A 57,671-nucleotide genomic window follows, 5' to 3' on the forward strand; every position below is an offset into this window, starting at 1 on the left:
GATGATGGTACCATCCGGATTGGCAGAGATTTTGACCTTGATCCTATGGGACCTGCAATTGAAGGCGGCGTTGGCATCAATGCGCAACTGTCTCACAATTTCTCCCTTCATGGTGATGTAAGCTATCAACAAAAGCTTCGAAAAACCGGTATATCTGGTGCAAGCTTTTCAGGAGGAATACGTTATCAGTTTTAATACAAGGCTGTAAAAATAGCGTATTTCTTTTCTATGCATTAACAAAAAAGGCAGCACATCGTGTTGCCTTTTCGCTTTATAAATCCTAATAACACTACACTATCCCTCCTTAAGAGAGCCCTTGCTTTTTCTACTGCCTGTAAATCAACATCCACACCCAACGCCGCAGCATGTTTGAAACAAAGCTTGAGACGCATCAGTGCTGTATTAGCATCTCCAGCTTTTGTATGACAGATGGGAGCGAGGATATTGCGTATTTCTATTTGTGTAATCTCTGAAATAGGCAGACAGCCTAATTTGGGGAGAATATGGAGTTTTAAAGGTGAAAACCTGTTTCCATCTTTACCATCATTTTTTAATTCAGCTTTACGACTTTCAAAAGCATCTAAGGCAATGTTTTTTAAGTAATGGAGATTACGCATTGCCTCACGTTTTCGTTTCTCACGTTTTTTAATGGGATCATGACCATCACGAAGAACAGAACGCTATTGGGTTTGCCAATTCACGAGCTTGTTTTAAAGAGACATCTCTCAAAGCACCCAAGTCCATTTAGCGACAGCGCCCATGAATGGTATATGAATGGTATAACGGTAAATCCATTGAGTACCCCCATCTTTACGTTTGTGAAAGAGCAATCCGGCACCATCATTATATTTTCCAGCTCGTGGGTGTTGCTAAAGCCCTTGGCTCTTGAGACGATTCATAAGAGCCATTTTAGTCCTTTCTTATACATTTTTTACCCACACGCCCAGCCCCGCTTGTGGTATGCAAGAGAATGGTTTTTCTTGATTTAAGACAAACAGGTTTAAAATGAGAGAATCTTACGTTATTCAGAACTCTAACTCAATGAAAGTAACGCTAAATTATCATTATAAATCAGCATATTATACCATTTTTATCAAGATAAAAGATAAGGTATTTTTATCTAGAATATGTCACAAAGTATGCTGCCTTTTCGTACATGAAATCCATTTTTTCCTGAAGTGTTTTCTTTTCTACTTAAATACGCTTTTCTTCCTCTTCACATGGATTGCGCAGCTATTCATCATCGAATTTTCCCATAAAGCTAAGCAAAGTGTATTTCTAGATAATATAAAGATAACAGCATTAAGAATAAATCTTAAAAAATAGAAGATTTCTTGCTTTTTCACTTATGGAAGTACAACAACTTTACCGTTCAATTATGCTCTTCTTTGAAGATAGATATGGTGCAAATATGCACCATGGAGCTGTCCAAGCAAAGATGATATTAGAAAAATGAAAAGTTAACCACTGCACATTTAAAACAGATAGGAAACCTACAGCCACTCTCATTTATTCCAAAGGATATAGAAAATGAAAAAAAACATACCGGATAAATAATCAATCATAGCTTATAATATAAGAGCATAACAGTGTTTTCATATGGCTACACTCTTCCCTTATGATATCTGGACAGCAAATATCTCTAAAACTTCTATAAAAATACTATTAAAGTTATGCTGTAAAAATGTTAATTGCCTCAACAATCATTTGTCAAAAATTTGCAAAAAATAATCAGAGAACTAACCGTTTGAACCACAAACATAATTTTTGTGCTAATGATTTGATTTTTAACGACTTTTAACATATTGATAATCTTAAAATTAAATCAGACAGCCTCCCCAGTTAGTCCGGATAAGTAGGTATCTAACAAAAACTATTGTTAGAACCGTAGAAGACCATACCCCATCCTTATATGAGAAAGTGAACTTCCTTAAAAAACTTTGATATTGATGATACTAAACAGATTGGTATTCATTTTTACCTTAATCCGATAGATTCTGCCGTTAAAGGTGCGTTTAGCACAATACACAATTATCTCACAATTTAACTCTCTATATTGATGTAAACTATCAGAAAAAACTTTAAAAGACGTGTAGCCGAGACAAGTTTTTCTGATAGAATACGCTACCAATTTTAATATAAAAATTATAAAAATAAGCATATTAATCCGTTTACTATTAACAAAAAAACGGACTGTATTTTTTTTTATTTACAATCTATTATAGCAATAAAATAATTTCTTTCTTTACGATGTGTTGTCGCTATCTATAAAGATTTATTTACACTTCCATTGCTGGTTCTTCTAAACAAACAGTTTTGAGAAAATTAATGCATGAAAAGAAAATCTAACAACAAGCGCTTTATCTTTCATATACAAAATGCTCAAGAAAGCTAATTTTTTCATTTATAAAATGAAATCACTCAATAAAGTTCTTTTTATATCAATAAAAGATGTTTTAAATTGGATATTCAAAATATTGATTTATAATGATAATTTATCATTACTCATATTGAATTAAAATCTTGAATATCGTAATCTCTCTCATTTAAAACCTGTTCCATGTTGAACTAATCAAAATCATTCACTTGCACATTACAAGCAGAGCTGGCGTGTGAAGCAAAGTTATATAAGAAAAGCCTGAGAAGTCCTATAATGAACTGTCTCAAGTGCCAAGGGCTTATCACAAATATTGGGAGCTAGCAAAATGTGTGACGGGCTTGCTCTTTTATTAAGCGTAAAGGTATCGGCTTGCTCCTTCGTAAGCGTAAATATGATGGAACTCTACGGCTTTAGCGTTATAGCATTCATGAACACCGTCGCGAAATGGGCTGTGCTTCCTTAGAAAAATAGGCTTTGCTACCCTTAGCCTCCTTAAAGAAAGCCTGTGAATAGCCCCCCTCATCTCTTCTTCTTATAGCAGAAAAAATTTGCTGATCGTTTTGGTTAGTGCATCAAATAATACATCTCAACACTATAGAGCTTTTATAGCGATTATCTTTAATAGACAATTTTTAAATATCATACTTCATAGTGCTTTTAGCATAAGCTTAACCAAGCGAGGTTTTATGAAATCCACTTTTCTCAACTTTTTATGATCATGAAAAAAGTTTTTCTGAAGCAAAACTTCAAATCATAGAGAACACCATCAATATAATTCGTTTTGTTATTTACAATAAAAACATAATGATATAGAAACTGTCTGGGTACTTGCGCCATCAGGGGAATGAAGTAAGCATCAAAGCATACCAAATACTAAAGGCATATCTATGTGTAAGAAATATATTTATAAGAAAAATTTTTTGTTATGTACAATTGCTGGAACTTTGATTTTTTCTCATTTCGGTTCAACTTATGCAAATACATCGGCTCCTGAAACTCCTGGAATTTTTGGGAAGATTGAATTAAATAAGGGAGAAGAAAAGACTTTAAATAATGTTCTTGTCCGCGATAAAGGACCTGGAATATTAGCGCATGATAAAGCAGCTATCACAATTGTAAAATCAACAATACACACGGAAATGTCTGCACTTTCTGTATCAGCAGGTGGACGCATTCATGCTAAAGAAATTGAAGTCAATACAGTGTATAAAGGTTTAGAAACAAAGAATGGTATAATCGACGTCAAAGATTCAACCATAACCGTCCAACGAGGAGGTGCCGGTGGTATCGTTTTTTATGAAACAAAAGATTCTTCACTGAAAAGTGGAGAAAAAGTTGTCAATAAGATTGTTCTTAGCAATACAAAACTTCTTGTGAAAAACGGTACCGGTATTCTTGGTCCCTACTGCTCAAAAGCCGTTGCTGAAGTTCAACTTAAAGACTCAGAAATTCGATCTGACGTATTATTGAGAAATAAAACGAAACGTAAATATTATGATAACGATACTCTTCCTGTAACTTTAGCATTAACCGCTGATAATTCAACAATAGAGGGACGAGCAAGAACTTTAAAAGTCAATACAACGGTTTTGACTCTGAATAACAAGAGCAAATGGTACTTAAAGACCTCTCAAGAGGAAGTCGATACTGACTTTAATACGTTTAACTATGAGCTCAGTGATATTAAACAACGAACCCTTTCTACCGTTTCAGTACTGAATCTTAATAATAGTTCTATCATATTTAAGGTACCGCAAGGGCGGGAAAAAGATCATTATCATACCTTGTATATAGGGCGAACAGCTGAGGTTCGTAGACCTGAGGGAAGTACAATCCCCGATATAGAAAGCACTTATAATACAGTTTACAATGCCACAGGCAATGCAAAAATTTATTTTAATATTGAATGGAGTGATGGTCTAGTAAAAGAACAGCAAAAAGCTGACCGCCTCCTTATTCATGGTGATGTATCAGGCAGCACAACAGTCCATATCAAGAACCTTGCGAAAGGTGAGATATTAAAAGCTGAAGATTCTGTTTCCTCGAATATGCGTGGTCTTTCAGTCATTCAAGTTTCTGGAAATGCAAATGAAGATTCCTTCAAACTTGCACACGGCTACACCACAATGGAGGGATTGCCCTATAAATATATACTCAAAGCCTATGGTCCAACATCCAGCCATGGGACAGCCGATAGCACACAAAGTCATTTTAGCGGAATATCACAAGAATCAAAAGAAAATACCCTCAAAGACTACACAATCTATACGATATCAGAATCAGGAAAAATGATTGAAGGCGTTTCACCAAAAGAGAAAGAAGCGCAAAATACCGGTTCATCATCCCTTGGACAAGCAAACAACGCACAAAACATTTTGGAAAAAAATCAAAATTTCTGGGATTTTCGCTTGCAAAATGCGACTCTCGATAATGAGGGAAAGATCAGAGCTCTCGTTCCTCAAGTGGCAAGCTATTTGTCCATGCCTAACGCACTATTCTCAGCTGGACTGGCTGATATAAACAATCAAAACACTTTACTCAACTCGATGCAGGAAAACACCTTTGAGACAAAAGATCATAAAAACAAAGGAATCTTATTCTCGACTTATGGAAATAAGATGACATTATCCTCTCACCGTACGCCATTACAATATGGCTATGGTGCCGATATTCACTATGCAGCTTTACAGGCAGGTATTACATTAGCAGCTCTAGAAGATCAAAACATGACCACCAATTTTGGTCTTTTAGGGACATATGGGAAATTAGCTTTCACCCCTAAAGACATGGAAGGTGCTGACAAGAGTACACTCAATAAATGGTCAATTGCTGCATATAGTGGGCTGCACCATAATAATGGGATATACATCCATGCACTCTTCTCCTATGGAATGCTCAAGGGAGATATCACCACAGCTCTCATAGGAAAGACTGCAGAATTGAAAAATGCTGATACATTCAGTGCATCAGCAACCATTGGACAAAAATTCGAAACCAGTAGGAACGGATTGGTCTTTGAACCACAAGCACAACTTGTTTATCAACGTCTCATGCTTGGCACACTCTCAGATGTCGATGGTTTTGATGTGGATATGGGAAATCCTTATCAATACTTAGTGCGTGTTGGTGGACGCTTAACGCAAACGAAGCTTTCTATTGAAAACGGCGATATTCTTTCTTTCTATGGTAAATTGAATATTGTTAAAGCTTTTTCTAACAATGGTACGATACAGATTGGTGAATCATTCCACCTTGATTCTATGGGAGCTGCCCTTGAAGGTGGACTTGGTGTAAATGCACAATTATCACAAAATATCGCACTTCATGCTGATGTTAACTATCAATATAAGCTTCAAAAAACAGGTATATCTGGAGCAAGCTTTTCAGGCGGAATACGCTATCAGTTTTAAGAAAAAGCAAAAAATAATTTATATTCTATTCATTTTAATAAAAGGCAGTACAAATGAGCTGCCTTTTTGATTTATAAAAATCAAATGTTTTTAATAAATTTTTTTGTATTTTAAAACACGTAATAAATAATTTTCTGTGTAAGAAAATCAATTAAAAGCTTTTTGTAAGCGCACAACAATAGCTTCTCCAAAAACTTTGTAGAGTTTTCATAACAACAGCCTTAAGCAACAAACATCCTTGCAAAATATTTTGTTTCTTAACACTTTTAAACGGAATACTTATCAATCTAGCTTTTCTACAATTCATAGTTGCTCACTGCAATTTCTATTTTAAAAACTCTTCTAAAATCATTTTTTAAACGATAAAGAACAGGACGCAATATTTCGTTTTGTTGTTTACAATAAAAACATAATGATATAGAAACTGTCTGGGTACTTGCGCCATCAGGGGAATGAAGTAAGCATCAAAGCATACCAAATACTAAAGGCATATCTATGTGTAAGAAATATATTTATAAGAAAAATTTTTTGTTATGTACAATTGCTGGAACTTTGATTTTTTCTCATTTCGGTTCAACTTATGCAAATACATCAGCTCCTACAATGGTTATGGCTCGTGCGGATAAAGCAGGAGAAGAAAAAACCTTTAATAACGTTTTTATCCGCAGCGCATATACAACAGTGGTTGCTGATGACAAAGCCTTTATCACCATTACAAATTCAACAATGCGTTCAGACTCAAATTTATTTACCGCAACAACAGGTGGACGTATTCATGCTAAAAAAACTGTAGGAAAATCAAATTCCCGTGGTTTAGAAATTTCAAACGGCATCATCCATATTGAAGATTCAATCATTAATGTTTCCGGACATCACAAAAGTCGTGGTATCCTTTTTGATTACATCCCAAGTTCCCAAGTAAAAGAGGGCGAAAAAGTTATCAATAAAGCAATTCTTACCAACACAAAACTTCTTGTTGAAAATGGTATTGGTATTTTAGGACCAGATTATGCAAAATCTGTTGCTGAGGTAGAACTTAAAAGTTCAGAAATTCGTTCTGATATATTATTAAAAAATAAAATCCCAGAAAACTCAAAAGATATCGATCCTCGCACTTTTATATTAAGCGCTGACAATTCGATTATAGAAGGACGAGCAAAGACTTTACCTCAAAATACAACGATTTTTACTCTTAACAATAACAGCAAGTGGTCCCTAAAGATTAGTCAATTTGAAGTAGACAAAGAATTTGACAGCTCTAAAGGATACTTGCTCACTGATATTAAACAACGTGCACAGTCTATTGTCTCAGTATTGAACCTTAATAATAGCTCTATTATATTTAATGCGCCGCATAAACTAGCAGACAATCAGTATCAAACCTTGCATGTGGGAAAACAGCCAATAGCTGAAGCTGCAAAAGCAGAGCAAAACAGAAGCTTCGATACAACAACGGTTTACAATGCATTGGGCAACGCAAGGATTTACTTTAATACCGAATGGAGTAATGGTCTTATAAAAGAACAACAAAAAACTGACCGTGTTCTCGTTCATGGTAATGTCTCAGGCACCACAACGATCTATTTCAACAATCTTTCAAAGCGTGCAGAACCATTCGATGATGATGAAGTTTCCATTCCTTTGAATGCGCGTGGTCTCTCACTTGTTCAGGTGTCTGGAAAAGCAGAGGAAGCCGCCTTCACGCTGGTAAATGGCTACACTACAATGGATGGATTACCCTATAAATATGTATTAAATGGCTATGGACCAACATCCAGCCGTGGGAGAGCTGACAAACAGCAAAGTCTTTTGCAAGAAAGTGAAGAGTTTTGGGATTTCCGTCTACAAAATGCGACTCTTGATGATGAAGGAAAAATCAAAGCTCTTGTTCCTCAAATGGCAAGCTATTTGGTTATGCATAATGCAGTATTCTCCTCTGGCTTGGCTGATATAAACAATCAAAATACACTGTTAGATAATATGCATTCAACAGTTTTTGGATTAGAAGGTCATAAACAAAAAGGGATATTTTTATCGACTTATGGCAACAAGATGACGTTATCTTCCAGCCGTAGTCCATTGGAATATGGTTATGGTGCTAATGTTCACTATGCTGCTATACAAGCAGGCATGACATTAACAACGTTAGAAAATCAAAATATAACCGCGAATCTTGGTCTTTTAGGCACATATGGAAAGCTCGCTTTTACGCCAAAGGACATGGAAGGTTCTGACAAAAGCATACTGGATAAATGGTCCTTTACGGCATATGGAAATCTCCACCATGACAATGGTCTCTATATTAATGCACTGTTCTCTTACGGCATTTTAAACGGACATATTACAACAGCCCTTATCGGCAACACCACAGAATTAAACAATACGGATACATTAAATATATCAGCTACCGTTGGACAAAAACTAGCAACTGGTGTTGAAGGGGTGTCCTTTGAACCACAAGTACAACTTATTTATCAACATATTGCCTTTGGCACTCTTTCAGATATTGATGGCTTCCAAGTTAATATAAAGACCCCTCATCAATGGTTGGTCCGTATTGGAGGTCGTTTAACAAAAACAATACTTCCTATTGAAAAAGATCGTGTTCTTTCTTTTTATGGTAAATTGAACGTCATTAAAGCTTTTGGTGAGAAAAATACAATTGATATTGTTGATTCTTTCCATCTTGATTCTATGGACTCTTCTCTTGAAGGTGGGCTTGGCATTAACGCGCAACTTTCTAAAAATATCGCACTTCATGCTGACGTTAATTACCAACATAAACTTCAAAAAGCTGGGTTCTCTGGAATTAATTTTTCCGGAGGAATGCGTTATCGCTTTTAAACAATTTTAGCTCTCTATTTTGACGCATAAGCAGCGCTGAGATGAAAACAGTGCTGCTTAACTACATTACAAAAAACCGTAATGTGTCAAAAAGTGGTTCATTTTTAGCAAAATAAAGAAAATATCTTAAGGAACATCTCTATGCATAAGAATCTTTTGTTATGTACAGCCGCTTGTGCTTTATTTTTTTCTTCTTTTAATTTCACATCTACCAGCACCGCCTCTGCTCTAAGCCCCCAGGAACGCCATGCCATTGATTTAATAAACACACCAACACAAGCAGAAAAAAATCTTGAAAAGATAGCCTCTGGCGCCATGATGGAGGATAATTCGCACTTCAATCAAGCACTTGATGCCAATAACCAACGACGTGTTAATGCTGCGCGCCAAGAATGGATGAGCCAAGACAATCGTAATTGGTCTGAACTGCAAAATAAAGCAGAAATATTACATAAAGCAGTACAATTGGATAGTGCTTTACAAGGACAAAACAAGGAACTTTCCAATACTTTACGCAAAGCAGTATTAGAAACTTTGAACAACGATGGAATAACCAACGTGAAGAAAAAAGAAGAACCAACCCCTCCTGCATCTGAAGAGAATAAACAACCTCTTATTGACTCCAGCACAAGACAAAGACGCGCTAGTGATAAATTACCACCCGCTCACGTTGCTGCCCAACACAAGGACAATTCATTCACAAGAACAGATCATGGAATGAGACAGCCTAAAATAAATGAAAATTCGCAATCTGATATTGATCCCCAAACAAACACCACTTCCTCGGAATCAAAAACGACTCTTAATACATCAGAAAAAGCGCATATGAAATTGCTCCCAAAGGTTGAGAATACCGCTACCGCTGCGACAGAGAGCTCCTCTAAACTTACAGATGATGATAAAGCAACCGCAGCTTCTACTTCTCTTGATGGAACAGAAAAAAGCACAACTCTTACACCACAAGGAGAAAGTTCTTTAACCATGCCTATTGCGATGTTTGCCGTTGGGTTTAGTGATGTCAACAATCAAAATATCTTGTTAGACAATATGCAAATAACAATGTTTGAACCCAAAGATCATCCAGAGAGAGGCGTTTTCTTATCCTCTTATGGCAATAAAAGCACCTTTTCTTCTAAGGTTCAAGCAAAACAAGATGGTATCCAAGCAGATATTCGCTATGCTGCATTGCAAGCAGGAGCAACACTAATAGCGCTAAAAGATCAAAATATCAGCAGCAACTTTGGTCTTTTTGGAACATATGGGAAACTGTCTTTTACTCCTAAAAACAAGGAGAGCTTTCAAAAAAATATGTTTGATAAATGGTCACTCACCGCATATGGAAATATTCAGCATGACAGTGGCATCTATGCAAGTGCCTTTCTCTCTTACGGAATTTTCAAAGAAAATCACGCTACAACTCTCATCAAACATACCTCAAAAGTGAAGAATAGTAAAACATTAGGAGCCGCTGCAACTGTTGGTCAAAAACTGTCAACCAATTTGGAAGGTGTAATCCTAGAACCGCAAGCACAACTTGTTTATCAACGTCTCATGCTTGGTTCTTTATCAGATAGGAGCTCTTTCTCAGATGACGATAACTCTAAAATAGACATAAGTAATCCTTATCAATGGCTGCTCCGTATTGGCGGACGTTTAACGCAAAACAAAGGACATGCTGTTTCTTTCTACGGCAAACTGAACATGATCAAAACTTTTAGTAAAAATTTTCAGCTTGCAGCTATGGGATCTTTAATCGAAGGTGGTTTTGGTATTCACACACACTTATCACAAAATATTCAGCTTCATAGTGATCTCAGCTATCAACATAAATTCAAAAAAGCTGGCATCTCTGCAATAAATATTTCCGCTGGAATGCGCTATCACTTTTAAAAATACTTGTATTCCTTATCTTGAAATATGAAGAGATCTCATTATGTTTCGTTTTGTCTCTTACAAAAGAGACATAATGAGGTCAAAGTTTTACTTTTTATGAGAGAGGGGGAAATATTTTAGGAATACATCCATATGAAAAAAAGCTTCTTACTATACACAGTTTCCGGAGTTCTGTTTTATTCTTCCAACAGTTTGTCTTATGCTATTCATGCTATGACTCCAACGATAGATCTCTCTTCTCCCCCGACAACATCTGACTCCAAAAGAACGATCATCCCCCCTCATCCTACCGGAAATGAACCTACAAAGTCTACTCCTACAAGCACTGTCGTTCCTCACATGCAACTTGGAGAAAAATTAAGGAGATATACACGCTCTTCATATGGAGAAACGACACATTCTTCAACACACCCCCAATCATCTGAACACCCTACAAAGCCTAAAACCTCCACAGAATCTTCTGAACCTGGAACAATTACACAACCTGAAACACCCCCTAAAAACACAGAAACGTCCAAGGCTTCTTCTCAAAATTCTAAAGGAAAAACGACATTCCCAAATGTAACCATTGAAAATACAACTTCTTCCTCAAAACAAAAGCCTAGGCATGCTCAAGAAAGTATACAAACATCAAAAACTAAAACGACAGAAAGTTTACAGTCTAGCTTTACAGCCACACAAAGCGATATTACACAATCACCATCGACAGAAATAGCTCCAACGAGAGAAGAAACTGCAACAACAAGGATAGTTTTAACAAAAGGAACAGCTTCAACAACAGGAATGGAAGCAAAATCGAGAAGGCGTTCAGGAGCCACCACCTCTTCTACAGATTCTTCCAGCGAAAAGACGCCTCCAAATTCTGCTGTCTCTTCACAATCAGAAGCGACACAATCTGCACCCAATTTACAACCAACACCTGCAAACTCTGAATCTACAAGAGCGGAATCTACAAAACCAGCAACAGAGCTATCACCAACGTCTAAAGAACCAGAACTCACACCGCCAACATCATCACGATCACCAGAATCTGTACGACCAACGCCCACACAACCCACATCTGCCCAAAAGGTATCTGGAAACTCTGAATCTACAGAGGCGGGCATTACAAGACCAACAGCAGAACAATCACCAGTGCCTAAAGAGTCAGAACGCATACAGCAAACATCTTTAAGAATAGAAACTGGAAAACCAGCATTACAGGTACCACCAAAATCTGTAAAACCAGCGCCAGTGCAATCTTCATCTGCACAAAAAATGTCTGAAAAACCAGAGATTGAAAAACCAATATCACCAATAAAACAATATGAAAAGTCTACACAAATTGAGGATATAAGCGCTGGAGTTGAAGCTAAAAACGGTAAGACCATAACGTTACATAACAAAAAAATTCAAGACAATAGTTTTGCTGTACATGCAGAGGGAAATAATTCAAAAGTCAACATGATAGGGGGAACAGTTGATGCGCGTTTTGTTGCACTAAGCGTATCAGATGGTGGAGAAATTGATGCTACAGGCATTACTGCAACAGCAGAAACAGCTGCTTTGGTAAACATGGAGGGCACAATAAAACTTAAGGATTCAAGCGTACATGTCACGGGAAATTATGAAGCAGACGGTATTATTTTCCGCAACAATCCGTATAATGCCCCTAGAAAACGATATACACGCAATGCTAAAAAGAACACCAATGCCGTTCAAGAACAAGATGTAGCCAATATTGCTGATAAAGTAACCCTAGAGAATACAAAGCTTTTCGTTGAACATGGTAGCGGTATCAACCTTTATGGAACAGGCATAAACGGAGAAGTCAACCTTAAAAATTCAGAAGTTCATGCCGATATTTTATTAAAAAATATCAAGAACGAAAGTGCCTCCACAAACACCATTGCATTAGTTGCAGACCACTCTTCTTTAGAAGGTCGGGTAAGAACTTCTGAAGATAATAGAACAGTTTTTGATCTAAAAGAGAGGACGAAATGGCTTTTAAAGGCGAATAAAAATGTCACAAATAATGATAATATTTTAAATGACTATAGACAGTTTGGTGTTGATGAAAAATCATACTCTAATCTTTCTGAATTGCACCTTACAAACAGTGTCATTATGTTTGACAAGCCAGTGGAGGGACATTATCAAACTCTGTTTATAGGACCTAATCTTTCGCAAGAAGACGAAACAACTCACACAGCAGCGGTTTATAGTACAGCGGGTCTTGCAGAGATTTATGTAAACACTCAATGGGATAAACATTCTCCTATCACGGAACAACAAACTGATCGCGTTGTGATTAATGGCGATGTCTCAGGGAGTACTGTTGTTCACATCAATCTCCAAACCGATAGCTCTGCTATTTGGGAAGAACGCATGGCGTCACTTCCTTTAGGGACACATGGGATTTCAATCATTCAAGTTTCCGGACAAGCAAATGAAAATTCCTTCACGTTAGCAGGAAACTATACGACAATAGGTGAACAACCTTATAAATATGTACTCACAGGCTATAAACCAGGAACATCTCATGAGAGCCAAAATCTTTTTGGCAAAAATAATCATGATTTTTGGGATTTCCGCTTACAGAATGCCTACATTGATAAAGACAAAAAAGTTCGAGCCCTTTTACCACAGGTAGCAAACTATTTAACCATATCTAATACTTTATTTTCTGCTGGATTTACTGATGTAAACAATCAAAACACGTTGTTAGACAATATGCGCACAACAGTATTTGGGGCAAAAGACAATAAAAAGAATGGTATCTTTTTCTCTTCCTACGGCGAGAAGGTCACCCTATCTTCCAACCGCGATCCACTGCACTATGGTTATGGTGCTGATATAAACTATACTGCCTTACAATTAGGAGGCATATTAGCCGCCTTAGAAAGCAAAGACATAAGCGCATATTTTGGTCTTTTAGGAACGTACGGAAAGCTTGCCTTTACGCCAAAAGAGATGCAAGATTCTGAAAAGACAACGCTTGATAAATGGTCACTTACCGCTTATAGCGGCATCCAGCATAGCAATGGTATATATGTCAACGCTCTTCTTTCTTACGGAACCTTAAAAGGAAATATTACCACAGCTCTTGTTGGGAATGCCGCAAAATTAGATGGTACCGAGATGCTTAATATATCTGCAACCATTGGTCAGAAATTAGCAACCGATACAAAAGGGCTGGTCTTTGAACCACAAGCTCAATTCATTTATCAAAATCTCATATTTGATATTTTCTCAGATACCAATGGCTTAAAAGTAGACATGGGCAATCCACATCAATGGTTGATCCGTTTTGGTGGACGTTTAACAAAAACGATAATGGCTGTTGAAGAAAACAAGGCTGTTTCCTTCTATGGTAAAATGAATGTTATCAGAACTTTTGGCGATGGTAAAACAATAAAAATTGCTGATACCTTTCATGTTGATCCTACCGGCTCTTCAGTTGAGGGAGGCATGGGGGTGAATGCATATCTTTCTCAAAATATCGTACTAAACGCCGATATCAGCTATCGGCAAAAACTGCAAAAAGCCGGTGTATCTGGCACCAATTTTTCTGGCGGGATACGTTATCGTTTCTAAAGCAGAAGTTAATTTTAACTTAAATAAAAAGGCAGCACAAAGTGCTGCTTTTTTATTTAAATTTATACATTTTTTAATTCTCAAAAATCATTATCACATCAAAGAAGATTTTGACTTATAATATTTCTTTTGCGTATTGAATAAAAAACTGAATACCATAACAATCTCTCATCAAAATACCCCACGCATAAAATTTTTATGTCTTATATTATGACCACACCTCAAGCGATAATGTTTTTATAGCACAACAGAATAAGCATTCATGCGGATTTTAAAAAAGTCAGCACCTTCTTCGCTGTAGACGCTCCATTTATTTTAGATGATGTGCATTTAATATACCTGCTATAAAGACTAGTATCTGGTATAAATTCTTAAAGGCATGTTTTTCCTCTAAAATCTCAATGCTACAGCAGCTCCATTATAAGACAAGATATTGATTTATAAAGACAATTAATTGTTTTCCATGTTAAATGAGAATCCAGAATATCGTTAGATTCTTTCATTTTAGACCTGTTCCATGTTGAAGCAACAAAAACCATATTTCTTACAAGTGACAAGAGGGAAGAGCCATGGGGATAAAAAACTATTAAGAAAAGATTAAAAATGCCTCTAATGAACTATCTCAAGTGCCAAGGGCTGTAGCAACATTGGGATCAAACAAAAAATATGACAGTGTTGAAAAATATAACAATATCAACTTGCTCTTTTATTAAGCATAAAGATGGTCGCGCCCTATAGATTTTATATTATTTCCATGGGAACTTTCTTATTATACCATTCACAAGCACCGTTGCATCAAAGATGTCGTTGCACTGCCCCACAAACACCATCACGAAATAGACTTGAGAGCTTAGATATCTCTTTAAAACAAGGCCGTGAATTAGGAATAACAAATCCATTCTATTTTGAGTATTTTGTTGAGTATGAAAGCCATCCCCCCAGTAAAAAACACAATAAAAAAAGCGTGAAACAATGTGTAATCTTCATTATTTAACAGATAGTGCTTTAGATACTTTTGAAAGACATAAGCTAAATTAAAGGACAGTGGTACAAAGGGAAGCTGATTTCTACCCTCTTTATTCTTTCCCAATAAGATCACCTCCCCATTTCAAATATTACGCCAACAAAGGTATCGCACTATATTCACTCAAATCTGGATGCTCTCTCCAATCTGGTATACAAAAACTAAAAACAGCAGAAGAGAATATTAAACCGCTTTAATTTTTGTCTCAAACATATAGATTTAAGCAACTAACCGCTTCATATCACCACACTTCAAAGGACAATACTTCATGAAGCTTATAGGCAATATTCATCACATACTCTTCATCATTCATGCTTTTTGCTGACTTGGTGGTTATAGCAGAGTGAACGCACCCGATCCCATCACGAACTCGGCCGTGAAACGCTCCAGCGCTGATAATATTTTACCTTAAGGCAAGGGAGAGTAAGTCGCCGCCAGATCTGCTAAATGCATGCAGAAGACCAATGTATAAACCTTACATTACCACAGCCTCAAGGAAGCTGTTTTTAAGGCATCACAGGCTGGTCTAAATATTCTCTTGATCGCCTCTCCCCCTAAACTAAAAAATGAAGCTCCCTATTAACTCAGTCTGCAAACAATGCTCTGTAAATAATCCGCCTTCTCTGAGTTCTCTTCCGGCCAGCTTCTCACCGCATGCGGTTCACATCACGATACCTTTAAAAATACTGTTTTAAGAACAGCGTTTTACAGTACATCAGGATAATAATTTAAATACCAAAATGCGCTTAAAACAAGTCTACTCACTAAACGCACTATTTATCCAAATCAACTGCCCCACCTAATCATTGTCATTAGTTAGAACAGCCCGTATTAATCAGATTTGAATTTATTCCTCTATTTCTTTTGCACGTCCAGATAGTTGTATAGCTTTAGAAAGATCATTAACTGCATTTAAATGTGTTTGAAGTAATTCACTATTACGCTGTAATTTTTCTTGTAAATCAGACAACAAACTTTCAACCTCATGCTCAATATCTTGATTCATGTAGCGCTTCACATCACTCATGGATTTATTAAGATCACGCAAACCACGTATTTTACGCAAATTTATTTCTTCGTAATCTGGAACACCACTGCTCTCTAGCATATTGCTTTCATAATCAACAACTTGAGCTAATCCTTTAACAGCAGCAACAAATTTTGTCATCGCCCAATCACGATCAATAAGGTTGTTATCAAGAACTTTTGCTTTTGCCGCAAAACTATCATCACCATATTGCACTACAGACATTTTTACTTCCCCTTCAACACTATTGTTCAATCTTACTTTCAAATGAGGGAGATTAAACAGGTTCTCTTCAATGCTGATACACTCAACCAAGCTCGTAATCGAACATTGCTACAACAGCACGACAATCCTTCAAAGTGTATACCACTTCAACTTTTAACGCGTTCTCTCAAATATTTTTTCTTTGCTCCAAAACCATCATTGTGGCTATACTAATCCATCAAAACGCTATAAACTCAAACCTTACAGCAATATCGAAACTTCCATATTTGCTCTGTCTATTTCGCCTTGCCGATTTTATCTTTGCCGATTTTATCACGAGCTCATCTTCAATAGAAAATAACAATGCTAGAAAATAACAATGCTTTCACGAGAACTTCAGCCACAAAAATATCTGCCGACAAAAAACCGCAGTCTATCTTGCAGCATATAAAGACTTAAGCCCATCAAAAATTTCAGCATTTTACTGATAGAAGCACTTTACCCTCCATAACCTCATGGCTCTCTCTGCACTTAAACTTGTACACCTTCTGGCACCCCATAAGATGGCGCCCGACAAGATCAGTTTACACCCATTCAAAAGGACACCCCCCTCTCCCATACTCTTTCTGCACACATGCAGTATTTTGCATAAAACACAAAAAGAATGCTCTTTTGAACAGATCAGCCATACAGCAATATAAAAAAAGACACCTTAAAATAGCTAAACAGCCATCAATCTTCCTTTTTTAAATTATCATTCGCTTTTCTTTGCAATAAACGACTATATAAGATTTTTTGAACCTTTTCAAGAGTTTCTTAGCCAATCAGTTCGATACGTCTTCAATCGCATATTCACGCGCTTGTTTTAAAGAAATATCTCTTAAGTGCACCCAAGCCTATTTAGCACCGCGGCCCATGAATGCATGAATGGTACAATGATAAATCTTCCATGACATGTATAAAATCCATTGAGCACTTTCCATCTTTACGCTTAATAAAAGAAGCAAGCCAGCACCATCACATATTTTTCTAACCCCTTATGTTCTGATACCCTTGGCACTTGAAACGGTTCATAAAGCGTGGCCTTTCTTGTATAATTTCTCTGCGCATGGGCGCTCCCTGCTTGTAACTGCAAAAGACATGGTTTTGGTTAATTCACCACGAAACAGATTTGGAATGAAAAAAATTCCAGTATTCAGGGATCTAATTCAAGTTGAATAACGATAGATTATCATTATAAATCAAAACATTATACAATTAATAATGCTTAACGCTCCCCCCATTGATATTTTCAGAATTTTCACAGCATCTTCCTATAGATTATTTCATTCCATAACACATTTTTCTCTTAATATCGCGACTTTACATGCGCTACTGGTATAAAAACAGAGAAACAATCATTTTATAATCAAGGTACAATTTTTGTTACGATCTTTCTCTCGTTTAACCTTTTAAATGCGGCTCTTCTCTTTCATAATCATCACATTTCAAATCTATTCCATGTTGAATAAATTAAAATCACTTGCTTGCACATCACAAACAACGCCTTGATGTGTTGATAAAATACGCTGAAAGAAAAATGCCTCTTATGAACCTTAGCAAATGCCCAGAACTATAATAAACATTGGAAGCAAGCATACGATAATTGTGACTTGCTCTTTTATAAGTATAAAGATGATAGCATTCTATAAATTTTTATATTATTCAAATTTTATATTATTTCACGAGAGCTTTACTGTTATACTATTCACATTTACCGTTATGCCATTTACGAGTGTCATCGTAAAATGTCTGTCGTGTGCGTTGAGAGATGTTTCTTTAAAACAAGTACATAAATATGCAATACAAATATACGAATATACAACATAAGTATATTTCGTTTGGAGCGTTCTTTACTTTTGTGCAAAACATGCCCCATTAGAGCAGCATTAACCAATCTTGCTATGAGATAAACGATCAGAAAACATTTTTGTCTTCCGCCGCTCACCTTAAAGAACCAAGATCTTAACTCAATCGGCTCTGTACGCAGTCCGAATTTTTGTCAAACGCTCTTCTCTTGACTTTCCCCTCATCTGATTCACTTAAACGAAAAGCTCAACAAATAAACCTACGAATATTCATCGTACACTAAAAAATACTTAAACGTTCCAAGAAAACTTATATGTCTTATATTACCGTTATAAATGACAGTGCTTTATAGCATAACAGGATAAAAAAGTTTCCAGAAACACAAAACTTACAAAATCAATCAATAGTCCTTTTAAAACTTTCTTTTTTAGGATTCACAATACTCCAACTCCTTAAGCTTTTATAAAAAAAGGAACGATTTTAAGCTTGCCGAATATATTGTATCAGCAATATATTACAGATTGTAACATATTGTTATTCATAAAATCACCTCAAAAAGAACAGAAAGAGGTTTTTATGGCTGATCTCGTAAAAGCCGCTATGCTTTATTCAACCTTGATTATCACCATCAATGCTTTTGTTGTTATTTTAGTTCTCGTAATAGAAATATACTAAGCATACTCTCTTGGCTTATTGTAATCTGCGCAAATAAGCATCTTAATTTCACATAAGATCAAAGAAAAATTTTAATTCTACAGATAAACCACACACTCAATTTCAAACATCGCTTGCAACTATTTGAGGTGTAAACTCTGCTTTTTGTATGCATTTTTAACCATCATTGTCCATCTTTTCACGCTATCTTGAATCTCAACTTCATTCCCAGCTTAAAAAACGAAATTTTCTACCAGATCCAATCTGTAAATAATTTGTCTCCTTATTGAGTAAGTTCCTTTTGCTTCCCCCTTCAGGGCATCTCACAATCCTAAAGGATAATATTTCATGAAGCTTATGATAAATCCATTGAACACCATCTTTACCCTTATGAGAAAATAAACCAGCAGCATCAAACACTTTTCCAGCCCCAAATGTTGCAACAACCTTTAGCACTTGAGATCGTTTATAAGAGGCATTTTTACTTCTTTCTCCAACAGTTTTTATCTACACGGCTCTCCATGCTTGTACCATGCAAGAAGATGGTTTTAATTAATTCAACCGAGAACAGATTTGGAATAAGAGAAGCTTACGTTATTCGAGATCCTTATTTAACATAATAATAATTAAGTTATTTTTATAAATCAAAGTGTTATTTATAAAAACATTTATCACACACTCAAGAACAAAAAACACCTCATACGTAAAGTTTTATATGAGCTCCACTGCTCAACATGATAATATAACGACACAATTAAGATAAAAAAATAATAAGGAAAGACCTTGCAAACTCAGAAAAGAGAGGAGAAAAATGAAAAGATGTGGAGAGCGCTCAATTCCTCACACATCCGGCAAAACCGTCCTAGCAAAACAGCCTCACAACTTAACTAATGTTATAATATTCTCAAATCAAAAGCAATTTTTTTAAAATAGTTTGAGAAAAACATTTGAGTATGAAACGATAATAATTCCATTCAGAATGTTTTTCTCTTTATTAAAACAGAGAAAAGTAATTTCCAAACAAATGTTTCCTCCGAATTTTTCCGAAATTAGCCGCAACGCTTAAAGACGATCTTAGTGTTATGAAACATTTATTTGTGATAAACGCAAAAAAACACCCCAAAGATAAATTTAATCTCATATTTTAAATACATGTAACCAAAACATTAAAAAATTAGCAGTAACACGTAACAACTCATTGGGAGGCAATACTATCTACAATTGAAAGCACTTTTGGGCTTAACAATGACAGTATAGCATCCGTTTATACAAAGAGTACTAAGCGTAAAAGACTAATTCTTGAAGCCATAAAAAGACTCTCTAAAAGTTAGAGATAGCCTAAAAACGCAATAGAATCAATAACTAAACAATTCTTTATTTATTGAACTGTATGTTTTTAATTAATGCCAAACATAAGTTCCATATATGCTTGTCTGGCATGTTGGCAATTTTTAGATTTCTCCATAGAAGATTGATCCAGCTTTTCACATTTTTTTGCCCACTCTTCGAGTAATGTTTTATCTTTCTTAAATTCCGCTACGCTGTAGTTTTTTTCACAACCAGCAACGACAAGTCCAGTACAAACCAGCAATGCTGTAATAATAACTTTATTCATAAATAAATTCCCCTTTTTTCAAATTTACAAAGTTTAGGACACAATTTAGGGCCTTAAAAAAAGTTCTATATATGCTTGTCGAAGGTTTTTACAATTTTGAGAGGATTTGAGCGGTGAATCATCCTTCTCACATTTCTTTGCCCATTCCTCGTATAATTTTTCATTTGTTTTAAATTCTTTTACACTATAAGTTTTTTCACAACCAGTAACAGAAAGTCCAGTACAAAGGAGCAATGCTGTAATAATGACTTTATTCATGATTTAATTCCCTTCTTTTTTATCTTCAGTTTTTTCTTGGTCGTCCTTTCCAGAGCCGAAAATTCCCTATTTTTTACGAGTTTCTAATTCAGCTTGTTCTGCGTTTTTACAATTTTTTGAATCAAAACTTCCTGCAATAAAACATTTCTCTAACCACTGATTGAGTAATTTGGGATCTTTCTTAAACTCTGCTACGCTATAAGTTTTTTCACAACCAGCAACGACAAATCCCACGCAAAGCAGTAGCGCTGTTATAATGATCTTGTTCATGATTTAACCCCTCTCTTTGTTTTATATTTTATTAACAATATCTTTGGGTTCACATCCCCTCCTATATTGTGACCTTGCGTCTAACTTTCCTTTGCAAATACGTACACTTCCAACGCAAACATATTAAATCATGAAAACTGCTTTCATTTATCAGACTTGCATTTGTAACATTATCTGCACGGCTGCTCTTTGTATTTGAAGTGTTAAAACTTCAGCAAAAATTCTGATATCTTGACATTCTCAAAAAGCTTTTTAATCATTTCTTTTCCTTCAAGAACCTCTTGGTAACGAGAAACAGTACGAATATCTTACCCAAAATTCGTTATGCCTATACCCATTGCAAATTCCCTGCAAACGAAAGAATACACCTTTTAATCAACTAATTGCGCTCTTATCATTTCTAAACCACCGGAAAAGAAAGCTTTAAGTCCCCCCCTGCACTTTTTAAAAGCCAATAGAAATGCTAAAAAAGCAATCTTATACATTTCCAATTGAAGAAAAAAGCCTATTGCCTTGTATATCATTACGAATGGCATTAACTATTTAAGACTATAAAATCATATAAATGTAAGAAATATTGTCTATAGTATACTCAATGACTTCTTTTGTTTATTAGGAAAAATTATAGCGCGTCAATATCAGTAAATTTTACTTATTTTTATTCCCCCCCCTTTATAAACATGAATATAATTTAATAAAATGGATTGCTGCATAACAGAAAAAAATAATCAACGCTACTCTTAATTACATTATTACATTATTTACCCATGTATTAAGTAAAATAAACAAAAATAACCTGATGTTTAAAATCATTATCAAGATAATTTTTATGGAAGAATAAACTTATCTATTCATCTAGAGATATAAGATAACAAGTAGTATGATGATTATCACATTTATAGGGAAAAGTTTGAAATGGAGAATTTTTCGCAAACACATAGCTCTTTCATAAGATGATACAGAACCTTATGAAAAACAACTTAAATGAAGCAACCATCGTGAAAAAGGAAGAGCGCTTTTATTATTAACTTCGTATAAAAACAATCGATATCATCTCTAGAAAAAGCACTCAAACCAACGAAATTATCGTATCATTTTTTACACTTTTCCGTATTTTTGTGAAAGCAATTCGCGGACCTCATCAGCTATTTTAGTTCCACGACTTGCACAACTGACCTTAATCAACCGATGCAAACTTTCTGGTATATCAATCGTAAGGCGCTTCATCCCTCCATTCATGCTCCCTTTGTGGCGTCCTACCCATGCATCCGCTGTTAAAGGAATTGATTTATTCGTTGGTTTTGTGCCGATTTTAATTTTTTTATTCATCGCGCTAACTCCTTGATTTCCGCTGCAACCGCTTCAATCTCTGCTGCTGCTGGTCCTTGCTCATCAACTTCATAAACCGCCTTCCCCTGTGCTGCTGCTTCTGCAAAAATCACGCGCTGCGCAACGCTAGAAGAAAGAACATGCACGTGGTATATGCCAAGAGCTTCGTTCACATCACGCCCTATCGCTGTATTGACGATTTTACGATTAATGACAAAAGCAGATTTAAGATTTTCTTTATAAACACGTGCTTCATCAATCAGCTTTACAATTCCATCCGCTGCCCAAATATCATAGGGACTAGGCAAAACAGGGATAAGCACCAAATCCGAAGCCATAAGAGCACTACGAGCAAGATCAGTTACACGCGGAGGGCCATCGATAATAATATGATCATAACCATGCCCAATCTGTGTAATCTCTTTGTGAACCGTTGCACGCGGTAAACCAATAACCGAAAACAAAGGTGCATCTTCACGTGCAGCAGCCCAATCCAATGCGCTTCCCTGTGGATCAACATCAATAAGCAATACACGTGCACCAGTACGTGCAAAACTGGCGGCAAGATTAACACTCAACGTCGTTTTTCCGACACCTCCCTTTTGATTCAAAAGTCCAATGATCATCCATTACGCCTTTCAGTATTATCGTTTTTACGATAATACTGAAAATAACAAAAGAAGCAAGCATTCAACACATGAAAAACAACTACTTCTCCCATTTTTAGGATAAAAACGACACCACCCAATTTTATCTTTATAATATTCTTTTAACTTTTAGCATTGAGCGAAATATTATAAAAATAATATTCTTGAGGATAAGAAAAATTTAAACACGAAACACGCTCTTCTTCCCCACCCTAAAACAAAGATTTTTAAATCCATGTCGATCTGTAAACAATGCTCTGTAAATGATCCAGCTTCTTATTTTGCGCCGGCCTTTTGGGCTTCTCCTTTCATGCAATCCACTTAATGCAACTCTACAAACAAGCTCCACTCTGAATATACAACAAACTATAAGGAGAATTCATTGTTTCGCACGTTGAATGAGAGAGCCGAAATCAGGAAGATTCTCTCATTTCATACCTCTTATATTAAATTAATCAAAATCATATCTCTTGTACGTACAAGCAGGGCTGGCGTGTGAGTAAAACTGTACAAGAAAGGATTTAAAATGCTTCTTATGCAGAATCTCAAGTACCAAGAACTATTACAATATTGGGGGTTGGCAAATATAACAATGGTACCGACTTCCTTCTTCATAAGCGTAAAGAGAGTGGTGATCCGTGAATTTTATACTCTTTGACGCTCGACAGAGTAAAATGGGCTTAAGAGAAATAAGGATACCTCTAGCAAGCGTGTAAACAAACAACACAATGAAATGTCTATGCTGAGTAAACACTATAGATTATCCATAAAGACCAAACATCCGTCTTTTATAAGATCGCATAACGAACATGTTGCGGAATGAGATATTTTGCATCTTAAAGCTCGTTTTTCCCAAATAGATCTTCTCGACAAAAAGAATATTTTTGTTAAGATGCCACTGAAAAACTTACCTTCATTATCTTCTTTCTATATAACAGACCAGAGGGTATCGTGAAGATCGTGCAATTGGGAATAAACAAAAATGAATTTACAACAAATTGAACCTGATATTTTTATCAGTGCACAAATTAGCATAGAAAATATCAAAGCATTGGCACAAGCTGGTTTTAAAACAATTATCTGTAACCGCCCCGATCACGAAGAGCTCCATCAACCTGACTTTTCTAGCATTAAAACGGTCGCAAATGAATATGGCATAAAAGCCTATCACATTCCCATTTCTCCTCCAACTATAGAAAAATCAGCTGTTGAAGCCATGCAAACAATTTTAAAAACAGCCTCTCTGCCTCTTCTTGCCTATTGTCATCACGGATCACGCTCGCTGCATCTTTATCGTTTAGCGCATCTTTAAACAGAGGGTATGCACACTTCCTCCTCGCCTTAAAAGACAAAAATTCTTAAATACACATCGATTTTTAACAAACAATCTGTCAATAATCTTTGTCTTGCGCCTTTCCCTTGGCTTGCCTCTTCATAAAACTCTACAAGCAAGCTTTGCTCCTTAATATACAACAAGCATGCACACCCGAAGCCATAAAAATGCATATGATGATCAAATAAAATTATTTTCACCTCACTTTTTATCACTGCTCCACCTTCTTTTTCTCTTCCTTTACCAATACGAGCTCATTCGTACGCCACAGACACCTAAAACGACAGTAAAACCACTAAGAAAAACCCATATTCCGAATAAAAGGCATGCAGAGTATTTTATAAAAAAACCGTAAGCCATAATCTATGATTAACTACAACATATTGATTTATAACAATTAATTATTTTGCACATTGAGTAAAAAATCCTAATACCGTAAGATTCTCTCAAGTCTATTTATAGTGAATCAATCAAAAGCGTGTTTCTTACATGTCACAAGCAGGAAGTGTTCATGTGAAATAAAACGAGTTAAGAACAAACTCTCATAAACGCTCTCAAATAGCCAAGGCTGTACAAAACTGAAAGCTTGTCAATATAACTGATGGTGTCGGATTCTCTTTTATTAGGCATAAAGAATGATAGCGCTCAACGAAACTTGCATGATACCATTCATGAGAGCCATCATGAAAATGAATATGAGAAGCGTTGAGAGATATTTCTTTAAAAGAAGCGCATAAATTAGTAAAACAAGGACATTCCAGCATTTTATTTTACCTGTGGGATCTGATATCCTATTCAAAGAACAACAAAAGCCTGAAGCTGTTATTTTCATGATTTAAGAGATATTGCTCTGGACACTTTTGAAAGTAGCAAAGCCAAATTTAAAAAAGACAGTCATCTGGACTGATTTTCCCTTGATAACTTCATATTTTTTTCCAATAAGGCTGTAAACCGATTTCAGAGATTACGCAAATGGATAATGCAATAGGGCTCTCCTCATCTAGCATACAAAAGCTGTAACAGTAGAAAGAGCATTAAAGCGCCTTAATTTTTATCTCAAACATATTGCTGCATTGGGGATCGCTAAAGAAAAAGTTTTATGAGAAAAATAATACGATAAAGTCATGAATAGACCGAACATAGACTGGAAAGATGTTCTAACTTTTATCCAATACTTCTACCAAAAAACAACAAAACATTATTGGCTTTGTGTTTTCATATCCTTACAAGACTGTCTTTCCTTTGCATTATAGGCCTTACCTTTGTGAAGGACAAAGGAAATATATGGATAGTTCTTAGCTTGAGAATCTAAAAGATTGACATATTACGACAACAAAATTGTACCTTTATCCATCAAAAGCATTAGAAATTTTGAAACAAATATACCTGCTTTCTCGCAATGATTTCTTTTATCTGCAATCAATCGCAGTCTCCTTAATATGTATTCCCCATCACAACATATGAGAGAAACGAGACTTAAAGCCTTTCTCATCGGCTTCATTCTCATTGACGCGATTGGTTAACACGAAAGCCGCTGCTCACCACTGATCTACTTTACGAGACTCGACAAACAAACCTTTTTTAAAAATATTCATCACATAATACAAAATATCACACGTGTAAGGTCACACGAACCAACTCTCATCATAAACGATGATAAGACATAAATGACATAATAAAACAAATTAGAAAAAAGAAACTTTTAAAATAAAAAAGTCATCAATTAAATTTTATCAAACTATAAGCTTAAAATAGCAAGAAATTTTAAAAACAGCCTTTCTCCCTTTTCTCGTCTATTATTGCTAAATAGGCTGAATGCTTATTATTTACTGCATCTTTTATGATGCAGTTTTAACGGATCAGAAAGAAACAAGTAGTAAAATTTTGAATGACAACAAAAACCATAAAGTTAACTTTGAAAAAAATGATGCCAAAATCAGATCTTCAGATATTCGATTCTCCCTCTCAACAACGGAAAAAACATATATTCCACGACGTTTTGGAATATATCTTTGTGATTATAATCACTTTAAGTGCTATTTTTACAGCTCTTCTCTCTTTTTCAGATAAATTTAGAACATATTTTTAAAAGTAAGCAGTCTGTCCAACGTTGATAATGGTTGTACTGTTTTTAAAATTTCTTTTGCTTTCTTTTCATCACGATGCATTTGGGCAATCAAAGGTTCAAGTCCATCAAACTTTTCTTGTCCTCGCAAAAACTGGAAAAAAGAAACGGTACAGTTTTCCCCATAAAGGTCGTCGTTAAAGTCAAACAAATAGGTTTCCAAAAGGGGCGCCCCATCCTTAACAACCGTTGGACGACAACCAAAGCTTGCAACACCATCATACAAAACACCGTTCGCACGACGCAAACGTACCGCATAAACACCATGTGCCAAACGAACTTGGGGAGGCAACATTTGATTAGCGGTAGGAAATCCCAAAAGACGTCCAAGTTTTTCACCTTGAATAATATTGGAGCGTATCCGATAGTGATACCCTAACAAATGGGCTGCTTTGTCCACTTCCCCTTGTGAGAGAAGTTGCCGAATAAAACTCGAGGAAATAATCAAAGATTGTGATTCTTGAGGACGAGCAACGCAAGGAACTTGCACAACCTCAAATCCATATTTCTCTCCCCTTTTGCAAAGAAGATGTACATTTCCACTTTTCTGATGACCAAATTGAAAATTTTCGCCTGTCACCACAACTGAAACATCAAAAACTTCCTTTAAAAAAGACTTAATAAATTCGTCCGCTGAAAGAGCGGCAAACTGTGCATCAAAGGGCTGTTCAATCACACCATTAAAGCCAAGGGTTTTAAAAATTTCAGCTTTTTCAGCTGCCTCTGTCAAACGATAGACAGGAGTTGAATGTTGAAAAAAACTTCTTGGATGTGGTTCAAAGGTTAAAACAACGGCTGGTTTCTTTTTTATCCGCGCAAAGTCAAGTGCTTTTTGCAACACCACCTGATGCCCACAATGAACACCATCAAAATTTCCAAGTGCCAACACTGCTCCCCGCCAAGCCGAGGGAAACATATGAATTCCCTGAAGACGCAAAAAATTAGTCATTACTGAAGTGCCCACATGATTGCTTGTGGTTTATAACCATGATGTTCAAGAAAAGAATGCAAAGCTTGCTTATCAACCACACCATTTTGCGTATAATCATAATGATGAATCCCCCCCATAATATAAAGGGCATCAAGACCAAAGTGAGCCGCTCCCTTAATATCCGTTAAAAGACCATCACCAATAGCTAAAACTTGACTTTTTTCTACTGTTCCCCGTATTTTTTGAAGTTTTTCAAAGGCACATTCATAAATAGGCTCGTGAGGTTTTCCAGCAATGCGCACTTCCCCTCCTAATTGTTGGTAAAGACGAGCCAATGCACCAGCGCACCAAAATTCTTTATTTCCATAATGGACAATCACATCTGGGTTCGCACAAATAAAAGGTAAATTCCGCGCCCGCATACGAAGAAACATCTCCTCATAAGCAGAGGGTTCTTCGTCAAAATCTTCAAGAAAACCGCTACAGACGACAACAGAAGCCTCCCATTCTTCAACAAATTCACACTCTAACCCTTCAAACAGCACCAAATCACGTTGTGAACCAATGAAAAAAACTTTACGTGGAGCATTCTGAATGAGATCGCGCGTTACATCCCCTGAGGTGATAATGGCATCATAATAGTCGCTATGAACATTCATACTTTGTAATTGAGCAGCAACATCTTCCCGTAGCCGAGGGGAGTTGGTTAATAAAATGACAGTTTTTCCCATTTGTCGGATTTTATACAACGCCTTCAACGCTGGTTCAAATGCATGTACACCATTATGCACAACACCCCACACATCACAAAAAACAGCATCATAATGCGCTATAATAGTCTCAATATGGGTAAGTTCATTCATGGTGCACCTATCTCTATTTGTCATTTAAAGCTGTCTTTTACTTCAAAACTACTTACCGAAAGATAATACTTGTGTCATCTGCTTTCTCAAACCATATCCCAACTTTTTATCGTCTATAGAGATCATAAGAAATGATAAAATAACTAAGTTATCATTAAGTTGTGCAAAATTCTAAAATGCTTGATAGCAAAAGCTTATCATTCCCCAATGCTCATTTTTCTCATAAAAATTTTAATTCTAACAACAACGACGTTGATAGAGTTTTTTATCTAAAATACTCAAATTCTTCACTGAGAAAATAAACGTATCCCCCTCTTAAAAACATGCATCATGAGAAAGCCCAATATATTTTCTCATTTCAAATTTGTTTATATTGAATCAATCAAAACCTATTCGCTTACACATTATAAGCAGAGAGCGTACAGATAAAAACATGTGAAGAGAGAAAAACTCTTATGCTCCCTTTCAAAGGCAAAAACTGTCGTAATATTTTGAACTGGCAGAGAGTATGTGCCGTCCGAGCATCTTTTTTTCAGTAAAGATAGGAATATAGCTTTTATCCCATTCATAGAAGCTTTTACACTATATATTTTACGAAGCACCATTGTAAAATAGGCGCTAACATTGAGAAATATCTTCTAAAACAAACATGTGAATATACAACAATCAGATCTATAATGTTTTGAGTTTATTTTGCATGAGGGCTCTTTACTCATAAAAGCTTTCCCCTATCATCATGATATCTCAGACGTATCAAAACAAGCCATTTTGGTTATTGGTTAAGAGCAACACCGTAAGCGGTGCCTTGAGCTTAAAAACCAAGGTTTACCTTCGTAAAATGCATATCTGATGTCATGCGTTTAGTAAGAAAACTTTAAAAGTTTGAAAGGCAAAAAACCTCCTATTTAAAAAAATTTATCCGTCTCAAGAAAAACTATTTTTATTGCCAATCTCCTAAAATTACTTTATGAGTCAGAAAGTGTCTTGGTCGCATACGCAACGACTAATAGGGATTAAAAGCCTGAAAACTCAAACATGAATTGACCCCGCTTTTCGGGTATCCCGGAATTCTGGGAGATTTTGCTATGTCCAAGTGTGTCGACGCACTAAAAGCAAAATGCTGATTTAAGTTCAGTACTTTTAACTCCCGGAATACTCATGCGAGGGCGCTCGCAATCGGTGGGGGAAAAATGCAAGCTCCAAATCTTAATATTGATCTTTTTGTGGGCAAAAAGATTCGCTTTAGGCGAAAAATGCTAAAAATGTATCAAAAAACATTAGGGCATCATTTAGGTATCACTTTCCAACAAATCCAGAAATATGAAAAAAGCTTAAATCGCGTGAACGCAGGACGTTTAAAGGAAATTTCCGATATTTTTAATGTTCCACTTGCCTTTTTTTACACTGATATCATCAAAAAAGACAATACCCCATACCATTATGATGAAATCGCCTCGAACAAAGAAGAATATTTGCTTTTAAAAAGTTTTAGAGTCCTCACATCTGTCAAGCAGAAAGCGATTTTAAACTTAATTTGTGATCAAAATTAAAACGCTTTAAAAGCATAGCTATAGGGTACTACACGCCCTATTCTTGGCTTTCTCCCCACACCTCAAGGGACGCTCCCTCCTCAAACCGGTTGATAAACAATCCGCCTTCTCAAAAATAACTCCTTCTCAGCTTTCAATTTCATAGGATTCCTTTCACAAAATTATATAAAAAAGCCCTCCCTTGAATATTCATCACACTCTCTTATCAAAACAGCCTATGCATAAATTTTTGTGTCTTATATCACCATACCGCAAACAATAGTGTTTTACAGCACAATAGGACAAGCATTCATACGTATAAAGGGTAGCGCCCTCTTCGCTGTGGACACTCCATTAATTTTAAACGATGTGCATTTAATATACTTTCGTAAGATGCCTGCTTATAAAGGCATAAAGGTGAAAACCATTTACCATCTTTCCCATCTCCTTTTAATTCAGCTTTACGGCTTTCAAAAATACCCAAAGCAATATCTTTTAAATAATGCAGATTGCTTATTGCCTCACGCTTTTGTTTATCGCGTTCTTTAATGGGGTAACAACCCTCACGTAAAATAGAACGCCACCCAATTTCCAATTCATAGACTTGTTTAAAAAAACATCTCTTAAAGTACCCAAGCCCACTTCGCGACAATGCCCATGAATGGTATAACGGTAAATTCATTGAGCAGCCCCATCTTTACGCTTGTGGGGAAGCAACCCGGCACCATCACAAACTTTGCCAGCTCCCAATGTTGCAACAGCTCTTGGCACTTAAGACGATTCATAAGAACTATTTTTAGTCCTTTCTTATACAAATTCTATCCACATACTCACCCCGCTTGTGATATGCAAGAAAGTGATTTTGATTGCTTCAACATAAACAGGTTTGAAATGAGAGAATCTTACGATATTCGGGACTCTCACTCAACATACAAACAGTAAATTATCATTATAAATGAATTTATTGTATAAAGACTTGGTATCATTATACATTCCTAAAAGCATTTTCTTTCCTCTAAAGTCTCAATGCGATACCAATGCCATCATAAGACAACGCGATCCTATACTCTCGTGAGAATAATCCTCAATTTTACAAAGTTGAAACAAACAACATAATGACCAATACAATTTGAGGCAATTATCTAAAAAATGATAACGATTACTACCTATAAAAATTAAAGAGGCAATTATTCTTTGAATAGTAACTTCTTTATTGAGACATTAATATATCAAAATTTATTGTAGAGTGTATATTTCTATTAAAAGCCGTGTTCACGACCTGTAGAATCAAGCTTTGGCGAGAAAAATAGTTCATTATCTGCTTGGAGAACATTTTGACAATTTTTAGATTCCTGAACAGCTAGTCCTGAAAGAAAACATTTCTTTCCCCATTCTTCTCTTAATTTTGCATCTTTCTTAAAATCTTCCACACTATAAGTTTTTTCACATCCCACAACGAATAATAGAGCCATGCATAATAAAATAATTTTTTTCATTTTACCCCTCTTTAAAGAGCTTATTTGTTAACATCATCCCCTAAATGGATTTTTAATTTTCACACTATATGAGAATACAGCCTTACTATTACTTGCTTGCTTTCACAGCAAATACTCTGAGTAAAATAACGCAAGAAGAGCTCACGACAACCATTGTATGAATTTGTCATAAATACTATGAGAAGGAAAAAGCCAAAACTGACCACAAATGATAAAATCAGAAAGCGGACTAAAGCTTTTGTCCAACTAATTTCAAATATAGAGACTGTGATAAAAATTATCCCTATCCAGTAGGATAATCTATGAACATTATAATGGTTAGTATTGCGATCAATGAACTATGAGGCCATAATAAAAAAGTACGAGCCCCTTCTTTTACCTATTTATATTTTGGTCATTGTTCCCCATCGAAGGCCTAAATAGAAACGTTTTGTGATATATAGAAAACAATCAGCAATGCAAATCATTTTTACGAAGATTTCTTCGTCTAGAGTCTATTTGAAATCCATCCATCATTTGGAAGTCTGAATTTAAAAGCAGATAATTATGAAAGCTTTTCAAGGAATGCAACAGATTGATCACTTTTAAAGAAGTAAAAAACGTGATCCAATCCTGAAGACAAAATTCTGATGAAAAAACTTTTTCTATGAATTCTTTTAAGGCATTGTGAAAGATTTTATCCATTATATCAAACGTTACACCATTTGGAGATCTGTTTATTTTTTACTTTCATCAACACCGCTCTAGAAATTCGCTTCTTGAGCGTTTTTTATCGCCTCACTTTCTCCTTCAAACACAAATACTCAAAAATGCTTTGCCACCAACAATGACATTTTCCTGCTTTTATAAAACACATCAATAAGAGAAGCTATTTTAAGAGCAAATCTCTCTTCAACATGAATGTATCATCCATTTACTTCAAAAACGAAAATAATCTCACCGTTTATTCAAACTTGCTCTACGATTTGGTACAATTTTATTGATAAAGTTTTCTCTATAAAAATTTAAGTAAATATGTTCGTTAAAACCAATCATGGACTAGCAAAGGGGTTATAGGATCCATTATCTTGCCGCCATTTTAAAGGTTCAGTGAAATCACTCGACCAAAGACCAATCTTGTTGCCACGTGCTTTTTCTTCCGCATGATGATACTGGACTGGAATAGGATTTTTCCCCTCTTTTGAGAGTACCAACATACCTTCTGTAAGACCTGCCTCAGCTAAATCAACCCCTTGAACAAAACATTGCGCATAATAAACACCATTGTGCATCAAAGCCTGTTTACAGGATAAATCCTGCCCAAGTGTTTTGGTGACAAGCCAAGCCATTGTAACCACACCACAGGGCCATTCTTGATCATTTAATCTTGCTTTTTGACGGGGTGCACATGTGTCCACACCATAAAGATGAATATCACGGGAGATATGTGAGCGCCAAGATTGTGCAGCAGGCGTCAGTAATTTAAATGTAACCCCACTTGTAACAGAAGCCTTACCATGAAAAACAACAGCATTATTTGCAACATCATTTAATGAAACACTCTTCTGCAAATCGAGAGCTGGTTCATTTTTTTCTAATTGCTGTTTAGCGATAGGTCTACCCAACTTTTTTTCTTCTCGATAAAGATCGACAATATCTTGGATATCTTGCGTCTCAAATGTTTTAAGAATGCTGAAATCCATTTTATCTTTATATTGGCTTAATCCCCACACTGTGGCCCCCATAATGTAAATAATAACAATCAATTTAAATAGCATCTCTTAACACGCTCGCTCAAAAAATTCGTTTTTTTCCTATCATGTCAGATTATTGATCAGAAATCCCCTTGTTTTTTAAAGAAAAAATCCAAATATAAGTGTTGCAGATTAACTACATTTTGTAAAGAATGATATTCTTTCTTTCATTATTTTAATATTGTTATTTTTACCAATATACACAACTTAAAATTGCCATTTTCATATAACACAATCTCAATTTGAAAAGACTTCTGTCTCTTTTACGAAGAAGAGCTTGAGAGTGAACAGATCCACGATCAAGGCTTTTAAAACAAACAAACGAGAAGAATTAAACTGTCATCAAATGACAACACTCTCCAGTTTGTTAGAGGCGATGGAATGTCGATATATGAACAAATATTATTTGTTAAAGAGAGGTAAAATGACAGATAATAGATTCCAAAACATCATTTTTATCGTGACGATGCTGCTTTTTACGGCAGTTTTTGTATCAGATCCTTCTTATGCTGCTTCTACTGCTAGTGGAGGTGGTTTCGGGAAGCTTGATGGTGTTTTAGGCAACATTGTCACAATGATGACGGGTCCAACGGCAAAGCTTATTGCTATTATATGTGTTGCTGCTGTGGGGATTGGCTGGATGTACGGCTTTATTGATTTACGCAAAGCAGCTTACTGTGTTCTGGGGATTGCTATTGTTTTTGGTGCCCCCACTCTCGTCGGCAAATTAGCGGGCACAACATAAATGAACGAAGATACTCTTTTCCTTGCCTGTACGCGCCCGGCCATGTTTGCTGGTGTTACAATGGAAGCGATGGCGCTCAATGTTATGGCGACATCCATTCTTTTCATTTTGACCAGTGATTTTACCATGTTTGGTCTTGGGATTGGGATGCACTTTATTTTGCGAGAAGTGACAAAGTACGATCACAACCAATTTCGCGTATTATTTGCATGGCTCAATACCCGAGGAAAACAAAAAAACCTCAACCGATGGGGAGGAGGTTCAACCTCCCCTTTACGCCTTATCCGCACTTATAAGGAACTAAGCTGAAGGAACGAAACTGGTGAAACAGATGTCAATCATGAAACGGGAAACTTTGCCTGAAGAATATATTCCCTATATACGCTACATCAACCAACATATCGTTGCTTTAAATTCACGCTGTTTAATGGTTGTGATGGCTGTTGAGGGTATAAATTTTGACACTGCGGATATTGATCAATTAAATTCTTTACACAACCAATTAAACACCCTTTTAAAAAATATCGCAGACGAACGGCTTGCTTTATATTCTCACATCATCCGCCGCCGTGAAACGATATACCCAGAAGGTCATTTTCTTTCATCTTTTGCAACAATATTAGATGAAAAATATAAAAAGAAGATGGTTTCGCAAGAACTGTATAGAAATGATCTATTTATTTCACTGCTTTGGAATCCGGCCGCGGATAAAACAGAAAAGCTGGTTTCATTTTTTCAGCGCTTGAGCAAAGCGAAGAAAACACAATCTGAACCCGATGAGGAAGCTATTCGTAAACTCGAAGAGTTAAGTCAAGATCTTATGCAAGGTTTGGAAGAGTATGAAGTCCGTTTACTATCCATCTATGAACATGAAGGACTTTTATTTGCTGAACAAAGTGAATTTCTCCACCAGCTAGTGGGGGGAAGACGTGAGCGTATTCCTCTTACATTTGGAACTATTGCTTCAACAATTTACTCGGATCGTGTTATTTTTGGGAAAGAAATTATCGAAATTCGCCATGAAAGCAATGAACGCTTTGTGGGCATGTTTGGATGGAAAGAGTATCCTTCTAAAACACGCCCAGGTATGACTGATGGTCTGCTTACGGTGCCATTTGAATTCATCTTAACACAATCCTTTGTCTTTAAAAGTAAGGCAGCCGCCAGTGCGATTATGAGCCGCAAGCAAAATCAAATGATCAATGCAGCTGACCGTGCTAGCTCACAAATTGATGCATTGGATGAAGCGCTGGATGATTTAGAATCAAACCGTTTTGTTTTGGGAGAACACCACATTTCTTTAGCTGTTTTTGCTGATCATCCCAAAATATTGTCTGAAAACTTATCAAAAGCACGTTCCCATTTAACCAATGGGGGAGCCGTGATTGCCAGAGAAGATTTAGGATTGGAAGCAGCATGGTGGGCACAACTTCCTGGAAACTTTAGCTATCGTGCGCGTTCAGGCGCCATTACTAGCAGAAACTTTGCTGCTTTATCGCCCTTCCATTCTTTCCCTGTTGGCAAACTGAACGATAATGTTTGGGGAGCTGCTGTCGCATTGCTAAAAACACAGGCCGGTTCACCTTACTATTTTAATTTTCATTATGGCGATCTTGGAAACACATTTGTTTGTGGTCCATCGGGCTCTGGTAAAACAGTGATTGTTAATTTTCTTCTTGCACAATTACAAAAACACAATCCAACTATGGTTTTTTTTGATAAAGATCAAGGAGCAGAGATTTTTGTACGGGCTGGAGGAGGGAAATATAAACCTTTAAAGAATGGGCAGCCCACGGGTATTGCTCCCTTAAAGGGCATGGAATACACCGAAAAAAATAAAATCTTTCTTCGTAATTGGATCTTAAAGCTGGTGACCGCTGAAGGGCAAATCGTAACAGAAGAAGAGCGACAAGATATCGCCAAAGCCATTGATTCCTTGGAAAACTTACCCCCAACCCAGCGCTCTCTTGGTGCCCTTCAACTGTTTTTTGACAACACATCCAAAGAAGGGATTGCCATACGGCTGCAACGCTGGATTAGAGGCAATGATTTAGGATGGGTTTTTGATAATGATCAAGATGATCTCAATTTAAATGCGCAGTTCATTGGATATGACATGACCGATTTCTTAGATAATGAAGAAATTCGGCGCCCCTTAATGATGTATCTCTTTCACCGCATTCTTGATTTGATTGATGGGCGACGTATCATTATCGTCATTGATGAATTCTGGAAAGCTTTAGAAGATGATTCATTTAAAGCTTTTGCGCAAGATCGGCTAAAAACAATTCGTAAACAAAATGGCATGATGCTCTTTGCAACACAAAGCCCTAAAGATGCTTTGAACTCAACAATCGCGCACACAATCATTGAGCAATGCCCCACCCAAATATTTTTTCCAAATCAAAAAGCAAATTACAATGATTATGTCGAAGCTTTCAAACTTACTGAGCGCGAATTTGAACTGATACAGTCAGAGTTAAGCAGAGAATCCCGTCGTTTTCTCATCAAACAAGGACAAAGTTCCGTCGTTGCAGAACTTAACTTACGTGGAATGAATGATGAGATCGCCGTTTTAAGCGGCACAACAAAAAACATTGAACTCATGAATGAAATTATCAACGAATATGGAGCTGACCCTGACAAATGGCTGCCCATATTTTATCAAAGGAGAAAAAATCAATGAAAAAATATGGCTTAGTTACACTGTTATCTTTTTCTTTTATTTCTCATGCAATATCACAAACGACACCCGATGTAGATGAATATTATAAACAAGCACTCGAGAACACACAAAAATTAAATGCTGCAAAATCAGAAACAGCTGAAACTATTTATAAAACAGCAACTGACACTGCAAAAAAAATCAAAGAAATAAGTCAACAACTTGAAAATATTAAATCAAAACCAGAAACAAAACCAGAAGAATTGCAAGCCCTTCGACAAGATCTTCAAGTAAAGCTTTCTCTTCTTCAAGCCGATCTTCAAGTGAATTCTTTAAAACTTCAGTCTCTTGATATGATTCAAGCAAGAGATACGAAAACAAAAGATGAATTACGTGAAGAAAAGGAACAACAAAAGCATAAATATCTTGAGGCACAATTAAAAGAAAAAGAAAAACAATTAAAAGAAAAACTTGAAAGTACGAGTACAAATGTCAGACTTTAGTTTTTCTCCCTTTGAAAGCGTTTCTGGGTATATTTTAAAACCCCTCGATAATGTGATGGACACAACGGTGAGTGGGCTATCTTCTGCTATTTCAGCGCCCTTAAATCTCGCTGCAATCATTTTTATCTTTCTTTATGGCTATAATGTTATGACAGGTCGCGTTGCGCTTTCCATGCATAGTCTTCTCAATAATGTTGTTAAAATCGTTGTTGTTACAACAATGGCAACGAATGCGGATATATTTAATACTTATGTCAAGGATATTTTCTTTAATGATTTATCCAATGCTATTGGGAATGCGCTTAACAGTAATCCTGCAAGCTCCAATGTTTTTGATTATATTTTGTTAAAGGCAAGTTCGCGTTATCAAGAAGTCTTATACAATGCTTGGTTTTTTGAAAAGATCATTGTGGGTCTTCTTGGTTCTATCATGCTTCTCGCAGTTATTCTTTTTTGTATAGGTGGTTTTATTGTGCAAATGTTTGCACAAGTTGCACTCGTCATGATTATAGGTCTTGGGCCTCTATTTATTAGTTTGTATTTGTTCAATGCAACGCGAAAATACTCCGATGCATGGATTACAACTTTGATCAATTTTACCATTTTACAAGTTCTCGTAATCATGCTTGGAACCATTATATGTCAAGTTATCCTACAGGTTCTCAAAGTTTCATATGAATCAATTTACGTTCTTTTTCCCCCTGTCATCGTCATTTCGATCATAGGAGTTATTATCTTCCGTGCGCTTCCTGGTATTGCAACAGCGCTGGCCTCTGGCGGACCATACTTTAACGCTGGTGTCTCTTCAGGAGGACAGATTTTTACAATGCTTTCAAATGGTGCAAGAGCGAGTGGCAATGCAGTAAAAAGTGCCACTTCACAAATCTCAGGAGCTGCTGGTAACGCTGTTAGAAGTGCGGCAGGGGCGGCCGCAAAAGCAGGTAAATCTGGAGGTGGTCGTGGTCGATTTTAAGATAAAGCACCTCTTTAAAAGAATAAGAATTTTTGTTTTTTCCTTGTGTGCGCCAAAGGGTGCACGCGCCATGATCCTGTTCCAGATAAGATCTAACACCTTGGGTCTAACAACAAAACCAATCGAAATCTTGCATCACATAAACTTGTAAAAATGTTCAGAACAAAGGCTCTCATGCATTGTATTCCAAGATATTTGTGAGTTTAAAAAATGAAACAAAAAATAACTTTTGTTATGGTCCTAACAATGGCTCTTACTGGTTGTGCCTCTTTGAGTGGCCCTAAAAAACCACCACGCTGTAATGGCAAACATACACGCGCTTTAAATAAAGATAAGTGGAATTGGGACAATAAAAACATTGTCTACCCAGAAAAGAGCGTAAAGCCTGTTACTACTCCCATCATTCTCAATACTTTGGAAAGTGAAAAAGTAACAGCCAATTCAGCTTTATTAAAGCCGGTTATTCATGAAGCACGATCTGATAAAACTGTGGAGGTTATGCGTGAAAAGTGATGCCCTTGAAGAATATATAAAAGAAGCGCGCTCATTTGACATTGATCGCATGCATAGCATGCGTGTGCGGATGAAAATCTCCATGGCTTTAACAGTGCTTTTTGGATTGATGACGATTGCGCTAGCTTTAGCTGTCGCAGCTTTGACGCCTTTGAAAACGGTAGAGCCTTTTGTTATCCGCGTTGATAACTCAACAGGCATTATTGATACTGTAAGCGCCCTAAAAGAATCTCCTAACGACTATGATGAAGCTATAACGCGTTATTTTGCCAGCCAATACGTTCGCGCTCGTGAAGGTTTTCAAGCATCAGAAGCAGAAAACAATTTTCGCTTAGTCTCTCTTTTATCTTCTCCAAAAGAACAAAACCGTTTTGCAAAATGGTACGCGGGCAATAATCCAGAAAGTCCGCAAAATATTTATCATAACGTGATTGCTACCGTCACAATCAAATCAATCTCTTTTATAAGCAAAGATCTTATCCAAGTTCGTTACTATAAAACGATCAGAGACTTGAATGAAAAAGAAAATATTTCCCATTGGATTTCAATCTTAAATTTTTCCTACGTGAACGCACACATTTCAACGTCTGATCGTCTTATCAACCCTCTTGGTTTTCAAGTATCGGAATATAGATCTGATCCAGAGGTGATAAAATGATCAGACTTTTGCAAACAATCTCTTTAATTTTTACGATCACTCTCAGCTTTCACACAGTTCTCTCACTTGCAGAAACAGCGCCTATCAGTGCACGTAAAGATAACCGCATCAGATTTGTCAATTATGACCCCTACAACGTCGTACAAATCATTGGCTCCATTCGCTCTTCGGTTCAACTAGAATTTGCCGTTGATGAAGAAGTAACCTATGTAGGAATTGGAAATTCGGTTGCTTGGCAAGTTGCACCGGCTGGACACTTTGTTTTTCTCAAACCACGTGAAGTCCAGCCTGTGACAAATTTACAAATTGTCACAAGCCGCCAAGATGGAACACAACGCTCTTATCAATTCGAGCTACAAGTCCGTGAAGGCGATGTTTCAGCGGGTAATGAGACGTATTTCTTAGTAAAGTTTCGTTATCCAGAAGATGAAGCCTTACGTAAGAAATTAGCCGAAGCAGAAAAAGAAAAACAACGTGAAGAAAACTTTGTCAATGATATTTTAAATATCCATGAAGATTTTGGACCACGCAATTGGGCTTATGAAGCTCAAGGCTCATCCCTCATTGAACCTGCTTCTGTCTATGATAATGGGAAAACAACAACCTTTACCTTTTTAGGCAACATTGAAATCCCTGCCATTTACATTGTATCGCCTGATGGGCAAGAAGCCCTTATTCCCAAATCGATTAAAGGCAACAAGGTTATTGTCCATGCGACATCTGCACAATTCACGCTACGACGTGGGAATGAAGTATTGTGCATCTTTAACAAAAGGTTCGTACCAAAAGGAATTAACCCTGAAACAGGTACGACATCACCATCTGTACAACGTAAAGTGAACCTAGGAAGCAGCCATGAATAACACCGTGGATGAAAAAAGCATTAATGATCGCGATACAATAAAAAATGCTCAAGGGAAAAGTCAACAGAACAATGTGGGGAAAGCTATTGCTCTTATTATTCTTTTCAGTGTCTGTCTTTATTTAGCCTATTCAACACTTGTTACAGACAAAAAGCAACCGGTTGAATCTTCAAAAGAAGGAAAAGTTATAAAACAAACAGAGCTTTTTCGTCCTGCAAAGCCTACCCCTCCCCCCTTTGAACAGCCTCAACGAAATAACGCTCTATTACCAAAAGTCGAGCTACCAACACCAAACATCAATCAATTAAATTCTGATGACTCACTGCTGGAGGCAGCACAACGTGCTCCTGTATTAGCTTATGCAAGTACACAACAAAGCAAAATAGATTCACAAACAAATAATGGTGCTTTGCCTCACCAACTTGAAAGTAAATCTGATGAAACGACACAACGTTTTAATCATCTTCTCAAACCCACAGTGCTTGAAGGTATTCGTGCTTCAACCCTTGGCAATCGAAACTACATCATCGCGATGGGAACTTCTATTCCTTGTATTTTAGAAACAGCCATCAACAGTGATCAACAAGGTTTTGCCAGTTGTATCATCTCCAGAGATATTTTATCAGACAATGGTCGTGTTGTGCTTCTTGATAAAGGCACCCAAATTGTTGGTGAATATCGCGCCGGATTGAAAAAAGGCCAAACACGTCTCTTTGTACTATGGAATAGAGCAAAAACCCCCAATGGTATCATTATATCCTTAGCTTCACCGGCAACGGATACTTTAGGGCGTTCTGGTATGGATGGAGATATTGATAACCATTGGCTCGAGAGGATTGGGTCTGCGCTTCTTGTCTCACTAATAAAAGATGCAACACACTATGCCAATAAACGTTTATCAAAAAAACAGGAAAAAGAAGAAACTGAAACTCTCTCTTCAGGACAAAACATCGCAAACATTCTCGTAGAAAATTACGCCAATATTCCTCCAACATTATCCAAAAACCAAGGGGAAATGGTGAATATCTTTGTTGCCCGCGATTTAGATTTTTCCAGCGTTTATAAATTGAAAGTCATCGAAAACAAAAAACAAATTATCAATCGAGCTGTTTCAAGAAACTTTTACAAAAATTCTGCGGTAACTTTAGAATGAACTCAAACTTACATACCATGTGCGATGAAACCGTTGCGATTGTTCTCACAAAACTTGAACCCATCAATGCTTTTTTGAAAGATGATAGTCTTTTTGAAATTGTTATCAATCGTCCCTATCAAGTCATGACTGAAGGATTTGATGGATGGAAAACAATAGAAGCACCGGCTCTCTCTTTTAATGAGCTTATGGGGATTGCGAAAGTTGTCGCCTCCTATTCCAAGCAAAACATATCGGACAAAAACCCAATATTATCTGCAACGCTACCAGGCAATGAGCGCATTCAAATTGTCATTCCACCGGCTGTCGAAAAAGACACGATTAGTATGACAATTCGTAAACCATCATCGCAGAGTTTTTCTCTCGAAGAACTCGCCAAGAAAGGCCTCTTCTCGCTCTGTGAACAGGTCTCTTTCACACCTTTGAATGACTATCATTCTCGTTTTAACGAACTCAAAATCATCGAGCATAATTTAGCCAATGCCTACTGTAATAAAGACTTTGTCTCTTTTTTAAATCAAGCTGTAGAATGTCAGAAAAATATTTTAATTGCGGGAAAAACCGGTTCGGGTAAAACAACATTATCAAAAGCATTAATCGCCAAAATCCCTCAAGAAGAGCGTATTATCACCATTGAAGACACGCAAGAATTGGTGATACCACACCCTAACCATGTCTCAATGTTCTATTCAAAAGATGGACAAGGCTTAGCCTCCGTTGGCCCCAAAGAGTTGCTTGAATCATCTTTACGGATGCGTCCTGATCGTATTCTTTTGCAAGAACTTCGAGATGGTACAGCCTTTTATTATATCCGCAATGTCAATTCAGGCCATCCAGGTTCCATTACGACGGTTCACGCATCAACAGCACTTGCAGCCTTTGAGCAGATGACCCTTTTGGTCAAAGAAAGTGAAGGCGGTGGTGATTTAGAGCGTGATGATATTCGAGGACTGTTGATTTCGATGATTGATATCATCATCCAATGCAAACGGATTGAAGGAAAATTTAAGGTCACAGAAATTTATTACGATCCCTTCAAACAACGAAACATCTTTGGAGGTGACTAAAAGAAAGATCACACCGGCTGCCAAAGGCTCTTTTAAAGCAACAATTGCAAATAAGAGAAAAAATGCATGAAAACCAACGAAACAGAAATAGAGAAAATCTTTTATCGATGACAGAGGAAGAATTAAAAAAACGCCGTGAAGCCGTTGAAGCAGCCATCAGCACCCATACGATAGAGGGAATAGCGCTTCATCCTACAACACTCAAAATTTTAGAAGAATACGCAAAGGGGAATATTTCACTCGAGAAATTTAACACTCTTATGGACAACGTAAAATTATAAGGAAGCTGCGATGCCAAAAGCAAAAGCAAAGACAAAAAATATACAGACAGTTTCTCCCCATCATTATGTCTACCCAAACACCACAACACTCAAAAATAAATATGGAATAAAAGACTTAAAATCCTTTCTGGATAAATGTTCAAAGGATACAGCAGAAGCGATAGTTAATCTGCGTGAATCCCCCGTACCAGAAAAGTTTGATAGCTCCTATCTATGCTCTATACATCACCACTTATTTAAAAATACCTTTGAATGGGCTGGATATCTGCGCCATCTCCCATTTACATTTGAAGATGGTACCACAGCCGCCATGCCCGAAATGAAAAGAACAGGATGGGAAAATCCTTTTGCACTCGGCGATGAAATCCAAGACGGTTTACAAAAATTAGATCAAACGCTTGCCGAAAAAGATAATTTGCAAGGCTTAACGCGTGAGAAATTTAACGCTGAAGCAATAAGCTTATTTAACGCCCTTAACCAACTCCATCCTTTTAGGGGAGGAAATGGACGTACACAACGGGTCTTTTTTGAAAATCTCGCCAAAGCCGCAGGGCATCAGCTTGACTTTTCACTTGTTACAAAAGAACGCATGATGCTCGCCAGTGTTGCTGTAGCAGAAAATGGTGACCTAGAGCCAATGCAACATCTGTTTGAAGATATCTCTAATCCCAATAAAATACTTCTTTTAAAGGAATTCATGAACAACATGAAAGAACTTGGACGCAATGTTAATGATCGTCCTGTTATGGTTGCAAAAGAAGGTGAAACCTACACAGGTACCTATAGGGGTGCTGGTTATGATAGCTTTGCTTTCAATGTGAAAGGCGCTTACATCATCGGCAATAAAGAACAGCTCACGCCAGAACAACTCAAAACATTAAAACCTGGTGATAGATTTACCTTTACCGTTCCCAAAACAAAAAAGCTTGAAAGCATTCTCATTCCAGAAGAAAGATTAGCCCCTTTGACAGAAAATGAAACGGCCCAAATGGTTGCAGAAGATTCTTGTGTCCACGCAAGCCTAAAACAGGTTCAGCAATTGTCAAAAATTGTTTATGGTAACGAAAAAACATTAAACAAACAGATGGTAGAAATCATCAAAAATCCAAGCTTAGGCCAACAGCTCGCTAACCAGATTGAAAGAGCACCGCACTCTATTTCTCATCTTGCCGGTTTCAGTTTATGTGGACTACAAAACCAGACACGTGCAAACGCTAAAAATCATCTTGAGATGCTCTGTACTGCCGTTGCAAATTTCGCGTATGCTGTAAAACATGCTGAAAAGGAAATTACGCAAGAACATGCAACAGAACAAAGTCGTCGTGCAAAAACGGTAGAAATGCCAAGTCAAAGCTTGCAAGATCTCTTCGCCTTGCCAAAAGAATTACAGCAAGAAGCTTTAGCAAAAAATCCTTCACTGCAAAAAGAGCTTACAAACTTTGCAAAAAGCATCAATAACCGCCTCTCACCAAATGAACATAAAGCAGTCCAAAAGAATGACTCTGAAACATTGGCTCAAAGTATTGGTGTATCAGAAAGTAAAGCTAGGCAAATTACAGAAATTATTAAGCAAACCAAAGAAGTACATCAACGAGCGCAAATATGCACAATGCATCGTTCCCAAGCATTTGCTATGGCCTGCTAAGAATAGATAAAACCTTTCTCCTTAATGAGAAAGGCTCATAAGCAAAAACTGTCTGGCGTTATCTGCACCTTTGCAAAAAGAGATGAGAGTTCATATCACACACTTGGAAAAGAGCATTTCGCAACATATTCTGACAGAATTGAAAGTAAAATACAATGAAATATACCAAAACACAAATGGTACTCATTTTAACACCGATCGCTTTAGGTGCTTTAACAATATTCCTTGTCCCTCACTTTTTGTTGTTTATAACAAATGGACTAAAGAGCGATCAAATTTATTGGACTCTTCGTTCAGAACCTTTATTAGTCCTAGCACTAACGGCTACTGTTTCATTGTTGTATAGTCTCTCGCAAAAACTGCACCTGCGTAGAATAATCACTTTTGTCTCCATTGTCTTTTTTGGAATGACTGCTCTTTACTATATTGGTGGTGAAATAAAACGCTTAAGTCCCTATGTTGGACAACAAGGAATAACGTGGAGCTACGCTCTTCAATTTATGGATCCCATGGTTGTCTTTGGCATCATCATTGGTGTTTTTTTGTCCCTCATTCAATTCATAACAACCTCTCCACCTAAAAGTAAGGTCAAGCGTGCAAAAAAAGGTGTTTTTGGTGAAGCATCATGGATGAATTTAAGAGAGGCAGCAAAAATCTTTCCTGCCAATGGGCAAATTGTTGTGGGTGAAAGATATCGTGTCGATCAAGATAATGTGTGCAACATTCCCTTTGCACCTGGCAATAAAACAACATGGGGAAAGGGTGGAACAGTCCCTTTGCTAACCTTTAATCTTGATTTTGGTTCAACTCATATGATCTTTTTTGCTGGTTCTGGTGGCTATAAAACAACAAGTACAGTAGTTCCTACGTGTTTAACCTATCCAGGGTCTATTATTTGTCTTGATCCTTCAACAGAAGTTGCCCCAATGGTCAAATATGCGCGTCAAAAAATGGGAAATAGAAATGTCATTGTTCTCGATCCCAACTCATTGTTAACAAAAAACTTTAATGTCATCGATTGGCTTTTAGACGACAGCGTACCACGCACACAACGCGAAGCGAATATTGTAAGCTTTTCAAAGTTGCTTCTTACAGATAAAAAATCAGACAATTCTTCAGCGGAATATTTCTCAACACAAGCCCATAACCTATTAACAGCTCTTCTTGCTCATGTTGTATTTTCTGATGAATATGAAGACAGCGAGCGCAATTTAAAAACATTGCGTGGTATTCTCTCTCAATCAGAAACAGCTGTTGTTAATCAATTGCGCATGATTCAAGAAACAACACCTTCTCCTTTTATTCGTGAAATGGTGGGTATTTTTACAGAAATGGCAGAGCAAACCTTTTCAGGAGTCTATACAACCGCCTCAAAAGACACCCAATGGCTTTCTTTATCCAATTATGCAGATCTTGTCTGCGGAGATGATTTTTTTTCCTCAGATATTGCCAATGGCAATACAGATGTTTTTCTCAATCTCCCCGCAAGCATTTTGAACAGTTATCCAGCTATTGGACGTGTGATTATTGGCGCCTTTCTCAATGCCATGGTTACAGCAGACGGTAACTATAAAAAGCGTGTTTTATTCGTCTTAGATGAAGTTGATCTTCTAGGCTATATGAATATTTTAGAAGAAGCCCGCGATCGTGGACGTAAATACGGCACATCCTTGATGCTCTTTTATCAATCCACGGGTCAGTTGGTCAATCACTTTGGCGAAGCAGGAGCACGTTCATGGTTTGAAAGCTGCTCCTTTGTCAGTTATGCGGCCATTAAAGACCTTCAAACAGCTAAAGACATTTCAGAACGCTGTGGTCAAATGACCGTTGAAGTCACCGGAACGAGCAAATCAAGAGGTTTATCTTTAGGAAAAAGTTCTTACAACATCAATTACCAACAAAGAGCTCTCATTTTACCCCACGAGATTATTCAAGAAATGCGTCAAGATGAACAAATTATTCTTATGCAAGGACAACCCCCTTTGCGATGTGGTCGCGCCATCTATTTCAGAAGAAAAGAAATGTTAGCCGCAGCTGCAAAAAACCGTTTTGCCCCAAAAGCACAGAAAAACTAAAAAACACCCTCCAATGGAGGTCATGCATCAAAACAAAAACATCAAAGGATAAAAACAGAGATTCTATCTCATAAAAGCCTATAAAGAAGGAATTCCCGCTTGATACAACAAGAAAAATATAGGGAAAAGTCTTTGAATGATGGTATTATGCCTGTGCTTACCAATGCCAATTTTCTTTATAAAGCACTCTCCTCATCTCCAAATAATAAATACCAATCATATCTATGCCTTGAGAATCCTATCAAGAAACTTTTGAAGGCACCGCTTTTATAGGAAAATTTTTCTACAAAAAAATTAAAAGACAATATGCATGAAAACAACCCAAATGAACTATTCTCTCTCAGTAAAAGAAAAAAGTGCCAAGATAAAGATTTATACACTCAAAAACACCTACGAATTTGAGGGATTTTTTCCTCACCCAAGTCTCAACATCTCAAAACAATATGCGTGGGGGATTTTCAAACAAAAAGTTTAACACACTCTCATAGACAATGTAACATTATAAGGAATGTAACAATGCCAAAAGCAAAAGAAAAAACAAAAGGAATTCCCTCACCCCATAATTATATCTATCTTGGTACCCAAATTCTCAAAAATAGATATGGAGAAACAGATTTAAAACGCTTTCTGGAAAAATGCTCACATGATAGGCAAAAAGCCATGATCAATCTGCGTGCAGAACCCCTGCCAGAATATTTTAATTCAACTTATCTATGCCATATCCACCAACAATTGTTTAAAAATACCTTTGTATGGGCTGGACATCTGCGTCATATCCCCTTCGCATTTACAGACGATAGCATTGCCGCCATGCCAGAAATGAAAAGAATGGAATGGGGCAATAATTTTGCAACTGGTGAAGAAATCCCTGAACTCTTACAAAAATTAGATCAAACGCTTGCCGAAAAAAACAATTTGCAAGGCTTAACACGCGAAGAATTTGTCAAGGAAGCAACGAGTCTATTTTATTCTCTTCACAAAATCCACCCATTCATAGATGGCAATGAGCACACAGAACAAGTCTTTTTTGAAAATCTTGCCAAAGCTGCAGGACATCAGCTTGACTTTTCGCTTGTCACACAAAAACGTATGATGGCTGCCTGTAGCGAAGCAATGCAATATAGCAATACACAACTGTTGAAAGATCTTTTTGAGGATATCTCCAATCCCCCCAAAATACGTCTTTTAAAAGAATTTATGGACCACATAAACAATACGGGACGCAACGTGGATGATCGCCTTGTTATGGCAACAAAGGCAGGAGAAACCTATATAGGAACTTATAAAGGTTGTTATTCAGAAAGTTTTATACTCGATATGCAAGGAACTTACATCATTGGTAGCAAAGATGATCTCACACCAGAACGATTAAAAACATTAAAACCTGGTGATATCATTACCTTTACCGCCCCCAACAGCAAAGAGCTTGAAAACACGCTTATTCCAAAAGAAACATTAGCGCCTCTCACAAAAAGTGAATGTGCCAAAACAGTTGCGCTAGATAGTTACGTTCTCAAAGCTCAAAAGCAAGTCCGAGCTTACGCAAAAACTGTTTATGGTGACGCAAACGTATTAAACGAACAGATAGAAGAGATTATTAAAAATCCAGAATTAGGCAGACAGTTTGCTAATCAGATTAAACAGGCACCGCACTCTGTTTCTCCTCTTGCAGGTTTTAGTATATGCGGTCTACAAAATCCGACACGTGTACACGCTCGAAATTATCTTGATGTGCTCTCTCTTGCAATTGAGAATTATGTGTATACCGTAGAAGCTACCTATAATATAGTCACTCGAGACCATAAAATTAAACAAAAACGCCTTGGAAAAGCGGTAGAGAATCCCAGTCAAAACTTGCAAAATATTTTTGCTTTATCACCGGAAAAACAAAGAGAAATCTTGTCTCAATCTCCTCAATTATACCAAGAGCTCCGTACTTTTATAAACAGTTTAGAACATCGTCTCTCATCAAACGAATGTAGTGCGATCACAAACAAAGATTATGAAACACTTGCACAAAGTATTGGTATATCAGAACAGAAAGCACGAGAAATTACCGACATTGTTCAAAAAGCAAGGAACACTCATAGCCAATTCTACACACGCACACAAAATCGTTCAAATACACTTGCTATGGCCAACTAAAAAATATGAAACTTTGTTTTTTTGATTTAAACACCTATGTGGAAGAGATATTTTAATATTCTTATCATACATGCAAAAAACAGACTACTTAAACGCCCTACCACCAATTTTGCACATAGCATATACACCATATCCAAAGCAATTGGACAGGATAATTGTTAATTCCTTTTAAACGTCATGATTACTACTGACGAAAGCTACAAAAGCCTATTTTATTTGTCTTAGATGGAGTCGATTTTCGTGGTTATATGAATATTTTAAAAAGAGCTCTCATTTTACCCCATGAGATAATTCAAGAAATGCGTCAAGATGAACAAATTATTCTTATGCAAGGACAGCACCCTTTGCGATGTGGCCGCGCCATCTATTTCAGAAGAAAAGAAATGTTAGCCGCTGCTGCAAAAAACCGCTTTGCTCCACAAAAGAAAAACTAACCTTCTATTATGAGATCTTGACTATGAAAAGAACAACCACAGAAACAACATAGATTTCTGTTTTTTAAAAACCCGTTAACAAAAAGTTTTTGACCGCTTCCACACACACATATAAGGAAAACATGATAAAAAAATCCGTGTTTTTCCTTTTTGTATTTTGTGTATCGTTTTACCAGCGCCCATCGTCTTTATAAGAAATACCAAAACCCTCAAATTATCTATAACTAAACCAACCTCTCCACTTGGAAAAGTCCTGCAAATACATTCCTACAAAGCTTTTTGTGTATAACTTATCCCCTACAAACAACCAAAAACATTTCACAACGCTAATCACCAATATCAAGGCTTAAGAAAAACAAATGATTGATCTTTGAGACAAGAACTCTCAAAACACCTACACTCAAGAACATCGATTTTTTCCCAAAAAATATTTAAGATATACATCAAAATGAATAAATCATTCTTACACAAGCTTTCCCCCCTTTACGATATCATAAAGTGTTCTATTTTAACGATAAAGCGCTGAAAAAAGCTTTTTTTTCAACCAAAGAAAGAGTTTTCTCTCTCATGGATCTTAGAGCAGCGCAATATAATAAGAGCAACAATATAAAATAAAAAACATTTTGTTGCAAAAATACACAAAAAAGATATCCGTATGGCAAAATATTCATATGGAGCAATAAGAAAAACATAATGGAGAAAAATTTTTGATGACTGCTTTTGCCCATAGATTCACCAATCTGAGAGCTGTGTATGAAAAGTACCAGCACCATCCGCTAACCAAGAGCGATTACACCCGCTATATCCACGCCCCTCATCAAAGCGCTCTTGCAAATAACTTTGTTAAAGGAAAAAACAGTTTTAAGCTACATTTTTCTTTTTGACCTCTTTCTTACACCTCAAAGAACGAAGATTTTGCCCAAAGTCAATTTATAGAAAATCCATTTTCTGGCCACTCATGAGCTTCATATCAGCACCCTAAATACCAAGTATTTTACAGCACAAGATAATAAACACAGGAAACATCAGAAAAGCTTTTCAAAAGCATCACAAAACGATTGATACAACCCATACACTTGAGGGAAAAATGCTCCCTCTCATAACAACCAAAATCTCAAAAGAATACGCGAAGGGGAATTTTTCACATGGCAGCGTTTAAGACGCTCATCAACCACCACCCTACCTACTTAGGAGAGATTACATGTTAGAGCAAAATTATCTATATAAAGGAACCAAAACACTCAAAAATAAATATGGCATCAAAGACCCTAAAAAACTCTATCAACGCAGTACCCATGACGTCACTAAAGCAGCCGTAAATTTTCGCCATGAACCACCCCCACAAAAATTTGATGCTTCCTATCTAAAACTAATCCACTGGAGCCTCTTCTACGAAACTTTTGAATGGGCGGGCCACACCCGCGATACATCCTTTACATTTGAAGATGGCACCACTGCCCATATGCCGGCGATGCGTCCCAAAGGTTATGAAGTTCCTTTTGCTATTGGACCGAAGGTTCAAAAAGAACTAAAACAACTCGAAAAAACACTTAATGAAAAGAACAATTTAAAAGGTTTATCGCGCCAAGAATTTGCTGAAAGTGCCGCTGAAGTTTTTATGGCGCTTGAACACGCGCATCCTTTTAGAAAAGGGAATGGGCGCGTCAATCGAATGTTTATGGAAAAACTTGGACAAGCAGCAGGGCATACCATTGACTTTTCTTTCATCACAAAAGGACGCATGACAGCAGCTTGTATTGAAGCCATGCAATATGGCAATCCTCAACCGATGAAAGATCTTTTTGAAGATATCACGCATCCGCAAAAATCCCTTGTTTTAAAAGAATTCATCTCCCAAATGAGAAACGCTGGATTGGATGAAATTAACAATCGTGTTGTTGTTGCTGCAAAAGAAGATGTAACCTATGAAGGCATCTTTAGAGGTTTTTCAGCAGAAGGTTTTGTCATGGAAGTAGAGGGAGCTTTCGTCGTCGGACACAAAGATGATCTTCCCCCAGAACAAGTCAAAACATTACAAAACGGTGCTCACCTCTGTTTTCAAAAAACCAACGTTCAAAGCTTAAAAGAAATACTGATCCCAAAAGAAACATTAGCCCCTCTTACCCATGAAGAGTTATTTGAAAAGATTTCAAATGACGCTTATGTTGAAGCATGCCGAAAAGAAATCGAAAATTTATCAAAGACTGTTTATGGTAAAACCCACGCCTTAAAGACAACATTAGGTATCGTAACGGCAGCTCCAAACTTGGGAAATCAATTTGCCGATGAAATTTTAGAAAACCCTCAATCAATTTCTAAATTTGCAGGAAGTAAAATACTTGGCATGAAAAGTTCAAATCGCAGACAAGCCGAACAGACTGTTCCACAACTCAGCCAAGCCTTTAAAAATTATGCCACAATAACACAACAAACAAAAGAAGAAATTTTAGAGCAATACCAAAGAGAACAAAATCGATTGAGTCACGCTGTCGAAAAACCTGGAAAAAATTTACAAAACCTTTTTTCCTTATCAGAAGAACAACAAAGGGAAGCTTTATTGCATTCTCGTTCACTGCGACAAGAACTCCATACCTTTTCACGACAACTACACAATCGTCTATCCTCAGAAGATCGTAAAGCCATACAAGAAAAAGACCATACCAGACTAGCGTGCCTCCTTGGGACATCGGAAAGCAAAGCAAAAGAAATTGCGAATACTGTAAAGAACACCCAAGAAGCACAATGTCAAGCCCGCAGCTTGAAAGTTAGTCGCTCTTCATCGCTTGCTCTTACCGGCTAAAAACGCGTGAACTTTTGCCTTCCAACTAACTCTTAGCGCCAATCATTTTATCTCCAGTGCGCCCACCTATTGTTTTAAAATGTTACAAAAGATAGTCCTAAAAATGAATCCTATAATTTACTATAACTTATTGATAATATTTCATAAAAAAACTGTATAAAAGACATAAATGTCCATTACATATCAATATGAATAGCGCGAAGTCTTTGGAGACCATTCAGTTTGATATTCTTCTTTTGTCTTAAAAAATATCAAAAAGTGGGAAATGCGCCAAAGAGGTTTTCTAAAAATATTGAAAGGAAACAGCCATGAAAAAAAATCACCCAAGCCCTTCTACCAATGTAGAGGAACTAAGACGACAAGTTGACCAACAAAATCTAGGTGCTTCTAATGTAGAAGACCTCTACGCAAAGGTTAATAAGCCACCCAAAGAACAGCGCACCTCACCTCAATATACACTTCAACAACCACCAGAAACGGTCTTTGCTCCCCAAAAGCCACTTGACCAACAAAACCTAGGAGCTTCTAATGTAGAAGACCTCTACGCTAAAGTTAATAAGCCACCCAAAGAACAGCGCACCTCACCTCAATATACACTTCAACAACCACCAGAAACGGTCTATGCTCCCAAAAAGCCACTTGACCAACAAAACCTAGGAGCTTCTAATGTAGAAGACCTCTACGCTAAAGTTAATAAGCCACCCAAAGAACAGCGCACCTCACCTCAATATACACTTCAACAACCATCAGAAACGGCCTATGCTCCCCAAAAGCCACTAGGAAATCCCTATGACAGACTTGGTGAAAGACCAAGTGATGGGCGACGCACCGACAAACTCGTAAACCCCTATTCAATAACAGATTTGGCAGCGCAAGATTGGCAAACACCTTACGACACAGTTGGTGAAGGTGCACAGGGTGGACGACATCCCCAAGAATCAAAACATCATCTCTATTCAGAGCTTGAATTTGGTACAGAAGGTGGTCGCTCTCCCCAAAGACCACTCGAATCTGTCTATGCAACGGTTGGCATGGGAGCTGAAGGCGGGCAAGAGTCTGAACAACTAGAAAATCCCATCTATCAAGGCGTTGGCGGAGGCAGAATCTCCCCTCCCAGAACCCCAAAAGATGTGGTTACAACAAAGCTTTTAACAAACGTAGACTTTCAATATGGTGTAAGAGAAACGCAAGAATGGTGCAGAGTTGTTTATGGTAACGAACATGCTTTGAATCAACAACTGGCTAAGATTCTTGACGACCCTCAAAATGCAGAAAAAGTCTTATGGAGCCTTGCAGAAAATCCTGAAAGCGCTGGTAAGCTTGCAGGTCACAAAATACTTGGTGTAAAATCTCTAAGCCGCAGAGAAGCTGAAGATGGTTTTCGTCCTCTTTGCTCAGCTCTTGAGAGACATATATATAATACACAAAAGCTCCATAAAAAGTTTACACGGGAGCAGGAAAGAGAAAGAGGTCAAAAACAAGAAAGTCCAGAAAGAGATACAGAAGACAGACATTACCACCATCATCGTCACGCAAGAGGACAAGAACAAAATAGTCCAGAGCACAGCCCACAACAACAAAGACATGGAGAAAAAGGAATGGCTTTTGCCATGTAAGGGGAGCATAAACATAAAAACAGATAGTTTTTGTTTTTCATGTAATCTTTTTTTCAGTGAGTTTCTTGGTGCAAATCATTTTATCGTGATTGCACCAAGAGTTGTTTTAAAATATTACAAAAAATAGTTCTAAAAGTGGATCCTATAATTTATCATAACTTATTGATAAAATTTCATAAAAAAACTGTATAAAAGACATAAATGTTCATTACCTATCGATATGAATAGCGCAAAATCTTTGGAGGTCATTCGGTTGGATATCTTCCTTTATATAAAAGTTATCAAAACTAAAAGTGGGGAATGCACCAAAGAGGTTTTCTAAAAATATTGAAAGGAAACAGCCATGAAAAAAAGTCACCCACAACCCCAGAGCACAGAGCCCCTCTATGCACAAGTTAATAAACCAAACAGAGGAAACCAGCGCGGACCAACCCCAGAAGAGGAAGTTCTATACGCATCCGTTAGCAGTGTTTCTCCTTCAAGAGGGAGACATCCTGATCGGGGAAGAGAAAATCCTGAAACCGATTATACAGAGGTTGCTCCCCCAAAACGCGAAGCTGAGGTTACATACGCATCCGTTAGCAGCGTTACCGCTTCTTCAAGAGGTAAACATCAAAGGACAGAAGATCCTGAAACCGACTATACAACGGTTGCTCCGCACCAAAGAGGAAAGCCTTCACCTTCTCTCACAACTGACCAAAAGAGTGTAATGCTTTTAAAAAATCGACAGGTCCAAGCACGTGCAGAAGAGGTTATACATTGGAGTAAAATTGTTTATGGCAATGATACAATTTTCCAAAAACATTTGCAAAGCATACTTACAGATCCCAATAAAGGAAAAGAGCTTTCAGATCAACTTGCTGAAGATCCTGAGTCTATACATAAGCTTGCGGGCCGTACCGCACTTGGACTAAAAAGTCAAACACGCAAAGAAGCTGAAGAGGGTTTTAAATCGCTTGTTGACGCCATTGATGATTATACAAAGGCTGTAGAAAGAGCCACAGAGAGGCTATCGCAAACCCCTCTAGCGGAACAAAGACGCCGTCAAGAAAATTCTCAGCAAGTTGAGAAACACCATCATCATCGTCATCATCACACAAGAGGACAAGAACACAATAGTCCAGAGCACAGCCCTCAACGACAAAGACATGGAGAAAAAGGATTTTCTTATGCCATGTAAGGGGGCATAAACATAAAAACAGATAGTTTTTGTTTTTCATGTAATCTTTTTTTCAGTGAGTTTCTTGGCGCAAATCGTTTCATTGCGATTGCGCCAAGAATTGTTTTAGAATGTTACAAAAAATAGTCCTAAAAATGGCGCCTGTAATTCACGATAACTATTGATAACTTATTGATAATATTTCACAAAAAAACTGTAGAAAAGACACAAATGTCCATTAAGCTGATTAAAAATAGCGCAGATCTTTGGAGCTCATTCAGTTCGATATCTTCCTTTATCTCAAAGCAATCCAAGCATAAAAGGCAAGAGTGCTCCAAAGAGGTTTTCTAAAACAATTTTTGAAAGGAAACATGCATGAAAAAAAAACACCCTCATCCTTTTCCATCCTCTTCAATACAAGAACTTATAAAACTCTATGAACAAGCGGCGGCAGAGGTCTCAGGCGCAGCCCCCCTTCCTAAAGAAACACCTTCAAAAAGCAAAAGACTATCATCTATACCGGAAGAAGATGAGGAAAGACAATCTCTTTTAAGCGAAGAAACTGTACATGCATCAACAAATCGAACAGCTTCGTTAACAAGAGGCAGCTCTACCAAAAGGCAGCAAAAACCTGAAACGACACACTCAACAGTTACTTCACAAGTTACCCAAAGGACAACAAGAGTTCTCTCAGAGGAAGAAATCATTCTATTGCTTCCACACCATTCATTGGTTCGAACCTATCAAGAGGAAATCCAACGTTTATCCGCAAGTGCCTATGGTAACCCAAACATTTTGCAAGAAAAAATGCAGGAAATTCAAAGAGATCCCGCTGCAGGAGAAGAGCTCTCATGGCGCATGGCAGCATATCCTGAAAGTTTTGCTAAACTTTCCGGCACCAGCGCGTTTGGCTTCAAAAGTCGAGTACGTAGACACGCGGAAGAGAGTTATTCCGCTCTCAGTATCACCGTTGATTGTTATACAGAAGCTGTAAAACAGGCAAGAGAGAGCCTCTTACAATCTCCAGAGCAAGAACTCAAAAACTATGAACGCTTAATGGGGAAGGAAGCCGTCGCTAAACTTCTGCAAAAACCAGATCATCGTGAAAAAGAAACTCTTTCAGAGACAGAAATTTCTACCCAAATTCAACAACATTCAAAAGTCAAAAGACACCGCGCCCAAATCCAATATTGGTGTAAAGTTGTTTTTGGGAACGAAAACATTTTGCAATCACAAACAGAAGAGCTTTTCCAAAACCCTGAAACAATAGAAGCACTCGCACAGCAACTTGTCGGAAATCCTCAATCTTTTCACAAGTACGCTGGTCATAACTTTTGTGGCTTTAAAAATCAAGCACGCAGACATGCTGAAGCGGGTCTTTCTCACCTCATTGACGCCGCTGACAATTATGCAACAGCTGTAACACAAGTAAGAGAGAGCCTTTCAAAAACTCAGCAGACAAAACAAGGACACAATGAAGCATCTTCTGAGAGAGCGCAAATCTTGCATCAACAACAAAGCGTCTCACAGTCTGCTCAACGCGTTGAGCTTTCAACAGTAACGCATGAAGGAGCAACAACCTCTACTCAACAAAGAGAAACAGATATTCGTCCTCGCAAAACTGCCGCCCCAAAAGCGATGGCTTTTGCCAGTTAAACAGACATAAGTTTTCACGTTGAATCCAACGTCTTGGCGCAACCATAGCAGAGGTGATTTGCGCCAAGAAATGGGGAAATTCATTCCTCCGCTACTTAATCTCAGCTATTGATCAAACAATATTTAGAGAGTGATTATGATCTGAACCATGAGAGTCAAATCTTGTGAAGCTTCTCAGTTTCATATTCTCTTTCATATTAGAGTAAGTGAAAAAGCATAAAACAGAATAAAAACCAACACATGTTTTTAAATAGTATTTAAAAACAATATTGAAAGAGTTTGAAAGGAACATGCATGAAAAAAAGAAATCCCTCCCCTTTTATCACCGAAATGATGGAAAAATTTCAACAACAGGCTGAACAATCCCCCACCAGCCCCCCCCCTCCCCAAGTTTCTCAAAGTTTGCCAAAACCAACTGTACAAAAACGCCCAGAAAATTTATCCCACCACCCAAAAGTTGCTCCACCACCTCCCCCACGTATGAAAAGCCCAGTGCAAACCAGCACAATGCCTCCTAACACCAAAAACCAAGAGACACCTCCCCCACAAAAAAAAGCAGCTCCGCCAAAACCTCAGCGTGTAAAAGAGAGACAACAACATAAACCGACAGTTCAAGAGTCCCCCTTCCTACAGACAAAAGTGGCTCCCCCCCCTCCTCCACGCATGAGAGAAAAAACACAAACCGGCACAAAAATCTCCAACTCAAAAATCCAAGAACACTCCTCTCCGCACACAAAAACAGCTCCACAAAGACCTCCACGTGCAAAAGAGAGGCAACAACATAGACCAACAGTTCAAGAGTCCCCTTCCCCGCAAAAAAAAATGGCTCCGCCCCCGCCCCCACGTATGAGAGAAAAAACACAAGCCGACGCAAAAATCCAAAAGCATGAAACCCAAGAAAGCCCCTCCACGCGCATAAAAATGGCCCCACAAAGACCACCGCGTGCAAAAGATAGAGAACAAAATAAACCAACTGCTCAAGAATCCCCTTCTCTACAGACAAAAGTGGCTCCGCCCCTTCCCCCACGCATGAGAGAAAGAGCACAAAACAGCACAAAAATTCAAAATCCTGAAACACACGAACCAAGTGTTAGACCCAAAACATCATCACATATGAAAGTCAGGCAGCAAAGCAGTTCATCATCACAAGACAGTGGAACATATGCCGTCCCGCCTTCAAGAAAACCGCACCGTATGGAAAACAGAAAACAAAGCGATACTGTCGTCCCAAAAACTTCCTCTCCACACACAGCAATTGAACAACCAAAACCGTCTCACGAACAAAAACCATCTATTAATACAATGGAAAGAGAGCTATTGCTCGTAGCATATCAAGAAGAAATACGATTTTTGTGCGAAAAGGTTTATGGCGAACGGCTTATTTTAAGTGAAAGAATAGAAGCAATCAAAGAAAACCCCGATATGGGAGAACAGCTCTTATGGGATGTTACAGAACGGCCTAAGTCTATTTCTAAGCTTGCTGGTAGAAAAGTTCTTGGCATAAAAAATCATGCGCGCAAACAAGCTGAAGAAACTCTTCCTACCCTATGTGCTGCTATTAACGGTTATGTGTATACTTCAAAATATACAAAAAGTGAAAGTATTTCTCAAGGTCCTCACACGGAACAACAACATCAGCGACAAACACAGGAGGAAGAGCTAACAAATCAACATTTACAAAATCCGCTCAATTCAGAAAAGAAAATAAAACCTCTCTCAAATCAGGAAATT

The 57,671-nt window shown here is 37.2% G+C and carries 38 protein-coding genes, 1 rRNA gene and 3 pseudogenes (1 of these 42 running past the window's edge); 28 read left to right on the forward strand and 14 right to left on the reverse strand.

Annotated features, from left to right (window positions below; genetic code table 11):
* On the forward strand, positions 1-195 hold a 195-nt coding region (locus ACFINA_RS06165; RefSeq protein ID WP_375607277.1), incomplete at its 5' end, for an autotransporter outer membrane beta-barrel domain-containing protein.
* A gap of 110 nt (positions 196-305) precedes the next feature.
* On the opposite strand, the pseudogene ACFINA_RS06170 reads toward ACFINA_RS06165, so the two are convergent.
* Positions 306-908 (reverse strand): annotated as a pseudogene (locus ACFINA_RS06170) (integrase arm-type DNA-binding domain-containing protein); the annotation flags it as partial.
* Between the two features lie 2,359 nt (positions 909-3,267).
* Here ACFINA_RS06170 and ACFINA_RS06175 point away from each other — a divergent pair.
* The 5 genes from ACFINA_RS06175 (at position 3,268) to rrf (ending at position 15,567) form a co-directional block, all read left to right on the forward strand.
* Positions 3,268-5,790, forward strand: a complete 2,523-nt coding sequence (locus ACFINA_RS06175; RefSeq protein ID WP_375615241.1) for an autotransporter outer membrane beta-barrel domain-containing protein — start codon at positions 3,268-3,270, stop codon at positions 5,788-5,790.
* A 495-nt stretch (positions 5,791-6,285) separates the two neighbouring features.
* Complete coding sequence (locus tag ACFINA_RS06180; protein ID WP_375615242.1) at positions 6,286-8,634, forward strand: autotransporter outer membrane beta-barrel domain-containing protein; 2,349 nt, start codon at positions 6,286-6,288, stop codon at positions 8,632-8,634.
* A gap of 141 nt (positions 8,635-8,775) precedes the next feature.
* Positions 8,776-10,524: an autotransporter outer membrane beta-barrel domain-containing protein gene (locus ACFINA_RS06185; protein ID WP_375615243.1), complete on the forward strand. Its 1,749-nt coding sequence runs from the start codon at positions 8,776-8,778 to the stop codon at positions 10,522-10,524.
* A gap of 135 nt (positions 10,525-10,659) precedes the next feature.
* Positions 10,660-14,103 carry an autotransporter outer membrane beta-barrel domain-containing protein gene (locus ACFINA_RS06190; RefSeq protein WP_375615244.1) on the forward strand — a complete coding sequence of 1,148 codons (3,444 nt, stop codon included), beginning with the start codon at positions 10,660-10,662 and terminating at the stop codon, positions 14,101-14,103.
* A 1,349-nt stretch (positions 14,104-15,452) separates the two neighbouring features.
* Positions 15,453-15,567: ribosomal RNA gene (rrf, locus tag ACFINA_RS06195) — 5S ribosomal RNA — on the forward strand.
* 407 nt (positions 15,568-15,974) lie between these two features.
* On the opposite strand, the gene ACFINA_RS06200 is transcribed toward rrf, so the two are convergent.
* The 7 genes from ACFINA_RS06200 to parA all read right to left on the reverse strand — a co-directional run bounded on the left by ACFINA_RS06200 (position 15,975) and on the right by parA (position 22,958).
* Positions 15,975-16,379: a flagellar protein FlgN gene (locus tag ACFINA_RS06200; protein WP_375607272.1), complete on the reverse strand. Its 405-nt coding sequence runs from the start codon at positions 16,377-16,379 to the stop codon at positions 15,975-15,977.
* Between the two features lie 2,703 nt (positions 16,380-19,082).
* On the reverse strand, positions 19,083-19,316 hold the full coding sequence (locus tag ACFINA_RS06205; RefSeq protein ID WP_375615245.1) for a hypothetical protein: 234 nt from the start codon (positions 19,314-19,316) through the stop codon (positions 19,083-19,085).
* A gap of 940 nt (positions 19,317-20,256) precedes the next feature.
* Positions 20,257-20,475 carry an EexN family lipoprotein gene (locus ACFINA_RS06210; RefSeq protein WP_375614687.1) on the reverse strand — a complete coding sequence of 73 codons (219 nt, stop codon included), beginning with the start codon at positions 20,473-20,475 and terminating at the stop codon, positions 20,257-20,259.
* 45 nt (positions 20,476-20,520) lie between these two features.
* Positions 20,521-20,733 (reverse strand): EexN family lipoprotein, encoded by a 213-nt coding sequence (locus tag ACFINA_RS06215; RefSeq protein WP_375615246.1) that lies wholly within the window; start codon positions 20,731-20,733, stop codon positions 20,521-20,523.
* A 66-nt stretch (positions 20,734-20,799) separates the two neighbouring features.
* Positions 20,800-21,003: an EexN family lipoprotein gene (locus ACFINA_RS06220; RefSeq protein WP_375615247.1), complete on the reverse strand. Its 204-nt coding sequence runs from the start codon at positions 21,001-21,003 to the stop codon at positions 20,800-20,802.
* A gap of 1,098 nt (positions 21,004-22,101) precedes the next feature.
* Complete coding sequence (locus tag ACFINA_RS06225) at positions 22,102-22,332, reverse strand: hypothetical protein (protein ID WP_375615248.1); 231 nt, start codon at positions 22,330-22,332, stop codon at positions 22,102-22,104.
* Positions 22,329-22,958, reverse strand: coding sequence for a ParA family partition ATPase (gene parA / locus ACFINA_RS06230; protein WP_375607266.1), 630 nt, complete (start codon positions 22,956-22,958; stop codon positions 22,329-22,331). Before parA ends, ACFINA_RS06225 begins: the two co-directional genes overlap by 4 nt.
* A gap of 1,003 nt (positions 22,959-23,961) precedes the next feature.
* Here parA and ACFINA_RS06235 point away from each other — a divergent pair.
* Positions 23,962-24,291 carry a TIGR01244 family sulfur transferase gene (locus tag ACFINA_RS06235; protein ID WP_375607265.1) on the forward strand — a complete coding sequence of 110 codons (330 nt, stop codon included), beginning with the start codon at positions 23,962-23,964 and terminating at the stop codon, positions 24,289-24,291.
* A gap of 29 nt (positions 24,292-24,320) precedes the next feature.
* On the opposite strand, the gene ACFINA_RS06240 is transcribed toward ACFINA_RS06235, so the two are convergent.
* From ACFINA_RS06240 to ACFINA_RS06250, 3 genes are all read right to left on the reverse strand, one after another.
* On the reverse strand, positions 24,321-24,527 hold the full coding sequence (locus tag ACFINA_RS06240; protein WP_375615249.1) for a hypothetical protein: 207 nt from the start codon (positions 24,525-24,527) through the stop codon (positions 24,321-24,323).
* A 1,857-nt stretch (positions 24,528-26,384) separates the two neighbouring features.
* The gene (locus ACFINA_RS06245) at positions 26,385-27,386 is read right to left on the reverse strand and encodes a bifunctional riboflavin kinase/FAD synthetase (RefSeq protein ID WP_375607264.1); all 1,002 of its coding nucleotides are present in this window, start codon (positions 27,384-27,386) and stop codon (positions 26,385-26,387) included.
* Positions 27,386-28,231, reverse strand: coding sequence for a TIGR01459 family HAD-type hydrolase (locus ACFINA_RS06250; RefSeq protein WP_375607263.1), 846 nt, complete (start codon positions 28,229-28,231; stop codon positions 27,386-27,388). The genes ACFINA_RS06245 and ACFINA_RS06250 overlap by 1 nt, the downstream gene beginning before the upstream one ends.
* Before the next feature lie 1,190 nt (positions 28,232-29,421).
* Here ACFINA_RS06250 and ACFINA_RS06255 point away from each other — a divergent pair.
* Positions 29,422-29,781 carry a helix-turn-helix domain-containing protein gene (locus tag ACFINA_RS06255; RefSeq protein WP_375608097.1) on the forward strand — a complete coding sequence of 120 codons (360 nt, stop codon included), beginning with the start codon at positions 29,422-29,424 and terminating at the stop codon, positions 29,779-29,781.
* A gap of 382 nt (positions 29,782-30,163) precedes the next feature.
* Here the strand turns inward: ACFINA_RS06255 and ACFINA_RS06260 are convergent.
* The 3 genes and pseudogenes from ACFINA_RS06260 to ACFINA_RS06270 all read right to left on the reverse strand — a co-directional run.
* Positions 30,164-30,554 (reverse strand): annotated as a pseudogene (locus tag ACFINA_RS06260) (integrase); the annotation flags it as partial.
* Between the two features lie 465 nt (positions 30,555-31,019).
* Positions 31,020-31,256: an EexN family lipoprotein gene (locus ACFINA_RS06265; RefSeq protein ID WP_375607261.1), complete on the reverse strand. Its 237-nt coding sequence runs from the start codon at positions 31,254-31,256 to the stop codon at positions 31,020-31,022.
* Between the two features lie 1,031 nt (positions 31,257-32,287).
* On the reverse strand, positions 32,288-33,013 hold the full coding sequence (locus ACFINA_RS06270) for a hypothetical protein (RefSeq protein WP_375615250.1): 726 nt from the start codon (positions 33,011-33,013) through the stop codon (positions 32,288-32,290).
* 400 nt (positions 33,014-33,413) lie between these two features.
* Between ACFINA_RS06270 and ACFINA_RS06275 the strand changes: the two genes are divergently transcribed.
* From ACFINA_RS06275 to ACFINA_RS06370, 20 genes and pseudogenes are all read left to right on the forward strand, one after another.
* Positions 33,414-33,734: a TrbC/VirB2 family protein gene (locus tag ACFINA_RS06275; protein ID WP_375615251.1), complete on the forward strand. Its 321-nt coding sequence runs from the start codon at positions 33,414-33,416 to the stop codon at positions 33,732-33,734.
* Complete coding sequence (locus tag ACFINA_RS06280) at positions 33,735-34,043, forward strand: type IV secretion system protein VirB3 (RefSeq protein ID WP_212112790.1); 309 nt, start codon at positions 33,735-33,737, stop codon at positions 34,041-34,043.
* Between the two features lie 22 nt (positions 34,044-34,065).
* Entirely contained in the window at positions 34,066-36,420 is a 2,355-nt protein-coding gene (locus ACFINA_RS06285) for a VirB4 family type IV secretion/conjugal transfer ATPase (RefSeq protein ID WP_375615263.1), read from the forward strand.
* The gene (locus tag ACFINA_RS06290; RefSeq protein ID WP_375615252.1) at positions 36,417-36,902 is read left to right on the forward strand and encodes a type IV secretion system protein VirB5; all 486 of its coding nucleotides are present in this window, start codon (positions 36,417-36,419) and stop codon (positions 36,900-36,902) included. The genes ACFINA_RS06285 and ACFINA_RS06290 overlap by 4 nt, the downstream gene beginning before the upstream one ends.
* Complete coding sequence (locus tag ACFINA_RS06295; protein WP_375607256.1) at positions 36,889-37,875, forward strand: type IV secretion system protein; 987 nt, start codon at positions 36,889-36,891, stop codon at positions 37,873-37,875. Before ACFINA_RS06290 ends, ACFINA_RS06295 begins: the two co-directional genes overlap by 14 nt.
* A gap of 210 nt (positions 37,876-38,085) precedes the next feature.
* A complete protein-coding gene (locus tag ACFINA_RS06300; protein ID WP_375614692.1) occupies positions 38,086-38,388 on the forward strand; it encodes a type IV secretion system protein VirB7 in 303 nt (100 codons plus the stop codon).
* Positions 38,342-39,046, forward strand: coding sequence for a virB8 family protein (locus tag ACFINA_RS06305; RefSeq protein ID WP_375607254.1), 705 nt, complete (start codon positions 38,342-38,344; stop codon positions 39,044-39,046). The genes ACFINA_RS06300 and ACFINA_RS06305 overlap by 47 nt, the downstream gene beginning before the upstream one ends.
* The gene (gene virB9 / locus ACFINA_RS06310) at positions 39,043-39,909 is read left to right on the forward strand and encodes a P-type conjugative transfer protein VirB9 (RefSeq protein WP_375607253.1); all 867 of its coding nucleotides are present in this window, start codon (positions 39,043-39,045) and stop codon (positions 39,907-39,909) included. Before ACFINA_RS06305 ends, virB9 begins: the two co-directional genes overlap by 4 nt.
* Positions 39,902-41,062, forward strand: coding sequence for a type IV secretion system protein VirB10 (gene virB10 / locus ACFINA_RS06315; protein WP_375607252.1), 1,161 nt, complete (start codon positions 39,902-39,904; stop codon positions 41,060-41,062). Before virB9 ends, virB10 begins: the two co-directional genes overlap by 8 nt.
* Entirely contained in the window at positions 41,059-42,129 is a 1,071-nt protein-coding gene (gene virB11, locus ACFINA_RS06320) for a P-type DNA transfer ATPase VirB11 (RefSeq protein ID WP_375607251.1), read from the forward strand. Before virB10 ends, virB11 begins: the two co-directional genes overlap by 4 nt.
* A 62-nt stretch (positions 42,130-42,191) precedes the next feature.
* On the forward strand, positions 42,192-42,410 hold the full coding sequence (locus tag ACFINA_RS06325; protein WP_375607250.1) for an antitoxin VbhA family protein: 219 nt from the start codon (positions 42,192-42,194) through the stop codon (positions 42,408-42,410).
* Between the two features lie 10 nt (positions 42,411-42,420).
* Positions 42,421-44,055: a BID domain-containing T4SS effector gene (locus ACFINA_RS06330; RefSeq protein WP_375615253.1), complete on the forward strand. Its 1,635-nt coding sequence runs from the start codon at positions 42,421-42,423 to the stop codon at positions 44,053-44,055.
* Positions 44,056-44,210: 155 nt separating this feature from the next.
* Positions 44,211-46,130 (forward strand): Ti-type conjugative transfer system protein TraG, encoded by a 1,920-nt coding sequence (traG, locus tag ACFINA_RS06335; RefSeq protein WP_375607248.1) that lies wholly within the window; start codon positions 44,211-44,213, stop codon positions 46,128-46,130.
* Between the two features lie 516 nt (positions 46,131-46,646).
* The gene (locus ACFINA_RS06340; protein ID WP_375615254.1) at positions 46,647-48,275 is read left to right on the forward strand and encodes a BID domain-containing T4SS effector; all 1,629 of its coding nucleotides are present in this window, start codon (positions 46,647-46,649) and stop codon (positions 48,273-48,275) included.
* Between the two features lie 248 nt (positions 48,276-48,523).
* Positions 48,524-48,709 (forward strand): annotated as a pseudogene (locus ACFINA_RS06345) (type IV secretory system conjugative DNA transfer family protein); the annotation flags it as partial.
* Positions 48,710-49,910: 1,201 nt separating this feature from the next.
* On the forward strand, positions 49,911-51,509 hold the full coding sequence (locus ACFINA_RS06350) for a BID domain-containing T4SS effector (RefSeq protein WP_375615255.1): 1,599 nt from the start codon (positions 49,911-49,913) through the stop codon (positions 51,507-51,509).
* Positions 51,510-51,817: 308 nt separating this feature from the next.
* The gene (locus ACFINA_RS06355; RefSeq protein ID WP_375615256.1) at positions 51,818-53,125 is read left to right on the forward strand and encodes a BID domain-containing T4SS effector; all 1,308 of its coding nucleotides are present in this window, start codon (positions 51,818-51,820) and stop codon (positions 53,123-53,125) included.
* Positions 53,126-53,468: 343 nt separating this feature from the next.
* Positions 53,469-54,305 carry a BID domain-containing T4SS effector gene (locus tag ACFINA_RS06360; RefSeq protein ID WP_375615257.1) on the forward strand — a complete coding sequence of 279 codons (837 nt, stop codon included), beginning with the start codon at positions 53,469-53,471 and terminating at the stop codon, positions 54,303-54,305.
* 354 nt (positions 54,306-54,659) lie between these two features.
* Positions 54,660-55,940, forward strand: a complete 1,281-nt coding sequence (locus tag ACFINA_RS06365) for a BID domain-containing T4SS effector (RefSeq protein WP_375615258.1) — start codon at positions 54,660-54,662, stop codon at positions 55,938-55,940.
* Between the two features lie 294 nt (positions 55,941-56,234).
* Positions 56,235-57,671: the 5' portion of a BID domain-containing T4SS effector gene (locus tag ACFINA_RS06370; protein WP_375615259.1), read on the forward strand. 528 nt of this gene lie beyond the right edge of the window; 1,437 of the gene's 1,965 nt are visible here — the first part of the coding sequence; the start codon lies at positions 56,235-56,237; its stop codon lies beyond the right edge, outside the window.

Source organism: Bartonella sp. AC10YNML, assembly GCF_042196825.1.
In the GTDB taxonomy this organism is placed as follows: domain Bacteria; phylum Pseudomonadota; class Alphaproteobacteria; order Rhizobiales; family Rhizobiaceae; genus Bartonella.

Excerpts from the sequence above, each read along its gene's own strand:
- ACFINA_RS06250 (WP_375607263.1), bottom strand. The coding sequence starts at position 28,231 with ATGAATGAACTTACCCATATTGAGACTATTATAGCGCATTATGATGCT.
- ACFINA_RS06200 (WP_375607272.1), bottom strand. The coding sequence starts at position 16,379 with ATGTCTGTAGTGCAATATGGTGATGATAGTTTTGCGGCAAAAGCAAAA.
- virB9 (WP_375607253.1), top strand. The coding sequence starts at position 39,043 with ATGATCAGACTTTTGCAAACAATCTCTTTAATTTTTACGATCACTCTC.
- ACFINA_RS06225 (WP_375615248.1), bottom strand. The coding sequence starts at position 22,332 with ATGAATAAAAAAATTAAAATCGGCACAAAACCAACGAATAAATCAATT.
- ACFINA_RS06355 (WP_375615256.1), top strand. The coding sequence starts at position 51,818 with ATGAAAAAAAATCACCCAAGCCCTTCTACCAATGTAGAGGAACTAAGA.
- ACFINA_RS06190 (WP_375615244.1), top strand. The coding sequence starts at position 10,660 with ATGAAAAAAAGCTTCTTACTATACACAGTTTCCGGAGTTCTGTTTTAT.
- ACFINA_RS06300 (WP_375614692.1), top strand. The coding sequence starts at position 38,086 with ATGAAACAAAAAATAACTTTTGTTATGGTCCTAACAATGGCTCTTACT.
- ACFINA_RS06175 (WP_375615241.1), top strand. The coding sequence starts at position 3,268 with ATGTGTAAGAAATATATTTATAAGAAAAATTTTTTGTTATGTACAATT.
- ACFINA_RS06360 (WP_375615257.1), top strand. The coding sequence starts at position 53,469 with ATGAAAAAAAGTCACCCACAACCCCAGAGCACAGAGCCCCTCTATGCA.
- ACFINA_RS06270 (WP_375615250.1), bottom strand. The coding sequence starts at position 33,013 with ATGCTATTTAAATTGATTGTTATTATTTACATTATGGGGGCCACAGTG.
- parA (WP_375607266.1), bottom strand. The coding sequence starts at position 22,958 with ATGATCATTGGACTTTTGAATCAAAAGGGAGGTGTCGGAAAAACGACG.
- ACFINA_RS06290 (WP_375615252.1), top strand. The coding sequence starts at position 36,417 with ATGAAAAAATATGGCTTAGTTACACTGTTATCTTTTTCTTTTATTTCT.
- ACFINA_RS06305 (WP_375607254.1), top strand. The coding sequence starts at position 38,342 with ATGAAGCACGATCTGATAAAACTGTGGAGGTTATGCGTGAAAAGTGAT.
- virB10 (WP_375607252.1), top strand. The coding sequence starts at position 39,902 with ATGAATAACACCGTGGATGAAAAAAGCATTAATGATCGCGATACAATA.
- virB11 (WP_375607251.1), top strand. The coding sequence starts at position 41,059 with ATGAACTCAAACTTACATACCATGTGCGATGAAACCGTTGCGATTGTT.
- ACFINA_RS06275 (WP_375615251.1), top strand. The coding sequence starts at position 33,414 with ATGACAGATAATAGATTCCAAAACATCATTTTTATCGTGACGATGCTG.
- ACFINA_RS06265 (WP_375607261.1), bottom strand. The coding sequence starts at position 31,256 with ATGAAAAAAATTATTTTATTATGCATGGCTCTATTATTCGTTGTGGGA.
- ACFINA_RS06340 (WP_375615254.1), top strand. The coding sequence starts at position 46,647 with ATGCCAAAAGCAAAAGAAAAAACAAAAGGAATTCCCTCACCCCATAAT.
- ACFINA_RS06285 (WP_375615263.1), top strand. The coding sequence starts at position 34,066 with ATGTCAATCATGAAACGGGAAACTTTGCCTGAAGAATATATTCCCTAT.
- ACFINA_RS06325 (WP_375607250.1), top strand. The coding sequence starts at position 42,192 with ATGCATGAAAACCAACGAAACAGAAATAGAGAAAATCTTTTATCGATG.
- ACFINA_RS06280 (WP_212112790.1), top strand. The coding sequence starts at position 33,735 with ATGAACGAAGATACTCTTTTCCTTGCCTGTACGCGCCCGGCCATGTTT.
- ACFINA_RS06235 (WP_375607265.1), top strand. The coding sequence starts at position 23,962 with ATGAATTTACAACAAATTGAACCTGATATTTTTATCAGTGCACAAATT.
- ACFINA_RS06365 (WP_375615258.1), top strand. The coding sequence starts at position 54,660 with ATGAAAAAAAAACACCCTCATCCTTTTCCATCCTCTTCAATACAAGAA.
- ACFINA_RS06185 (WP_375615243.1), top strand. The coding sequence starts at position 8,776 with ATGCATAAGAATCTTTTGTTATGTACAGCCGCTTGTGCTTTATTTTTT.
- ACFINA_RS06180 (WP_375615242.1), top strand. The coding sequence starts at position 6,286 with ATGTGTAAGAAATATATTTATAAGAAAAATTTTTTGTTATGTACAATT.
- ACFINA_RS06330 (WP_375615253.1), top strand. The coding sequence starts at position 42,421 with ATGCCAAAAGCAAAAGCAAAGACAAAAAATATACAGACAGTTTCTCCC.
- ACFINA_RS06350 (WP_375615255.1), top strand. The coding sequence starts at position 49,911 with ATGTTAGAGCAAAATTATCTATATAAAGGAACCAAAACACTCAAAAAT.
- ACFINA_RS06220 (WP_375615247.1), bottom strand. The coding sequence starts at position 21,003 with ATGAACAAGATCATTATAACAGCGCTACTGCTTTGCGTGGGATTTGTC.
- ACFINA_RS06210 (WP_375614687.1), bottom strand. The coding sequence starts at position 20,475 with ATGAATAAAGTTATTATTACAGCATTGCTGGTTTGTACTGGACTTGTC.
- ACFINA_RS06215 (WP_375615246.1), bottom strand. The coding sequence starts at position 20,733 with ATGAATAAAGTCATTATTACAGCATTGCTCCTTTGTACTGGACTTTCT.
- ACFINA_RS06295 (WP_375607256.1), top strand. The coding sequence starts at position 36,889 with ATGTCAGACTTTAGTTTTTCTCCCTTTGAAAGCGTTTCTGGGTATATT.
- traG (WP_375607248.1), top strand. The coding sequence starts at position 44,211 with ATGAAATATACCAAAACACAAATGGTACTCATTTTAACACCGATCGCT.
- ACFINA_RS06255 (WP_375608097.1), top strand. The coding sequence starts at position 29,422 with ATGCAAGCTCCAAATCTTAATATTGATCTTTTTGTGGGCAAAAAGATT.
- ACFINA_RS06245 (WP_375607264.1), bottom strand. The coding sequence starts at position 27,386 with ATGACTAATTTTTTGCGTCTTCAGGGAATTCATATGTTTCCCTCGGCT.